Source organism: Fluviicola taffensis DSM 16823, from assembly GCF_943372375.1.
Lineage (GTDB): Bacteria > Bacteroidota > Bacteroidia > Flavobacteriales_D > Crocinitomicaceae > Fluviicola > Fluviicola taffensis_A.
The window spans coordinates 1-57,671 of sequence record NZ_CALRYJ010000007.1 but is presented as its reverse complement, the minus strand read 5'-3'; the positions used below and the strand labels follow the sequence as shown (position 1 = coordinate 57,671).

The 57,671-nt window shown below is 40.0% G+C and carries 47 protein-coding genes and 1 pseudogene (1 of these 48 running past the window's edge); 21 read left to right on the top strand and 27 right to left on the bottom strand.

Going from position 1 to position 57,671, the window contains the following annotated elements; all coding sequences use genetic code 11:
* Together AAG807_RS11295 and AAG807_RS11290 are read right to left on the bottom strand one after the other, a co-directional pair.
* Window positions 1-446, bottom strand: partial view of an O-antigen ligase family protein gene (locus AAG807_RS11295; RefSeq protein ID WP_341903750.1) — the 5' end (the start) only. Its footprint begins 997 nt before the window's first position; the window shows 446 of its 1,443 coding nt (coding positions 1-446); it begins with the start codon at window positions 444-446; its stop codon lies off the left edge, out of view.
* Window positions 447-448: 2 nt separating this feature from the next.
* Entirely contained in the window at window positions 449-1,444 is a 996-nt protein-coding gene (locus AAG807_RS11290) for a Wzz/FepE/Etk N-terminal domain-containing protein (protein ID WP_341903749.1), read from the bottom strand.
* A gap of 114 nt (window positions 1,445-1,558) precedes the next feature.
* Between AAG807_RS11290 and AAG807_RS11285 the strand changes: the two genes are divergently transcribed.
* The 4 genes from AAG807_RS11285 (at window position 1,559) to AAG807_RS11270 (ending at window position 6,792) form a co-directional block, all read left to right on the top strand.
* Window positions 1,559-2,431 (top strand): bestrophin family ion channel, encoded by an 873-nt coding sequence (locus AAG807_RS11285; protein ID WP_341903747.1) that lies wholly within the window; start codon window positions 1,559-1,561, stop codon window positions 2,429-2,431.
* A 105-nt stretch (window positions 2,432-2,536) separates the two neighbouring features.
* Window positions 2,537-3,916, top strand: a complete 1,380-nt coding sequence (locus AAG807_RS11280; RefSeq protein ID WP_341903744.1) for a gliding motility-associated C-terminal domain-containing protein — start codon at window positions 2,537-2,539, stop codon at window positions 3,914-3,916.
* An 89-nt stretch (window positions 3,917-4,005) separates the two neighbouring features.
* Complete coding sequence (gene lepA, locus AAG807_RS11275; protein ID WP_341903743.1) at window positions 4,006-5,802, top strand: translation elongation factor 4; 1,797 nt, start codon at window positions 4,006-4,008, stop codon at window positions 5,800-5,802.
* Between the two features lie 156 nt (window positions 5,803-5,958).
* On the top strand, window positions 5,959-6,792 hold the full coding sequence (locus tag AAG807_RS11270; protein WP_341903741.1) for a KilA-N domain-containing protein: 834 nt from the start codon (window positions 5,959-5,961) through the stop codon (window positions 6,790-6,792).
* 44 nt (window positions 6,793-6,836) lie between these two features.
* On the opposite strand, the gene AAG807_RS11265 is transcribed toward AAG807_RS11270, so the two are convergent.
* The 7 genes from AAG807_RS11265 to AAG807_RS11235 all read right to left on the bottom strand — a co-directional run bounded on the left by AAG807_RS11265 (window position 6,837) and on the right by AAG807_RS11235 (window position 13,243).
* Window positions 6,837-8,420, bottom strand: a complete 1,584-nt coding sequence (locus tag AAG807_RS11265) for an OmpA family protein (RefSeq protein ID WP_341903739.1) — start codon at window positions 8,418-8,420, stop codon at window positions 6,837-6,839.
* A gap of 44 nt (window positions 8,421-8,464) precedes the next feature.
* Window positions 8,465-8,641 (bottom strand): hypothetical protein, encoded by a 177-nt coding sequence (locus AAG807_RS11260; RefSeq protein ID WP_341903736.1) that lies wholly within the window; start codon window positions 8,639-8,641, stop codon window positions 8,465-8,467.
* A gap of 63 nt (window positions 8,642-8,704) precedes the next feature.
* Window positions 8,705-9,061, bottom strand: a complete 357-nt coding sequence (locus AAG807_RS11255; protein WP_341903734.1) for a hypothetical protein — start codon at window positions 9,059-9,061, stop codon at window positions 8,705-8,707.
* A 4-nt stretch (window positions 9,062-9,065) separates the two neighbouring features.
* The gene (locus AAG807_RS11250; RefSeq protein ID WP_341903731.1) at window positions 9,066-9,353 is read right to left on the bottom strand and encodes a hypothetical protein; all 288 of its coding nucleotides are present in this window, start codon (window positions 9,351-9,353) and stop codon (window positions 9,066-9,068) included.
* A 453-nt stretch (window positions 9,354-9,806) separates the two neighbouring features.
* Window positions 9,807-10,556, bottom strand: coding sequence for a LytTR family DNA-binding domain-containing protein (locus AAG807_RS11245; RefSeq protein WP_341903729.1), 750 nt, complete (start codon window positions 10,554-10,556; stop codon window positions 9,807-9,809).
* Between the two features lie 169 nt (window positions 10,557-10,725).
* Window positions 10,726-12,924: a histidine kinase gene (locus AAG807_RS11240; protein WP_341903726.1), complete on the bottom strand. Its 2,199-nt coding sequence runs from the start codon at window positions 12,922-12,924 to the stop codon at window positions 10,726-10,728.
* A gap of 103 nt (window positions 12,925-13,027) precedes the next feature.
* The gene (locus AAG807_RS11235; protein ID WP_341903724.1) at window positions 13,028-13,243 is read right to left on the bottom strand and encodes a hypothetical protein; all 216 of its coding nucleotides are present in this window, start codon (window positions 13,241-13,243) and stop codon (window positions 13,028-13,030) included.
* A 139-nt stretch (window positions 13,244-13,382) separates the two neighbouring features.
* Between AAG807_RS11235 and AAG807_RS11230 the strand changes: the two genes are divergently transcribed.
* Both AAG807_RS11230 and AAG807_RS11225 read left to right on the top strand, forming a co-directional pair.
* Window positions 13,383-16,244, top strand: a complete 2,862-nt coding sequence (locus AAG807_RS11230) for a class I tRNA ligase family protein (protein ID WP_341903723.1) — start codon at window positions 13,383-13,385, stop codon at window positions 16,242-16,244.
* 147 nt (window positions 16,245-16,391) lie between these two features.
* On the top strand, window positions 16,392-16,802 hold the full coding sequence (locus AAG807_RS11225; protein ID WP_341903721.1) for a hypothetical protein: 411 nt from the start codon (window positions 16,392-16,394) through the stop codon (window positions 16,800-16,802).
* 401 nt (window positions 16,803-17,203) lie between these two features.
* Here the strand turns inward: AAG807_RS11225 and AAG807_RS11220 are convergent, their stop codons facing one another.
* The 4 genes from AAG807_RS11220 to AAG807_RS11205 all read right to left on the bottom strand — a co-directional run bounded on the left by AAG807_RS11220 (window position 17,204) and on the right by AAG807_RS11205 (window position 23,459).
* Window positions 17,204-18,670, bottom strand: a complete 1,467-nt coding sequence (locus AAG807_RS11220) for a hypothetical protein (protein WP_341903718.1) — start codon at window positions 18,668-18,670, stop codon at window positions 17,204-17,206.
* A gap of 161 nt (window positions 18,671-18,831) precedes the next feature.
* On the bottom strand, window positions 18,832-19,722 hold the full coding sequence (locus AAG807_RS11215) for a hypothetical protein (RefSeq protein WP_341903716.1): 891 nt from the start codon (window positions 19,720-19,722) through the stop codon (window positions 18,832-18,834).
* Window positions 19,723-19,810: 88 nt separating this feature from the next.
* Window positions 19,811-20,566 (bottom strand): LytTR family DNA-binding domain-containing protein, encoded by a 756-nt coding sequence (locus AAG807_RS11210; protein ID WP_341903714.1) that lies wholly within the window; start codon window positions 20,564-20,566, stop codon window positions 19,811-19,813.
* A 7-nt stretch (window positions 20,567-20,573) separates the two neighbouring features.
* Window positions 20,574-23,459 carry a histidine kinase gene (locus AAG807_RS11205; RefSeq protein WP_341903712.1) on the bottom strand — a complete coding sequence of 962 codons (2,886 nt, stop codon included), beginning with the start codon at window positions 23,457-23,459 and terminating at the stop codon, window positions 20,574-20,576.
* A gap of 256 nt (window positions 23,460-23,715) precedes the next feature.
* Between AAG807_RS11205 and AAG807_RS11200 the strand changes: the two genes are divergently transcribed.
* The 3 genes from AAG807_RS11200 (at window position 23,716) to AAG807_RS11190 (ending at window position 26,921) form a co-directional block, all read left to right on the top strand.
* Window positions 23,716-24,342, top strand: coding sequence for a lysoplasmalogenase (locus tag AAG807_RS11200; RefSeq protein ID WP_341903710.1), 627 nt, complete (start codon window positions 23,716-23,718; stop codon window positions 24,340-24,342).
* A 4-nt stretch (window positions 24,343-24,346) separates the two neighbouring features.
* The gene (locus AAG807_RS11195; protein ID WP_341903707.1) at window positions 24,347-25,336 is read left to right on the top strand and encodes a sterol desaturase family protein; all 990 of its coding nucleotides are present in this window, start codon (window positions 24,347-24,349) and stop codon (window positions 25,334-25,336) included.
* Window positions 25,337-25,448: 112 nt separating this feature from the next.
* Entirely contained in the window at window positions 25,449-26,921 is a 1,473-nt protein-coding gene (locus AAG807_RS11190; RefSeq protein ID WP_341903705.1) for a tail fiber domain-containing protein, read from the top strand.
* 65 nt (window positions 26,922-26,986) lie between these two features.
* On the opposite strand, the gene AAG807_RS11185 is transcribed toward AAG807_RS11190, so the two are convergent.
* Together AAG807_RS11185 and AAG807_RS11180 are read right to left on the bottom strand one after the other, a co-directional pair.
* A complete protein-coding gene (locus AAG807_RS11185; protein WP_341903702.1) occupies window positions 26,987-29,317 on the bottom strand; it encodes a cytochrome c in 2,331 nt (776 codons plus the stop codon).
* A gap of 3 nt (window positions 29,318-29,320) precedes the next feature.
* Window positions 29,321-29,863: a sigma-70 family RNA polymerase sigma factor gene (locus tag AAG807_RS11180; protein WP_341903700.1), complete on the bottom strand. Its 543-nt coding sequence runs from the start codon at window positions 29,861-29,863 to the stop codon at window positions 29,321-29,323.
* Between the two features lie 226 nt (window positions 29,864-30,089).
* Between AAG807_RS11180 and AAG807_RS11175 the strand changes: the two genes are divergently transcribed.
* Window positions 30,090-31,337, top strand: coding sequence for a hypothetical protein (locus AAG807_RS11175; RefSeq protein ID WP_341903698.1), 1,248 nt, complete (start codon window positions 30,090-30,092; stop codon window positions 31,335-31,337).
* A 62-nt stretch (window positions 31,338-31,399) separates the two neighbouring features.
* Here AAG807_RS11175 and AAG807_RS11170 read toward each other — a convergent pair whose 3' ends face one another.
* The 3 genes from AAG807_RS11170 to AAG807_RS11160 form a co-directional block, all read right to left on the bottom strand.
* Window positions 31,400-33,028, bottom strand: coding sequence for a family 16 glycosylhydrolase (locus tag AAG807_RS11170; RefSeq protein WP_341903696.1), 1,629 nt, complete (start codon window positions 33,026-33,028; stop codon window positions 31,400-31,402).
* 24 nt (window positions 33,029-33,052) lie between these two features.
* Window positions 33,053-34,192 carry a hypothetical protein gene (locus AAG807_RS11165; protein WP_341903694.1) on the bottom strand — a complete coding sequence of 380 codons (1,140 nt, stop codon included), beginning with the start codon at window positions 34,190-34,192 and terminating at the stop codon, window positions 33,053-33,055.
* Window positions 34,193-34,275: 83 nt separating this feature from the next.
* The gene (locus tag AAG807_RS11160; protein WP_341903692.1) at window positions 34,276-34,920 is read right to left on the bottom strand and encodes a DUF1345 domain-containing protein; all 645 of its coding nucleotides are present in this window, start codon (window positions 34,918-34,920) and stop codon (window positions 34,276-34,278) included.
* 217 nt (window positions 34,921-35,137) lie between these two features.
* Between AAG807_RS11160 and AAG807_RS11155 the strand changes: the two genes are divergently transcribed.
* Complete coding sequence (locus tag AAG807_RS11155) at window positions 35,138-35,809, top strand: OmpA family protein (RefSeq protein WP_341903691.1); 672 nt, start codon at window positions 35,138-35,140, stop codon at window positions 35,807-35,809.
* Between the two features lie 11 nt (window positions 35,810-35,820).
* On the opposite strand, the gene AAG807_RS11150 is transcribed toward AAG807_RS11155, so the two are convergent.
* Both AAG807_RS11150 and AAG807_RS11145 read right to left on the bottom strand, forming a co-directional pair.
* The gene (locus AAG807_RS11150; RefSeq protein ID WP_341903689.1) at window positions 35,821-37,194 is read right to left on the bottom strand and encodes a di-heme oxidoredictase family protein; all 1,374 of its coding nucleotides are present in this window, start codon (window positions 37,192-37,194) and stop codon (window positions 35,821-35,823) included.
* On the bottom strand, window positions 37,194-38,369 hold the full coding sequence (locus AAG807_RS11145) for an imelysin family protein (RefSeq protein WP_341903687.1): 1,176 nt from the start codon (window positions 38,367-38,369) through the stop codon (window positions 37,194-37,196). Before AAG807_RS11145 ends, AAG807_RS11150 begins: the two co-directional genes overlap by 1 nt.
* 186 nt (window positions 38,370-38,555) lie before the next feature.
* Between AAG807_RS11145 and AAG807_RS11140 the strand changes: the two genes are divergently transcribed.
* The 5 genes from AAG807_RS11140 (at window position 38,556) to AAG807_RS11120 (ending at window position 42,580) form a co-directional block, all read left to right on the top strand.
* A complete protein-coding gene (locus AAG807_RS11140; RefSeq protein ID WP_341903685.1) occupies window positions 38,556-39,341 on the top strand; it encodes a DUF3108 domain-containing protein in 786 nt (261 codons plus the stop codon).
* A gap of 162 nt (window positions 39,342-39,503) precedes the next feature.
* On the top strand, window positions 39,504-40,454 hold the full coding sequence (locus AAG807_RS11135; protein WP_341903683.1) for a tryptophan 2,3-dioxygenase family protein: 951 nt from the start codon (window positions 39,504-39,506) through the stop codon (window positions 40,452-40,454).
* Window positions 40,455-40,475: 21 nt separating this feature from the next.
* Window positions 40,476-41,327: a hypothetical protein gene (locus tag AAG807_RS11130; protein ID WP_341903682.1), complete on the top strand. Its 852-nt coding sequence runs from the start codon at window positions 40,476-40,478 to the stop codon at window positions 41,325-41,327.
* 3 nt (window positions 41,328-41,330) lie between these two features.
* Entirely contained in the window at window positions 41,331-41,987 is a 657-nt protein-coding gene (gene hxpB / locus AAG807_RS11125) for a hexitol phosphatase HxpB (protein WP_341903680.1), read from the top strand.
* An 11-nt stretch (window positions 41,988-41,998) separates the two neighbouring features.
* Entirely contained in the window at window positions 41,999-42,580 is a 582-nt protein-coding gene (locus AAG807_RS11120) for a DUF3109 family protein (RefSeq protein ID WP_341904060.1), read from the top strand.
* A gap of 233 nt (window positions 42,581-42,813) precedes the next feature.
* Here AAG807_RS11120 and AAG807_RS11115 read toward each other — a convergent pair whose 3' ends face one another.
* The 3 genes from AAG807_RS11115 to AAG807_RS11105 are packed head-to-tail and all read right to left on the bottom strand — an operon-like array spanning window position 42,814 to window position 48,457.
* Window positions 42,814-43,506, bottom strand: a complete 693-nt coding sequence (locus AAG807_RS11115; RefSeq protein ID WP_341903678.1) for a hypothetical protein — start codon at window positions 43,504-43,506, stop codon at window positions 42,814-42,816.
* 51 nt (window positions 43,507-43,557) lie between these two features.
* Window positions 43,558-46,407 carry a PD-(D/E)XK nuclease family protein gene (locus AAG807_RS11110; protein ID WP_341903676.1) on the bottom strand — a complete coding sequence of 950 codons (2,850 nt, stop codon included), beginning with the start codon at window positions 46,405-46,407 and terminating at the stop codon, window positions 43,558-43,560.
* 28 nt (window positions 46,408-46,435) lie between these two features.
* A complete protein-coding gene (locus AAG807_RS11105) occupies window positions 46,436-48,457 on the bottom strand; it encodes a glycosyltransferase family 39 protein (RefSeq protein WP_341903674.1) in 2,022 nt (673 codons plus the stop codon).
* A 114-nt stretch (window positions 48,458-48,571) separates the two neighbouring features.
* Between AAG807_RS11105 and AAG807_RS11100 the strand changes: the two genes are divergently transcribed.
* From AAG807_RS11100 to AAG807_RS11080, 5 genes are all read left to right on the top strand, one after another.
* Window positions 48,572-50,182, top strand: a complete 1,611-nt coding sequence (locus AAG807_RS11100; protein ID WP_341903672.1) for a hypothetical protein — start codon at window positions 48,572-48,574, stop codon at window positions 50,180-50,182.
* A complete protein-coding gene (locus AAG807_RS11095) occupies window positions 50,139-53,621 on the top strand; it encodes an SNF2-related protein (RefSeq protein ID WP_341903670.1) in 3,483 nt (1,160 codons plus the stop codon). The genes AAG807_RS11100 and AAG807_RS11095 overlap by 44 nt, the downstream gene beginning before the upstream one ends.
* A gap of 80 nt (window positions 53,622-53,701) precedes the next feature.
* Window positions 53,702-54,052, top strand: a complete 351-nt coding sequence (locus AAG807_RS11090) for a hypothetical protein (RefSeq protein ID WP_341903669.1) — start codon at window positions 53,702-53,704, stop codon at window positions 54,050-54,052.
* Window positions 54,053-54,096: 44 nt separating this feature from the next.
* Window positions 54,097-54,558 carry an HAD domain-containing protein gene (locus AAG807_RS11085; protein ID WP_341903667.1) on the top strand — a complete coding sequence of 154 codons (462 nt, stop codon included), beginning with the start codon at window positions 54,097-54,099 and terminating at the stop codon, window positions 54,556-54,558.
* A gap of 143 nt (window positions 54,559-54,701) precedes the next feature.
* Window positions 54,702-54,941, top strand: coding sequence for a hypothetical protein (locus AAG807_RS11080; protein ID WP_341903664.1), 240 nt, complete (start codon window positions 54,702-54,704; stop codon window positions 54,939-54,941).
* Here the strand turns inward: AAG807_RS11080 and nadD are convergent.
* The 4 genes and pseudogenes from nadD to AAG807_RS11060 form a co-directional block, all read right to left on the bottom strand.
* A complete protein-coding gene (gene nadD / locus AAG807_RS11075; protein WP_341903662.1) occupies window positions 54,938-55,552 on the bottom strand; it encodes a nicotinate (nicotinamide) nucleotide adenylyltransferase in 615 nt (204 codons plus the stop codon). The genes AAG807_RS11080 and nadD overlap by 4 nt on opposite strands.
* Before the next feature lie 2 nt (window positions 55,553-55,554).
* Window positions 55,555-56,133 carry a guanylate kinase gene (gene gmk / locus AAG807_RS11070; RefSeq protein WP_341903660.1) on the bottom strand — a complete coding sequence of 193 codons (579 nt, stop codon included), beginning with the start codon at window positions 56,131-56,133 and terminating at the stop codon, window positions 55,555-55,557.
* 1 nt (window position 56,134) lies between these two features.
* Window positions 56,135-57,001: a YicC/YloC family endoribonuclease gene (locus AAG807_RS11065; RefSeq protein WP_341903658.1), complete on the bottom strand. Its 867-nt coding sequence runs from the start codon at window positions 56,999-57,001 to the stop codon at window positions 56,135-56,137.
* A gap of 285 nt (window positions 57,002-57,286) precedes the next feature.
* Window positions 57,287-57,671, bottom strand: a pseudogene (locus AAG807_RS11060) (DNA recombination/repair protein RecA); the annotation flags it as partial.

Genomic DNA, 57,671 nt, shown 5'->3' with positions numbered 1-57,671 from the left:
AAAAGGACGGGAACAATGAACCAAAGTCGCGCTAACAAAAACTTGAGGGAGGTCATCATATTCTCACTTGTAATCGAAGTGAAAAGAACCCAAGCCAGATAAAAAACAACCGTCCAGACAATAGCCGAGTTCCTCAAATAAACCGGGAAAACCCGATACTTGAGATTTTGGATCAAGAGCAGAAGCATGGTTCCAAAAAGAAGTGGTTCAGTAGGAACAAACAACCCGAAACTATCCGTGTATTCTTCTATGTTGATGGACAAGGGTGTGGCCGCTATAATAAAGAAGAACGTGTATTCGGTATAAAAAAGGGCAACAAAAAGGACAATCAGCGCATAGGGAATCAGTGGAATGTATTCGTTATCGAACCAAAACCCGTAACCCAAAAGACCTACAAAAGCAAGTCCTAAGAATAACAATAAACTATTTTCCCGTAAAAAAGTCACGCTTATGCCAACTTGCGAAGTTCTCTGATCTTATCCTGTATCAACAAGACAAAAACCATGAAAACAAACGTTCCGAATGTAGCCAGGAGCATAATGACCAACCGTTTCGGTTTGTCTTTCTTGTCTGCTACAACTGCACGTTCCACGATGAATTTATGATTGAATTGCGTATTTGCATCCGACTCTGCTTGCTCGTATGACAAAGCAAAGTCTGCCAATTTCATGATCTTTTCGTTACGCACATATTCCAATCCGTCGAACACTGCTCCAAACTCCAGGTTGATATCGATACGTCTTTTGAAATCTGCTTTGTCTTCCGCAGATTTTGCTTCTACATAAGCCTGGAATAAATTCGCCCGCCCTTCCAAAGGAACAACGCCTAAAGCTGCCAGAGAATCCAGCTGGTTCAATACAGCTTCTTTATCCGATTCCAATTGCTCTTTCTTACGCTTGTTGATTTCAAAAGCAGGTACGGTACGTTCCATGACCATTTCATTCTTAACCGTATCAATCAGATCCACAATTTTATTTGCCATATCCGCTGCCAATTGCGGGTCTTTATCCAATACATCAATCTGAATGGAACCGTAACGTGTACGCACAAATAAGATGTGGCTATTGTATTCCTTTACCAATTTGTAATGCTTGTTCGCATCCGAATCATCAATGTCGTAATGTTTCATCAGATCGAATTTCTGAACTACTTTATCACGTACTTTGGAAGATTGTAAGATCTGGATCAATTGTTCTGCCTGCTCCTCTTCACCGAAGTCCATGGAAGACGCTTTAGCATTTCGTTGTTCGGAGAAAGAAACCGTACTTGTAGCCGCCGGGAATACAATTGCCGTAGACCGGTACAAAGGTGTCATCAAGAAAGCGATGACAGTAGAAACAACTAAACCGGCTGAAGTGACAATGATCAATATTTTACGCTTAGCCCATAATGTTACGAATAGGTTCATTCGTTGTTCCTGCATTACCTTGGTGCTTTCTTCCATACCTTGTTTCAATTAAGAGTTGCAAATTTATTGATTGTGCTAGATTAACGCGTTTTTTATTCGAAAATTATCCGACAACCAAATTTCACTACTTTTGTTTCCATAAGCTAAACTATGATTACATACAACCCTAAAAGTTGGCTCACATTGATTTTTCACCTCACCAAGAGTGATACACTGTCTATCTTGTGGAAGGAATTGGTGTTCATTTTCATTTTCACGATGGGGGTTGCATTGGCCGAAGATTTCTTTTTCCCAAAGGCTGTTGTACTTGAAAAATTGTTTTCCATCTATTCGATCCTTGGTTTCGTTATTTCCTTATTACTTGCATTCAGGACAAATACCGCTTATGATCGTTGGTGGGAAGGTCGCAAAAAATGGGGCGAATTGGTGAATGATTCCCGAAACCTGGCGGTGAAATTGACTGCTATGGATCTGAGCCTGGAAGACAACCATTATTTTGGAAGGCACATCGGGAATTTTGCCCTTTGCATCAAAGAACATTTGCGTGAAGGAACAAATTACTCACTTCTGGATCTGACAGAAGAAGAGCGCAAATTTTTGGAGGCATTGGATCACGTTCCATCCGGAATTGTGGAATTAATGTATCGCAGATTACATCAACTTAAGAAAGCAGGGGTCATTTCAGAAGAAGACTTGTTGCGTTTGGACAAAAATCTGAATGGTTTCATCGACTGCGTCGGGGCTTGTGAGCGCATCAAAAACACTCCGATTCCTTATTCTTATTCGATGTTCTTCAAGAAATTCATCTTCAGTTATGTCATTACACTTCCCTTCGCTTTCGTGGTGAATTTTGGCTATTATTCCGCAATTATTGCAACGTTTATATTCTACGTATTCGTCAGTATCGAAATTTTGGCAGAAGAAATTGAAGACCCTTTCGGACAGGATGACAACGACCTTCCAACAGATGAAATGGCCGGACGTATTCAGGGAATTGTGAAGACGATTTTGGATAAACCGTGAATATTTATAGCAACTAGTTATCAAAAGTGTTACATTAGCTTTTAGAACAACTTATTCAATCAACTAAGGACCAAGTGTCTAAACCTTAAATTTCCAATCAACACCATGATTGCTGCTTCTCTCCATCTAAAACAAATCATCGCTTGGGCATTCCTTTTCATCGCCATGATCGGGCATTCACAAACTGCAACTGATTCACTTATCCTCTTATCCAATCAAAAACTCTATAAGGTCAATAAGAATGATGGAGGAGTTAGCCTGTATCTGAACATTACCAATGCTCCCGGATTCGACCCGTTCAGTTTGGAATGGAGTGAATCCCAAAATTGCTACTTCGGAATTGAGATTCCTTTGGGAAATTCCATCTTTCAAATTTCCGAAACCGGAGTTTACACCACCTTGGGACCTGTGAATGTTCCCGGACATACGATTTCCACCATGGAAGGGATTGCTTTCAATCCACAAAACAATCAACTGTATGTCTCAGTAAGTCTCAACGGCGGCCCATCAGACGGAGATTATTGCTCGGAATCACTGGTTCAGGTGAACCTTGCTACTATGCAGGGACAGATCATAGGAATCTTCAGTCACCCGACAACGAACGCACTTGAATCGGAAGCTGATGCGATTGATTTTGATGAACAGGGAATGCTCTTCTATTTCGATTGTTCCGTAAACTCAGACAGCCGCGTTTTCAAGCAGAATTTGAACTTTATGAATCCGCCCGTATTGGTTTGCCAGGCTCCTTATTATTCCATGGCTGACTTAACGGTCAAAGACAATGAGGTTTTTATAGCAAGAGGTAGCGGAACCTACATCGTAAATAAATGTTCTGTCAATGGAGGTCCCTTACAAACCGTAAACCTCGCTCCCAATTCGGTATTCAGCGGAAACCATCTCCGAGGGATAACCTGGAAGCCTTCAGACTGTACCCAGCAACCAATTGCAGCATTCACGGCGGACACACTGATTGGTGATCCGGGACTAACCGTTCATTTTTTCAATTCCAGTCAAAATGCCACCTCTTTCCATTTTCAATTTACTCCCAATTTATCGACCAATACAACGAACGTCAACGAAATCGAATCTGCAACGTTCAATGTGCCGGGAATCTATCCGGTTGTGCTAACAGCAAGTAATGGCTCTTGCTCGGATACCAGCATCATCTATGTGACCATTTTGGGGACAACTCCTGAACCGGATTCAACTCATGAAAACCCCATACTCGCCAATTCATTCACTCCGAATGGAGACGGGATCAATGATGAATTTTTTCTGACATTCCCGGATGCTCTTAGTATGCATGTGCAAATAATCAATCGCTGGGGAAATCTGCTTGCCGAGTTGAACGGAAAAAACGAAACCTGGGATGGTAAAACAAACGGAAATCCTGTATCGGACGGAGTTTATTTTTACACCTATGAAGTGAGCTTTCCGGATAAGGCACAATTAACGGGTCAGGGATTTTTAACCTTAATAAGATAGCAGCGTCCCTTTCTTCCAGGAAATTTTGTGCCATTCAACGAGTTAGTATCCCTTCCCATAACTGAAAAAAAAAGCATTATCTTTGCGCCATGAAGCATATCCGCAATTTTTGTATTATCGCACATATCGACCATGGGAAGAGTACTTTGGCCGATCGTTTGTTGCAAACAACTGGAACCATATCTGATCGTGATATGCAAGCTCAGGCTTTGGATAATATGGATTTGGAACGTGAGCGTGGTATTACTATTAAATCGCATGCCATTCAAATGAATTACAAGTTTGAAGGGCAAGAGTATATATTGAATTTGATCGACACTCCCGGACACGTGGATTTCTCTTACGAGGTTTCGCGTTCGATCGCGGCTTGTGAAGGAGCTTTACTGATTGTAGATGCTACACAAGGAATCGAAGCTCAAACAATTTCCAACTTATACCTGGCTTTGGAGCATGATCTGGAAATCATTCCGATCTTAAATAAAATGGACTTGCCAAGTGCAAATCCGGAAGAGGTGACAGATCAAATTGTAGAACTGATCGGTTGTGACCCGAACGATGTAATCCCGGCTTCAGGGAAAACAGGAATGGGAGTTGATGAAATCCTACGGGCAATTATCGAGCGCATTCCATCTCCGAAAGGGGATGAGAAAGGTCAATTACAAGCCATGATCTTTGATTCGGTATTTAATCCTTTCAGAGGAATCATCGCTTATTACCGCGTTAAAAACGGAGTGATCAAGAAAGGCGACAAAGTTCGTTTCTTAAATACAGGAAAAGATTACAGTGCAGATGAAGTTGGAATTCTGAAAATGGACTTGAGTCCGAGGCAGGAAGTTCGCGCAGGTGATGTGGGATATATTATTTCAGGAATCAAGACTGCCAAAGAAGTAAAAGTTGGAGATACGATTACCCTTACTGCAGATCCTTGTGAAGTTCCAATTAAAGGATTTGAAGACGTAAAACCAATGGTATTTGCCGGGATTTACCCGGTAGAGACAGATGAATACGAAGAATTGCGTTACTCCATGGAGAAACTGCAGTTGAATGATTCATCCCTGGTGTTCGAACCGGAATCTTCCGCAGCACTTGGTTTCGGATTCCGTTGTGGATTCCTGGGAATGTTACACATGGAGATCATCCAGGAACGTTTGGAGCGCGAGTTCAACATGACTGTGATTACAACCGTACCGAACGTTTCTTACTACTGTTATACAACCCGTAATCCGGAGGTGAAATTGTTGGTGAACAATCCATCTGAATTGCCGGATCCATCCAGTTTGGACCATATTGAAGAACCATACATTAAAGCTCAGGTTATCACGAAATCAGAGTACATCGGACAAATTATGTCTTTGTGTATTGAGAAACGCGGTGAATTGAAAAATCAGGTATATCTGACTCAAGATCGTGTTGAATTAAGCTTTGAAATGCCTTTGGCAGAGATTGTATTTGACTTTTACGACCGTTTGAAATCCGTTTCGCGTGGTTATGCCTCCTTTGATTATCACCCGATCGGATACAAAACATCTGATTTGATCCGTATGGACATCTTATTGAACGGAGAACAATTGGATGCACTTTCTGCATTGGTTCACCGCAGCAATGCTTATGACCTAGGAAAGAAGATTTGCGTGAAACTGAAAGAATTAATCCCAAGACAACAATTCGAAATTCCAATTCAGGCAGCAATCGGAGCGAAAATCATTGCCCGTGAAACCATTAAAGCTTTGCGTAAGGATGTGACAGCTAAATGTTACGGTGGTGATATTTCCCGTAAGCGTAAGTTGTTGGAAAAACAAAAAGAAGGAAAGAAACGCATGCGCCAGGTTGGTAAAGTGGAAATCCCGCAAGAAGCATTTATGGCGGTATTGAAATTGAATGATTAAACTATTTGTTTGAAAAATATGCGAATGATTCGCAAAACAGTAGGGGCGGAAAATTTTCCGCCCCTACTGTTTTGTTTTGTCAATATTTCTTATTTTGTATAAAGAGTCTTTTTCATTTCAGATAAAGATTACTAACTATTACATTACGAATAAGAAATGGCAAAAAATCAAACAATTGAAGTTCAAGGCACACCAATTGCCATCTATAAAGGTGATTCCGAAGACTATATTTCCTTAACCGATATTGCTCGCTACAAAGATACTGCTAATACAGATGACATTATTAAAAATTGGTTAAGAAATCGCAACACTATTGAATTACTAGGTTTTTGGGAGCAGATGTACAATCCCAATTTTAAACCCGTCGAATTCGACGGGTTTAAAAAACAAGCCGGATTAAATAGTTTTGTACTTACTCCTAAACGCTGGATCGAGACCACAAATGCCATTGGTATTATATCAAAATCTGGTCGTTATGGTGGGACTTTTGCGCACAAAGATATCGCTTTTGAGTTTGCATCCTGGGTTTCAATTGAGTTCAAATTATACATTATAAAAGAATTCCAGCGACTGAAAGAAGAGGAAAGTAATCGCCTCCAGATCGAATGGAGTATTCAAAGAACATTAGCAAAAGTCAACTATAAGATCCATACGGATGCTATTAAGGAAAATCTCATTCCGCAGGAATTGGGCAAGAATCAAACTTCGTTGGTTTATGCAACTGAGGCAGATGTGTTGAACATGGCTCTTTTTGGAATGACAGCCAAACAATGGCGTGATATAAGTCCAAATGAAAAGGGAAATATCAGAGATTACGCTACCATTCAACAATTAGTGGTGTTATCCAATCTGGAAAGTATCAATGCAATCCTCATTGCTCAGGTTATTCCACAAAATGAAAGGTTGATTCAACTAAACAAAATTGCAATCACACAAATGAAATCATTGGTGGAAAACCAAAGTATCAAGAAACTTGGGAAAAGTGAATAATCACTAAATCTTACCGGCAAGATATTTTCCGACCCTATTGTTTTTTACAGGTTTAATCTGAACCGAATTCCTGCCTGAATATAAGGATAGAAACCGGTATTGATTCTGTTCGATAAATCCCGGGCTATTCCTCCTTGAATGTAATAATTTAAGCCATTGTTCCATGCCACTGAAAAACCGAGGTGTACATTCAGTTCGGAAAAAGACCTGTATTTTTTGTTGTAACTGGATCGGAATTCCGGTCCGGCGTAAACTTTGATCCGGGTCGTAAATCTACTATTGCCGAGTTTCTGCCAAGGATCCAACATGCGGTTTGTCATGGTGCTGAAATTCAGAAAGTTAAAATGGTAATATCCCGAATAGTACAACCCAAGCCGGTGATTGATGCCCATATTTACTGCAAGTTCATGCTGTTTCAACTCATAACCTACTCCTGCAGAAACAAATGCAGTTACCGTGTCATTGTGATAAAATGCATGAATTCCAGGCGTAAAAAAGAATTCTCCCGGAAAAGGAGAGCCATCCTTGAAACCGCAAGGCAAGCCATGGTAACCTAATCCTGGTTCACCACCTCTTCCCCGACAATAGGAAGTACGTTGTGGACTTGCAATGGAAACAGATCTCACACCCTTGATTCTAATCTTTGAATAGAAATAATCAGCCCTTTTCTTGCCTCTTTTGGTTTCCCAACTCAACTTTTCCCTTTTGGTGCCACCATCCCAAAGTTCTTTGACCGCATAATAGGATTCATTTTCCTCCATAAATTCCTTTGGGATTCGTATTTGGAGCATATTGGGACGAAACAGTTTCGCTTTGAGTTGTGTGACGCTCATGATGAAATGGTCATCGTTGATGCTTGTTCCTGAGAAAACATTCGTGTCCTTTTTAAATAACTGTTCCTTGCAGCCTTCACATGGCGGATTTTCCAAATAGAACAAACCATACTTATCATAACTGTCTTTGGGAGCAGTTGCAGTTAATCGTTTTTCGCGCCACCACAACTTTCCAGTTGTCTCCAATTTAAAGTTCACTCGCTGAGCTACGGCATTCTTCTGAGACGGGTTCTTGACATAGTAATATTTTCGTGAAGAAAACTCCGGATAATTGAGTACTTGCAGGTAAACAACATTTTTCTTTTTATTCACTTTGATTTTAGCGTTGCTGTACGCTTCAAAATATTGATCGATGAAAAAACACCTTGGGTCATCTGGCTGTATAATGATAGTATCCTTTTCATTGATCTCTGAAAAGTTACTATAGCGAAAGATTATATCAACCCGTCTGCTTAAACTATCTACCTTTCTTGGCAATTCACCCTTCGATTCCGTGATGATTGAAATCCCGGAACTCACATATCCTTTAGTGGCTTTTGAAACGGCTTTTGCTCTTCTTTCAGAAAGTTTTTGGTTCGACTCAATATTTCCAATACTATCTGAATAGCCGATGAATTTTATTTCAATAAGATTGGTATAATCAAGATTCGTGAATAGAGTTTCAAGTGTTTTTTGGGAATACGCGGATATCTTATGACTTCCGGTTTTAAAATAAACAGCTGTTGAGTCCTGAGCGGACGTAAGACTAGCCTTTAGTAGCAAAAAGGAGATTAAAAAAGCAAGCCGATGAAACATGAAATGTGTTTTCTACTAATGTCCGATTCCGGAAAAGGTAAACTTTAGCTGCAGCCCTTCCATGCGAAAAGAGCCACTGCAATCCAAGCTAACCCTTTAATCAGAAAGAACAAAAAACCGGCAATTCCCGCACGCTTAAGCCACTTTTTCCGCTTAAGCGCCTTTTCTTCGTCTGCTTGTTCCGACAGATTAGGGGATGCTTTTTGTTCTTCTTCAACCATAGTATTAAAAAACACCCCGATCTCGTTTGCACGGAATCGGGGCGCATATTTTTTCAATAAATATTAATCTTCGTCGTCTTCCTCTGCTGCTTCGTCCGGAGCATCGTCGTAAGAATCGTCGTCGTCATCGTCAGCAACATCCTCTTCCTCTTCTCCTTTTGCATCCACTGAATCGAAATCATCTTCGAAATCATCTTCATCATCTTCTACAGATGGAGATTTCATTGTTATCTTAGGAAGTTTCACCAGGTAAATAATCTCCTCTGTTTCCCACAAAATTGAATCAAAAATTTCTCCGGTAATCGGATTGGTCATTTTTGTGGTAATTCCAGCAAACCCTTCCGGAAATGCAATTAACAATTGTTTCTTTTGATCGATACTCAGCTTATCATAGCTAATGATTGACTTTTTTTTCGACATGCTATTATATTTCTAGTTTGATGATACGATGAGTTGGAATAAGAACGTGTTGTTTTAAAACGATTGCAACATCTGTCACTGCCCAGATAGTTGTATGCACAACCTTTTCCCCTTTATCGTCTGCAAAGTAAATCTTTACTTTAGAATGTTCCAAATTTCCAAGAGAGATTGCGCGGTTCACATCCGCTTTGCGAATGCTGATCAAATCCGTATCTTCCAAGACTTCCTCTTTCGGAAAATGCAAACCTGCTACCTCCTCTTTTTCAATTTGAACAAAATTAGTTGTGTCCATTTCCATTTTTGAGCAAAATTAAATGAATTGATGAATTGAAAACTGAGTTTTCGACTAAACTTATAAAAAAACATTTAAACGACGAAATGTTTAATACTTTTCAAAGAAAAAGACCCATGAATACATGAGTCTTTAATTCGTTTAGTAGTGTTTTAGTCTGTATGTCGCGTGTGAACAATCAAATTTAATGAAAATCAGGTTGTTTCTAAGTTTTTAAATTGGTCAAGTCTTTGACGGTGATAGAACTGTATACTCTTCAATAAAACTAGAAAATGAAAAAACTGCCTCTCCATTGCAGTATTTTCCGTTTCAACTTTAACCTAACATAGAAAACAACCTGATTCCATTCTCCTTATTTCCTCTCCTAAGATAGCTATGTGTTAAACACAGTTATCAACTAATGAATAAATACCCTTTTTGAATGAATATTTAGCAGAAACAACTTAACAGGCTTTATAAACTTTCCAAAATTTGGAAGAAAATGTCGCGTTTTGCAGGAGATAAAGGTACCTCGGAACCATCTTTCATGACGACCGCTCCTCCATTTCCTTTGTCATATCTATCCACGAAATTCAAATTGATCAAATGCGATTGCTGAACACGCAGAAAGTTGTGTCCGGACAATAAAGTCTCATAATCTTTCAAGGTTCTTGAAACTAAAATTTTCTTGCCCTCCGTAAGAAAGAATGAAGTGTAGTTCCGGTCAGCCTCACAACGGATAATATGATCCAGATCCACCACATGAACACTTTCTTGCGTTTTCAAGACCAATCTGCGTTTTTGATTCGGTTGAATATTATTCTGCAAGGCCTCAAATTGCGACCCTTGCTTTTTATCCGCATCCTTGATCGATTCCAAAGCACGTTCCAATGCTGCTTTCAATTCTTCCGGATCAACCGGTTTCAAGATATAATCCAACGCTGAGAACTTAATCGCTTTGATGGCGAACTCTTCATGCGCTGTTATGAAAATGACTTCGAAGTTTTTTTCCGGGATCGATTTCAATAAATCGAATCCTGTTCCATCCGGCATTTGGATGTCCAGGAATACCAGGTCAGGTTTGATTTCTTTGATGGCAGCTAATCCGGATTGAACGTTTTCGCCAACTGGGAATGTTTGAATGTCCAGATCAAATGATTCGATCATTTTAGCAATCAATTCACGCGTTCTTTGCTCGTCATCAATGATTAATACTTTTTTCATGGTTTGTTGATGGATTTTCCCGAAAGATAAAAATTTATACCCATTAAACGCTTTAGGCAGGAGTTTATTATGCCGGTGCCTTCGACTACGCTCAGTCACCTTGGGAATTTTAATGCCTAAAATTTTCCCGTAATCCGAGAAGGAAACTGAGTGGAGTCGAAGTTTCTAATTAACTATTTCCTCCCTCCGTTCTGAATGGAAGATAGATATTCACGAGCGTTCCTGTTTCTTCCACTTTGTCGTAGTCTTCCATTTCCATCCTTCCCAGAATCTTGTATTTATAGCTCAGGTTATTGATCCGATCCTGGGTGATCTTCATCGCCATACTTTTGTGTTCGGCACTTTTCTTATTGTTCCTGGAACCTTTTCTACCGATTCCGTTGTCTTCGATCATTACATGAAGCATTTCTTCGTCCTTCGTGAATCGCACGTGGATAAATCCGCCTTCAATCGTATGCAGTTGACCATGCTCAATGGCATTTTCAATAAATGGCTGGGTGATCATCGGGGGAATAATGACTTCCTGCTCCAGCAATTGTTCATTCACACTTACCTCGTATTCAAAACGGTCACCAAATCGCAGTTTTTGAGTTTCCAGGTACTTATTCAAGATGTCGATCTCCGTAGCCAATGGAATAAACTCCTTGGAAGAATTTTCCAGGATCAGGCGCATCAATTTTGAAAAGTTGATCAGAAATTTGGTCGAGTTCTTCGTGTCGTTCTCATAAATGTAACTTTGGATCACAGACATGGCATTGAATACAAAATGTGGATTCATCTGTGAACGCAACAAGGTCTGGTTCATTTCCGCTTCGCGCTGCAATTGACGGATATTCCGCTGTTTCCAACGGTTGTAAAGAATGAAAGCTGCCAGAGCCAAAACCACCAAAAATCCGATGATGATATACATCTGGAAAATATTCCGTAGTTCCGTGTTTTCCTTCTGCTTGCGCTGTAATTCGATGGAATCTGCCTGGATGGCGATCAGGCGCTCGCGTTGTTCGGAGCGGTACAACTCGGACAACTCTGCAATTTTCGCGCTTACTTCCACAATCCGCGCACTATCCGAATAATCCGAATACATATCCAGATACTGATAGGCCAATTTCATGTTTCCCGTCTTTTTGTAAACGTCCGCAATCTCTTTATAGGAAGGGTAAATTCCTCCGATATAACCATATTGGGAACGGATGTCAATGGAACGATTCAAATAATTGAGCGCATTCTTATACTTCCCCTGCTCGGCAAAAACAGTTCCTACCAAATGATATACCGATGCAATTTCAGACCGGTTCGAAGCAGATTCAAAGTAAACCAGAGCCATATTATAGTAGCGCAGAGCTTCATCGTATTTTTTTTGTTCGTTAAAGGCATTCCCCAGGTACTTATGGGCTAATCCCAATCCATCCTGATCGTTGAATGACTGAAGTGTTCGAACAACTCCTTTCAATTCAGCAATGGCTTCTGCGTATTCCTTTTTAGCCAATTTGACCAAACCGATATCCGTATCCGCGAGCCCAACTAATCGTGTATCCTGAATTTTTATTGCTGTTTCGCGGGATTGAAGGAAAAAGGTATTCGCATTGTCGTAATTAAAGATTTGGTACTGAGATTCTCCGATCTCCCGCTGATACTTGGCTACCTGAGGAAAATCATTGGCTTCCTTTGCCAATTGAAGTGCAATGAAGTTTTTCGAAACAGATAATTCCACCTGACCAAAGAAACTATAAATAGCAGATTGCATATTCATGCATTTAGCCATCAACGATTTATCTGTTGAGCGACGAGCATATTGAATCGAAGTTTCAGCATACTCCAAGGAAGCAGCCCGTTTATTCTGCTCCATGTTTAGCTTTGCGAATAAGCGATTGGTCTCTGCAATCAAGGCATAGCTTCTCACGCGTTTTGAAAAACGCAAGGCTTCTGTCAGATAAATATCCGCTTGCTCAAATTCGCGATAAGCAATGTGGTATTCCGCCAACAAATGAAAAATATTCACCTGATTCAACTTGGAATCCGTGCGCGACAAATAAGGTTGTAACTGAAGGATCTTAGCGTAGTAAGCGGTCTTATTTCCTTGAAGAGCTTCAATGCGTAAGTCGAAAATCAATGCCTGCAATTTCGCAGAATCGGACTCAGTTCTACTGGCATCAATAATCGCATATCGGATCGAATCTGCCTTTTGGACATTATTCAATTGATAAAACTTACCAAGTGCAACCTGGCGCCAGAATTTTTTGGTGTTGTCTTTTTCAGTGAGGTACGCTTTCCGATAACTCGCTTCGTCTCCATTACCCGCAAAAGCTCTATTTGAAATACCAACAAAGCAAACGAGAAGCAACGAAAAGGAGAGAAAAAATCGAAACATGGATTAAAAATAGTTTTTTTCAAATAGAAAAGATTCTCTTCTGTGAATAGAATCACAAAAAAGAATCAAATCAAGTCAAAACTATCTGTTGTCGTGAAAGGGATTATCCTCCGTAAGCCTCACAGCCTCCGTGTCTTCTTCCTTTTGATTTCTTTTTCTTTTTCGGACGGAAATTGTTACTTGCTTCAGTTGAAGAAGTAGCTTTCATTCCAAGAGTAACTTGTTGTTGTGTAACAACTTGTTCTGCAGCATTTACAGAACCTGCAGCTCCAAAAAGGAAACTAACTGCGAAAAGAGCGGGGAAAATACGGAGAGTCATAAGCCTAATTTTTAACTAAATAACAATAAAAAAAGATTCGGTTACACTTATTTATTATCACATGCGGATAAAAATGTGTGAATGGCGATAACTAGCTCTATTTTGGTATCTTTGACCCACTTTTTAGCTAAGTAAAAGCATGGAATACAATTTTAATGATATCGAGCGCAAGTGGCGCAAACATTGGGCAGATCATAAGACATTTGCCGCAGAAGACAACAGTACCAAACCAAAATACTATGTATTGGATATGTTCCCGTATCCATCCGGTGCCGGTTTGCACGTTGGTCACCCGCTCGGTTACATTGCATCCGATATCTATGCGCGTTACAAACGCCTGAGAGGTTACAACGTATTGCATCCGATGGGTTACGATTCATTCGGGCTTCCGGCGGAGCAATATGCGATTCAAACCGGACAGCATCCTGCAATTACGACAGAACAAAACATTGCGCGTTACCGCGATCAATTGGATAAGATCGGATTCTCATTCGACTGGGAAAGAGAGGTTCGTACCTCATCTCCGGAATATTACAAATGGACCCAATGGATCTTCAAACAGATCTTCAATTCGTGGTATAACACCAAAACGGATAAAGCAGAATCGATTGATTCATTGATCGCCGAATTCGAAAAAAATGGGAACTCAGAGGTAAAAGCTGTCAGTGAGTTTACTGACTTGTTTACAGCTGACGAATGGAAAGCTTACTCTGAGAAAGAAAAATCGGATATCCTGATGGAATACCGCTTGGCTTACCTGGCGGATTCATGGGTGAACTGGTGTCCGGCTTTAGGAACTGTACTGGCGAATGACGAAGTCATCAACGGACTTTCCGAGCGCGGCGGACATCCGGTGGAACAAAAACTGATGCGTCAGTGGTCGATGCGAATCAAGGCATATGCTGAGCGTTTGATCACCGGCTTGGATACGGTTGATTGGACAGATGCAATCAAAGACATGCAGCGCAACTGGATTGGAAAATCGGTTGGTTGTTCTGTTCGTTTTCAGGTTGCCTTCGACTCCGCTCAGTCACCTGAAGCGCAAATCGAAGTCTTCACTACCCGTCCTGATACAATCTTCGGAGTTTCATTCATGGTTTTGGCACCTGAGCATCCATTGGTTGATGAAATCACCACTGCAGAATACAAAGACGCGATAGAAGCCTACAAAACTGCTGCTTCTTTGAAATCGGAGCGCGACAGACAAGCGGATGTGAAAAACATCACCGGTCAGTTTACAGGAGCTTACGCGATTCATCCGTTCTCCGGAGAGAAAATTCCGGTTTGGATCGGAGATTACGTCCTGGCTTCCTATGGAACAGGTGCTGTGATGGCCGTTCCTTGTGGCGATCAACGCGATTGGGATTTTGCGAAACATTTCAATATTCCGATCAAGAACATTTTTGAGAATGTGGATATTTCCGAAGCTGCTTACACCGAGAAAGAAGGAACCATTGCGGATTCCGGTTTTTTGACTGGACTTTCAGTGAAAGAAGCAATGAAAGCTGCAATTGCAAAAATTGAAGAACACCAATTAGGCTTTGGTAAAACCAACTACCGTCTGCGCGATGCGATTTTCTCCCGTCAGCGTTATTGGGGTGAACCTTTCCCGGTTTATTATAAAAACGACATTCCGCATTTGGTGGACGATGCGCATTTACCGATCGAATTACCGGAAGTAGACAAATATTTGCCAACTGAAGACGGCGAACCGCCATTGGCTCGTGCTGAAAAAAGTGCTTGGAAATACTCCGAAGGAGACAGAATGGAATACAACACGATGCCAGGTTGGGCGGGAAGTTCATTCTACTTCTTGCGCTACATGGATCCGCACAATACGCAGGAATTCGTTTCGAAAGAAAAAGCGGATTACTGGAACCAGGTGGATTTGTACATCGGAGGTTCGGAGCACGCAACGGGTCACTTGTTGTACTCCCGTTTCTGGTGTAAATTCCTATTCGATATGGGATACATTTCCTTTGACGAGCCATTCAAGAAAATGATCAATCAGGGGATGATTTTGGGGAAATCTGCAATTGCTTATATAGGCGCAGATGATAAATTGTATTCCTACGATTTGATCGAAAACCAATTGAAATCAGAAAAAGAAATAGCAAATCATGTAGCTGATAAAATTACTGATACAGAGATTCCTAATTCGATTCAGACATATCGTGAAGTACGAATCCTAATTGATTTAATAAATGACGACGAAAGCATTAAAATTGATGAATTAAGAACGTGGCAACCACAATTCGAGGATATTGAACTGGTTCCAAATGAAAATGGAAAAATTACTGTTCGCCGCGAAGTAGACAAAATGTCCAAACGTTGGTTTAACGTTGTTACACCAGATGATTTATGTGAAAAGTATGGAGCAGATACGCTTCGCATGTACGAAATGTTCTTAGGTCCCTTGGAGCAAACGAAGCCTTGGGACACGAAAGGAATTTCGGGGGTACATAACTTCCTGCGCAAATTGTGGCGTTTGTTCTACAATGAGGGTCAACTGATCGTTACGAACGAACCTGCAAGCAAGGAATCATTGAAGACTTTGCATAAGACAATCAAGAAAGTGGAAGATGATTTGGAGCGTTATTCCTTCAACACGAATGTTTCGAATATGATGATTTGTGTGAACGAATTGACGGATCAGAAATGTCACTCGAAAGAAGTATTGGAACAAGTGGTGATTCTCTTGGCTCCCTACGCTCCACATGCTGCAGAAGAATTGTGGGAAGCATTGGGTCATGAGGCCGGAACGGTTTCAACGGCTCAGTTCCCGACATTCAATCCGGATATGTTGGTAGAAGCGAATACGGTTTATCCGGTATCTTTCAATGGAAAAATGCGATTTAATGCCGAATTGCCAACGACTTTCTCTGCAAAAGAGGTAGAAGAAGCAGTTTTGGCCATGCCCGAAGCACAAAAATGGCTGGAAGGAAAAGCTCCGAAGAAAGTCATCGTGGTTCCGGGGAAGATTGTGAATATGGTTGTGTAAACTATTGTTGCAAAAAAACATAAATGGAACGTGGGACGATGAATCATCCCACGTTTTTTATTTTCCCACAAATGCACGAATTTTAAGGGTCGCCTACCGGTCGACCTTCTTCTCCTGAATGGATCAGGACTATTGAGTTGAGAAATTATGAATGACACTAGAACCAAAAAAGAGCCGTTTAATCCTGAAGTGAGTTTTGATTCTTTGTCTTTCAAGAATAAATTGCTTTTATTGAATGCTTTTGGCGAGCACTCTTTCAAAAGTACTTCCGGACAGCTTTTTCCTTTTCAGGTATTATTCATTATTTTGACTTGTCCCATTTTAAGGAAAGTGCCTGTCTTTCTAATCTTGGTTGTCGTTTTGATTTTTATTCATCAATTCTATTTTCAAAGAAAGTTGGTTCGGTATGCAACCCGATTCAAACAGAAAAACGGATTGCTTTTATTGAATTTTAAAGATTCTTACGAGTACCTGTATCGGATTAGCTTGTCGTATTTCATCATCTATTATATAATAATGTCTCCAATCATTGCTGTTTGTGTGTGGCTATTAATATAAGGTAGGGTATATGGTCTGGATGTTATCGCGACCTTTTTCTTTCCCACAAATGCACGAATTTTAAGGGTCACCTACCAATTCTTTCAACATTCCCTGGATATCCGGAACCTTCCCGGGCGTTTAATTAGATGTAGCAGCAAACTCCGCAGTTGTTCCGATAGCCACACCGCCCAAGGTGCTGATGCGACATCGTTATACTTTGCCTCAAAAAGCTGGTGAAGATCCATGAAATTGTCGCCTGATAGATTCCAATAGAATATGTTTTCTTTTTTTCGAAAATTGGTCCAACCGATTACCTCTTTTGCCATTGTAAACAACAAAACCCCCTTTCTACCAATTGGTAAAAAGGGGGTTTGAAATCAAAAAGTGTGTATTTGTTATTTAACGGTCGTTGCTGTTTCTTATTTGTACAGATTCAATTGCTTGCAATCAAAATAAACCGGTGCTCCAGATCCTCCCCATACTGATCTACCGTAATTGGATCCATCGTATGCTTGAGTTATAGAAGCGTTTTCGAAAGCACATTGAGCTCCAATTTTAACAACTACAATGATTCTTAAGGTTCTTTTTATAATAGCTCCAGACGATTTATCACGCACGATATTCCAGTCTTTACCAGCTATGTAGGTATACTGAACCTGCTCGTTTGGATGATTTTTCGCTGCTTCTTGTTTTGCAAATGTTGTTGTTTCCGAAGTTATTTGAGCATCCTTAAACGTTTCCGTAGGCAGGGTTGCAGTCGTTGCATTTCCAGCAGCCTCGATTTTTTGTGAAAGTTCTTTTACTTTATCCCATGCCACATCATTGGTGTATTTTGCCGCTTGGGTCGCTTTTTCAGCTTTGTATAGAACTACAACCACCCCGTATTTTTTAGCCTTTTCGTAATCGGAATACGTTTGAAAATTGCCTGTAATTAACAAGATTCCCGGTTCTGCTTCATAAATAACACCGTCAAAATTCGTCTGCCAATCTTTTCCATAAATGGAATTTCCTTGTAAATCTTTTGACTCACTATGCGTTGTATATTCATATTTCGTGTTGTCTACATTATCCGCTTCACTGGATGCAAAAACACCCTTTTTATCTAACACATTTCTCCAGTAGCTATCCAACCAAAAAGTAGCACATTTTACAAATTTAGCTCGGTCTGCAGTTTCATAGGCATACTGTGTATTGATTGTTAATAAAGGGCTTTTCGCTTTTTCATCGTAGTTGATTAAAAACTTTTTGACGTAGGGATACGGACTCGTTTCATTCGCCAAGCTAAATTCAACTTTAATTGGGAAAGTCGAATAGTATATTCCGCTCATTCCTCTGGAATCTTTCAGAATCTCTTTGCTATCCAAAAAGGTGCTGGTGCTATCCTTCACTGCAAATTCATTTATCTTGCGCATTTTGGCAGAATTTCTCAATCGGTCAAGCATCGATTTGAAATTGGCCAATTCATTTTTATATACTTCTTGTTCTTTGGCAACTGAAATTCCTTCCGCTTTGTCCTTATCACTGGAAGCAACGCCAATAATTTCAACTTGTTCGCCTTTTTTTCGTAACACAATAATTTTTTCATTCTTCTCAGAAATGAATCCCAAATCATTGTCTCTATTCAAATAAAGCACTCCACCTGTGGACGCATTTACAACCCCATAACTGGTGCAATCTTCGCTAAACTTGCAATTCATACTGGAGAAAAACAAATTGGTCTTCTCACTTTCAAAAGTTATAGTAACTTTCTTCGTAATATCTGTCATTTGATTGGCACCATAACAGCCAACCGCCATTTTTTCATTGAGGTAGAATACGGTTTTTTGAGCCAACGTTTGAAACAAAAAAAGTGGACCAAACGCTAGTAATAAGAGTAGTTTTTTCATCAGAATAACAATTAATTTCTTCAAAGTTGAATAACTCTTTTTTTTTTAGTTAAAACAATTCATTAACGACTGCTTCCAGTTTGTAGACAACAATTAACTCTTATTACATGGGTATAAAAAGAGTTGCTTTCGTTTTAATACGATTTAACTTATTATACCTATTACTTGTGTTTCATAGCTTCAGCGCAATCAATGGTAATAATCGCTTGTGTGTTTCCGCTATAATAGGTTTTTCCATAAGCAGATCCGTTGTAATCTTGTTTCACTTCAACCTCTTCCCATTGACAAGCACCATTTGCGTTTTTCAATACTGCAATCATGCGCATTGTTCTACCTTTTATCGCTCCAGTTGCTTTATCGGTGATGATGGTCCATTCTTTACCTTTAATGTAGCAGTATTCAATCTTTTGGGTCCATCCTGCTGTTGTAGCATGTGCTTGAACCGCAACCAATGCCTCTGCACTCAGTTTTGCATCTTTCATACCTGGATCCGGAAAAGGGTATTTACCTGCCAACACACATTTCAAGGCTTGACAATAGCGAATTGCACTTTCTTCTGTCAGTTTTTTCAGCAAATCGCTGTTTTCGGCAATTTCTTTAACACGATCCTTGTTTTTTCCCAAGATGATTATATCATTGTTCGGATCTTTAAAAACAAAATTGTCGCATTCTCCATTACTCACATACGCATTGGATCCTCCAGCTAATGCAATAAAAACTCCTTCTTCAAGTTGCATTAATCTTCCTCCAAATGCACTACTTGCGTTTTCAAAAAACACACCGCATGTTGCATAATATCTTTTGAATGTGGAATTTGTTTCGATATAAAAAGGCGATGAAGATGCGTCGTAGTAAACATTTAATTTGTTGGAGCCCTCTAAAAATTCAAAATTCACTTGAGTAACTGACTGGTCATAAATAGTTACTGTTTTTGAAAGATGGTAAACTCCAGAAATGTTGTACCCATCTTTAAAGACTTTTTCTAAATTGGATTGTGCGAACAGCGTTGCACTGAAAAGTACACCCGCTATAACTAATGTTAGATTTTTCATTGTTTTATTTTTTGCACAAATATTTGCTCAATAAAACTGTTTGGTGGTCAGTGGTTTGTAAACGACCAGTATTGATTTGTATCTGGAATTAGTACCTGTTCAAGGTATCCAAAAATGACAAAACGGATTGTTTGCGTTCTCGGGAAATCGGTATTTCCGAACCGTTTTTCAGCTTTAGCCATCCACCATTACTTTTTGAATGAAACGCCAAATGTTGCATATTCACCAAATACGAACGATGACACCGCACAAAGAAGGACGATTCCTCCAACGAGAATTCAAAATACTTTAAATTTTTAGAAACAACTTTTTCTTTTCCATTCACAAATTTTACGCGCACATACGAACCATCTGCCTCTAAATAAAGAATTTCCTGGATAGGCAAATACTCGCTGCCACCTTGCACCGGAATACAAAGCGTTGAATTGGGCTCATGCAGGTTGTCGCTCAACACCCGAAGTCGATTCAAATTTTCCGCAATTTCATGTTGCTCTTTTAACTTGTCAATGGCTTCTATCAATTGATCTTCTTGTATGGGTTTCAATAGATAATCCAAAGCAGATAAACGAAACGCATTGATTGCATAGGAATTGTAGGCGGTAGTGAAAATAATTGGACACGCAATTCCCTTCTTTTGGAGGATTTGTGCAAACTGCAGTCCTGATTTTCCAGGCATTTCGATATCCAAAAACAACACATCCGGATTCAATTTTTCTGTTAGCTCCAATCCTTCATCCGCATTGGAAGCTTCGCCAATAACAGCTATTTCAGGACCGTACTCCAAAAGCATTAACCTCAATAATCTTCTGGCCTGCGCACTGTCATCAATCAATAATGCTTTCATTTCTATCTTAAATGTGAATTCGTATCGTTACTTTCGTTCCTATCGCTGCACCCAATTCTGAAATCAAGTCTTCAATCTCCACACCAATAACTCCTCCACGTTCAAAATTAAGCAACTCAATGCGTTTCTCATTGGCATGGTTAGCAAAGGACTCATGCGCTGCATGCTGATTTCTATTGATTTCCCCGGCAGCAGTTCTTCCGATTCCATTGTCTTGAATCTGAATAATTAAGAGTTGATTCTCCCGATCTTCCGACACCTGAATGACCAATTGTTTCGATCCTTTTTTATGACGCAAACCGTGTTTGAATGCGTTTTCAACGTAAGGTTGAAGCAACAACGATGGTATGAGAACTCCGCCAGTATCTATGGTATCATCCACGTCCAATTGAAACGCAAAATCCTCTTCCAACAACATGGATTCCAGGTTGATGTACAAGGTTAAGGTTTCCAATTCATCTGCCAATGAAACACTTGGCAAAGCACTCATTTCTAACACCTTTCTCACCAAACTGGAAAAGTCTCCTAAATACCTGGCCGCATTCTTTTTATCATTTTCATAAATATATCCTTTTATTGAATTCAATACATTGAATAAAAAGTGTGGATTCATTTGGGCTTTCAATGCATTTTGCTGGGTCAAACGCAATTCATTTTCCAATTGCAATTGTTTCAACCTTAACTCTTGCCTGACTCGCAATTGCTTGATTCTTCTTTTGAAAATCAAGTAACTCATTCCGATAATCAATCCCGCACTCAACACATAAAACCACCAACGTTGCCAAATAGGTGCTTTGACGACTAATTTGATGCGAAGCCTATTACTAGAATTTCTGTTTTCGTGATCAATCAACTTGACTTCCATTTCTACATTTCCCAGAGGTAAACGCGGAATGGTGATTTCCTTCACGGAAGCGGGAACCAAAATCCATCCCGTTCGATCACCCACAAATCGGTAGGCAAAATTGAAATTTCCGTTTGATCGGAAGCTCAACCCATCCGTTTGAAGCTTTAAATCATCCGAATAATTGAGTTCGTAAACTGGTTTTTTACCGACTTTCTTTCCATTGATTAACAAATTTCTCAAAATGATTTTCCCAACCTGAACATTTTTATGGATAGATGACAAAGGTAATTTATGAAGCCCTTTTCCTGTTGATAGCCAACAACTGCTATTGACAATCAAGCATCCGCTGATGTTATTTGAATTCAATCCGCTGTATCGGTTAACAATTGTTTTTGCCCCCGTTTTTAACCTCAAAACGATCAAGCCAAGATTGGTGGCAATAAACAGTTTTCCACGGTGATAGTTGAGTTGAACAGCATGGTAATTTTCGTCCAATTTGGTAATTAACTTACAGTTTCCGTTTCCTGTTACTTGGTAAATTTTCCCTTCAAATGTGAGTACAAAGATGCTTTTTGAATCTTTTGTGATTGCTGTAATCTGCTTGTTCAACAAAAAAGTACGCTTTGGTTTCCATTGGTTGGATTGATTCGCTAATTCCTTCAATCCGTGGTTTGTTGCAACGAATATGCTCTTACAAAAAGGAGCTTCTATGAATTGCCTGGACCAGTCTTGCAGTAAACAGCGCTGTTCTTTAAATCCGTCCTTAGGTAAGGAATACACATACGTGCCTTGAGAAGTTGCAAGTAAATAGCCATCTTTTAAGCGGAAAAAATCTTTCACTGGTCGTGTAAACGGATTTAATACCTCCACATTTCCATTGCAACACCGATAAACTGTATTCATCTTGTTGAAAAACAAACAGTTATCAATTGAGTCGTAATATAGCGCACCAATATCTGAGCGGATGGAATGATTGACTACTTTAAATCGTTCGTCCGCTTCCCGAACCTCTCCCAATTCTCCATCCGTTGTGGCAAAGAAAATGCTTCCTTTTCCATGGACCACATGGGAAAACTGATCATTGGATATGGCCTCAGTTCGCTCATTCCAACTCAAGTAATCCAAATTTGGCATGCGCAGAATTCCATCGTGAAGCGTTGTAAACCAATAAGATCCTTCCGTGTCCTTTATACAAGCTGAAAAAGCGATTTTCGGATAATACAAGGAAGCCGCGCCCGATTTTTTAGAAAAGCGAATAATTCCACTGTGGGTACTGATCCAGATATCTGATCCTATTTCTTGCACATACGTCAGTTTTTTTCCTTCAAGGAGCTGGATTAACTTTGGAAAGGATTTTCGAACATACTTGGTTCCCTGAGGGACAAAACAATCACCATTTACGAGACCGAACACCCACGGTTTTTTTTCCGATTCTGTAATAAAAAAGGGATTTTGAAGATTGATCGGATGAATGAAGCATTTGCCGTTCTTTCGCTCAATTAAATTGTCTTCAAACAAGTAATAAAGGGTTCCGTTTTTTTGAGCCATGATTCCATTACTGAAACCCTGAAGGTCTTTTTTTCCATCACCATTCAAATCTGCTGTGAATTTCCACTTTCGCGTTTTTTCATTCAGTTGAATAATCCCTTTGCTAGATGAAACCCAAATAGCTCCCTTCGTATCTGCCGAAAGGTGATTTACATCTTTATTCCATCCTTTCAAAATCTCCAAGTAATTGTTTTTCACGATGAGAATCTGACCATTAAAATTGTAGGCATAAATCGTTCCACTGGGTGCTTGACAAAGTCCTGTTACAGATCTGGCTGTGAGTTTCGGGTTGGTATATTGCTCAAAACGAACTCCATTATAGCGATATAATCCTGCGTCGCAACCAACCCAAATATATCCCTGTTTGTCTTGCAGAATGCTGTAAACTTCATTCGATGGCCCACCATTCTCGATGGTATAATTGAAGTAAGCCGGGTACTGTCCGAATACAGACATATAACTAAACCACATTCCAATAACAACCAACCAACTTTTCATAAGCGAACTAAAGATACACATTGTCTGATTTATCAAATACAGATTACTCCGAACGGATTTTTCAATAAAATAACTAATTATCTGATTTTTAGTTTTTTAAAAACAAACGGCTGTTGTTTACAAAGTGAAGTGGGTCGTTTACAAAGTCGGCGCTAAGAATTGAATCCTGATAAAAAGAGCTGTTTCTAAATATCATCACATCCCGAGGAAAGGAATCCATTTATTTCATACATTGGGATTGAAATAGAAAATCAATATGAAGAACAATATTCTGGTTGGTGTTTTAGCGCTACTCTTTCTTGCGGATTTAATCCTAATTACTCAGGAAAATCTTCATTCCCTGCGGTTTTTTACCAAACCACTTTTGGTGCCGCTTATTACTGCAACCTACCTTTTGGACATCAGAAAAAAAGCTGCTTCAATTAACCGCTATTTTCTAGCCGGATTGATTTTTAGCTTTCTGGGAGATACTTTTTTACTCTTCAAATGGGCATTTTTACCCGGATTGGGTTGTTTTCTGCTAGCTCACATTTGGTATATCCTGAGTTTTGTAAAACTCCGGAAAGCAAAAGTGATTGGTTCTTTGCCCTTCATTTTGGCTTACCTCGGAGGTCTTCTCTTTTTCCTGCATCCGTATCTGAAAGAAATGGAAATTCCGGTTATCGTTTACGGAGTGACTATTTCAACCATGGCGTATTTCAGTCTGTGTACGAAAAACAAGCGACTCATTTCAGGGGCGATTCTCTTTGTGATTTCCGACTCCTTGTTATCATTCAATTTGTTTGTCAACTATACACCCATCATGGAACAAGTCGTGATGACAACTTATCTATTGGCACAGATTTCCCTGGTTTATGGAATGACCCCAAGCAAACGTTTCTAATTGGATGAAAGAGCAAATTTCCGACTTATTCAATAAAATTGGCTTATTCAGTCCGCTGGATTTTACTGATCCCGTGACCTATTTCATTCCGGGATTTATCTTGTTGATTGCCGGTGAAATATTCCTGTATCAGATTCCCCATAAATTATTCACCAAACGGATGATCAAGGACGATCTCTCTAGCGTTGGGTTAGGAATCGGATCGGTATTGCTGGATTTTGGGATGAAGGCAATTACACTTTCGGTTTACTTTTGGATTTACAATAACTTTCGGCTGACCGATTATTTCGGGATTGAAAATTTCAATGACTTTTTCACCTGGAAATGGCAATTGGATCACTGGTGGTTGTGGTTACTGGTTCTGATTGTACAGGATTTCGGATTCTATTGGCACCATCGATTAAGTCACAAAATCCGTTTATTCTGGACAGGACATGTGAATCATCATTCGGCTACTCATTTAAGTTTGGCCATTGCCTTACGCCAGGGATGGTTTGAAATCGCCTACCGTGATATCTGGTACCTTCCTTTCATTCTGATTGGTTTTCATCCGATTATGATTGTCATGATGCATCAATTCAATCTCATCTTTCAATTTTGGCCGCATACCGATGCCATTGGAAAACTAGGATGGTTTGATAAGCTATTCAATTCTCCTTCGAATCACCGTGTACATCATTCCCGAAAAATAGAAGACTTGGATAAGAACTACGGTGGAATCTTAATGCTGTGGGACCATCTTTTCGGAACTTATAAAGCGGAAGAACAAAAAACCACCGATTACGGGATTTTGCACAATATCAGCACTTACAACGTTTTCCATATTGTATTTGACGAATTCGGGAAGATGGTCAAGGATGTGAAAAGAGCTCCGAATTGGAAAGCAAAGATGAACTACATCTTCAAAGCCCCAGGTTGGAAACACGATGGGAAGGATGAACGCATTTCGATATTGCAAAATGATTGGAAGAACCAAAAAACAACTCACAAGTAAAACCTGTTAACCATCTGTTTTTCAATAATTAACATTTGTTTTTTAACATAAAAAATTTGCACGGGACATTCCTTTCCACGTAACTTATACCCTCATTATAACACTATTCATTATGAGAACTCAAATTTATCAAATGAGGGCTGCGGCACTCTTGGTTACAGCTCTGTTTCTAGGTAACAACACACAAGCACAATTAGTCAATTTTCCTACAGGCAGTATTTGTACAAGTGGGAATGATTGGATCATTGACGGCACAAATGGCTCCGATAACCGGCTTGGTCATCTTCAAAGCGGAATTTACGGAGATGCATCTTCCCAATGGGCAAACATTGGTACGTGTGATATCGCCAGTTTCCCCCCTGCAAATTGCAAATATTACGGGTTCACTTCCAATTGGTCAACCGACAGGGCTTTCTTCGGGTTGCGCTACGATAATGTGAACGAAGCCAATGCCATCATTGCTTTTGGTGATAATGTAGATATGGCTCCGGATATCAATCGGCTTATTTTCCAATTTGATTCCTGGATTCCATCGCAAAGTCTTGAAATCGGAACCATGGTTGCGACAGGTAACTTCGGATTGCATACCGCTTCTCCAAATGCGACCTTGCATGTGGATGCGGCTTTTAAACCGCTTGATCCGGGAACCAATTCCAATGTCCGCTTTGAAAACCTGCAATCGGGCAAAGGAAACCTGATGGTGATTGGTACAAAAGGATATGTCTATGATAGTAAGATCAATATGGCTTCGGTAGCTCTTAACAACTGTTTTGCGCCCAATTATGTTCCAAAATTCAATGGGAGTAGCTACGACTGTTCACAAATCTATGACGACGGTGCATCGGTAGGAATTGCAACCACAGGACCATTTCCATTCACCGTTACATTGACCAATAACGTTCAGCCGGGACCATGGACATCTGTTACTTCCGGAACATTGAAACTCAAAGTGAATGGGATCACTATGAGTGATGGTTACCTCATCACTTCGGATTCCCGTTTCAAAAAAGATGTGACCAAATTGGAAGGTTCGCTTGATAAAATAATGAAAATGCGCGGAGTGGCTTATAATTGGGATAAAGCACGCAACCCGGACATGGGATTCGGCGACGAAAAACAATTGGGATTCATTGCACAAGAGGTAGAAAAAGTATTTCCTGAAATGGTGTACACGCTTGAAAACGGTTACAAAGCTGTCAATTATACAGCCTTGATCCCGGTTGTTGTTGAAGCTATCAAGGATCAGCAATCAACTATCGCTAGTCTTCAGGATGAAGTGGCTCGTATGAAAGATATCCAGTCCGGAAATTTGGATCCGCTTAGCGCTTCAAGTACCATGACCATTCACCCCAACCCAAGCAATGCTGCGGTTACGATTGCATTTACAGGAATTGATCCGACTGCACAATCTTCCGTTATGATTTTCGACATGAACGGCAAACTGCTTAAAACCATTGAGCTGACAACACGTGATCTGGATAAATTGGAATTGGCAAAAGGAACACTGGATCCGGGAATGTACATCGTTTCTCTGATTTCCAACAGCAAAGAATTACACACACAACGATTGATTATTCAGCAATAATTTGATCCTGTTTTATTGAATTTAAATCCTGTAGGGACGTGATGCATCGCTTCCCTGCAGGTTTTTTACTGGTAACTAATCTCACTTTGGCACATATAAACCGTTGGTCGAATCTCTCTGCGGAAAGCGGCATTCTTTCTTCGCTGATTCTGAACCGCATAATTTGCTTTTTCCTTAAATAACCATTTCAATTCATCTTTCAAATCCATCGGTTTGTCGGTTCGATTCTTATTCAGTGCCGTAATCTTCTTTTCGAATGCTGTTTCACTGATCTCATCCAGAGAAATCACTCCCAAATCTCCCGCTTTCAATTCATTCATCTCGTGATAGAAATAACCTTTCTCGTTCATCCCGATAATGGCTGCCGTATAATTCATGTCGCCATTCAGGTTGTATTCCAACTTTCCATCGTTGAAATCCAAACGTTGGTAGCTGTTGATCTCTTTCGAGAACAGATACAAGTATAGTTTCTCGTATTTCTCCGGGTTTTTCACTTCAAGCGACATGGGTTCGTATGTGATCTGAGCCGTTTTTCCTGTTTCAGGGTCTGTAATGACAGTCGATTGACGCGCAATGGTGGCTTCCTTCACATAGGCATCAATATTGACAACGGTTCCTCCTCCGTGGACTTGAAATCCAAGCGTTTTACCTAATTGTTTTCCAACATTATCCAGATTGAAACCATATTCTTCCTCCAAGTTTGCAGATTCCCGCATCCCTTTTCGAAGCACTTCCTTATCACGCTCTTTCCGGACTTCGTCGTCCCATTTCTGTTCTTTCTTTCTAGCCGCTTCAAAATTTTTCTTTCCTGTCTCACGAATGGTTTCAATCGCCTTTTCATAGAATGCAGTCAGGTTTTTTTGATGTGCATCATCGATCTGGATGACTCCCACTTTCTGATCCGCAAACTGCTGGAATTCGGAATAACCCATCGCCACTACCCGCTGATCTAATTTCCACAAAGGTGTATTCAGGTTGGAGACATAAACTTCCAGCACCTTCTTGTTACAAGTTCCGTGAATAGCCTTCATGCGGTCTTCAAAATCCTGTGTTGCCAGGTTGGTATTGTTGAATTTTTTGTTCCAAATAGCCAACACTTTGGACGGTGGAATTAAAAAGCTTTCCACAGCCGCATCGGATTCTTCGTCATATGGCAGTGCGTCTATATAATCGAAAATGGCATCAATTTCCGCTGTTCTTCCTTCCAAATCAGGGAATGTGTTCATGGCTATAGGTTTCATATTAGAAACCTCCTTGGCATATGGATCTGAACCAGCTGCCTTACTCCAGTCAGCAACCCATTGGTAAATCGAACCGTCTTGTGCACCTCCATCTGTCCATTTTTCGCGAACGCGGAATAATTTTGGACCTGTTCCATCTTTGAAAGGAGAATGACATGTTGCACATTTTCCCTTGAACAGAAGCCTGCCTCTTTTTTGCTCCTCAGAAGGAGCTTCAACTGTATCCGATGGATAAGCAAAATCAATAGCTTCCTGCACTAAGTCATCTTCCCCCGATAAATTCTCCTCAAAACTCAAATACAAACTGTCGCGCTTGGTTTTTTCTTTGAACCATTTCAATTCATTCAACTTCGGTTCGTAGCGCGGCGGGAACAAGTCCATATCCGCCATGTCTTTCGGTTTGGGTAAGCGTTCCAATTCCTCTGGTTTTTGCCAGTCAATTGCACCATCTTTTCCCGGAACTCCGGTGAAGAGTTTCATGTCTTTTTTGAGTTCATCTACCGGGACCTGCACGTAAACTCCTTTGTCGGTTAATTGTAGTTTCTTTCCATCCGGCGTGAATGCGTTGAGGCTGAACATTCCCTGGGTTTCGAGTAGTTTATCTCCCGATTTGGTGCTCAAACCAGCTTTTACAATGTCTGAGGCCTTTTGAGCTTCCTGCCATTGAACAATTGCTTCACCGGCATAAGGCTTTCCATTCAACAAGAATGATTTATCCGTGATACTCAACAACACACCGCTTTCGGATAAAAACACATCGGATTCTCCGGTAAATTGAAAGTATTGCGGATCAATGTTGTCAAAAACCAACGCCTTTTCCATTCGTTCCATCAGAGGTTTATCCAGGAACTCCGGTTTGTTTGTGAGACTGCTCCAATTAACGGTTACATAAACCGCCACTGCTATGACAGCCGCAATTACCAAAGTCAATCCACTTTTCAGTAGCAATTTCTTGAAATGAAACCACTTCCCGGATTCCTTCACCAACCTGCGCAAGGAGTTTCGTTGGATGAGTTGTCTGGTCAGTTTATGCAATTCAAACTCCTTTTGAAGTTCTGTGTTTTTCTGTAGTTCGGTTTCAAAAGCCGTCTTCCCTTCTGCTGAAAGCTCGTTATTCAAATAACGCTCAATCAATTGATTCCAATTTGTTTCCATGGCTTAGAATTGATTGGGTTCAACGGTTAACTGAGCTTCCTGTACCAGGTCCTTTGCTTTTTGGATGCAACGGTATTTTTGCGCTTTGGCAACCTTGTCGTTTCTGAAATCCAGTTTTTTGGCAATGTCAACCATGTTCCAGCCCAAACCGTAGAACAAATGCAATAATTCCTTACATTGTTTCCCAATTTTCGTCAGGGCCGATTCGAGTTGCTTGTACTGCAATTCCTTTTCCATCCACGATTCCGGGACTTCCTCCACATCGGTTTCCAAATTGGTAGTTCCCTGCTTTTGTTCTTTACGTGCAGCGTTATACCACAATAATTTGCAGGTTTGCTTGATGAAATGGATCGGTGCAAGCTGAAAATCAAAATCGGGGTCGTTTTTCTTGCGCAGGTATATGATCAATGCTTCCTGGAACAGGTCTTCTGCGGTTAATCCGTCACAACCAAAAGTTCGAAGCAGGCGTTTCACTTCAGGAAAATGCTTGTACAGAACATTCAGTTCTTTTTTGATTTCCTGAGGGTTGTAAAAAGGTTTCTCCATTGCTGAATTTACTGGTTGTGTTTGGAAGCTGGAAAGGTAAACAAATGAGATCGGAAAAAATTTCTGTCGGGTTGAAAAATTTTTCAACCCGACTCCCGACTGGTCATCCATAACCTCTTTTTATTCAATTAAATCCGCGGAATGAAATCATTTTGAATTCTTTAAACGTCCTTTCTGATAAATAATCGCAACAGATTTTTACTTTTGCACGAAATTAAACCATCAAATGGATACTACAGATTCTCCTGTCCCTGAAAATACTCCTGCTCCAAAACCTAAAAAACGCAAATTCAGATGGCTGAAAATTACCTATTCAGTTGTCATTCACGGGCTTGCTTTAATCGCTCTGGGCCTACTTGGAGTGGCATTGGCCGTTAAAATGAAATGGACCAATGATGGTGGAAATGTGGATTTGAACAGTCGCTACTTTTCAGAAATGGCTGGAAAATACAATCAGGGATTCCAAACCGACAGTCTGACATTCGCCAAACAAGAGCGTTTGATGTATCAAAATGTGGGGCTTTTAGCAAAATATTATCCGCACAATGCCAAAATCATTTTGGACGCTTTTCAACGTTCAGGAGATGTTACCATTGCACTGAGAATGCTCGATGCAGCAAATCTCCGAATGAAAAAACACAAAGGTTACCAGCGTGAATTACAACGCTTAGAGGAACAGGCAAATGAAGCTTCTTTATCCATCTATCCATGGGCAAATTATAAGGAATGGAAAGAGTTTTGCAATGTGGTAAGGGCAGATAGTGCTGCGATCGATTCTGTTTCGAGAATAACAGGCGTGGAATCCAGATTGATTGTCATGTGCCTGGTTGGAGAACAAATCCGCATGTTCAATTCTTCCCGGGAACAATTTAAGAAGTATGTAGTTCCATATAATCGTTTGATTTTGACTACTAACAGAGGATACGGTGTTACCGGAATCCTTCAGAATACGGCCTTGAAAATCGAACGCAACCTGTTTGATCCGTCCAGTCCTTTTTATCCGGGAGATTATTATCAAAATTGCTTGAACCTGAAAGATTCCTTCCCGGAATTGGTGAATGATACGATTGAAGCACACAAACACTTGACCATTCAACGTCTGATGAAAGGTGGCGACCATTTCTATTCCTATTTGTATACCGCTTTTTTCTTGCGTCAATTCCAATCCCATTGGGAACGGGAAGGATTCACTTTGGCTTACAGACCTGAAATTCTAGGTACTTTATATAATCTGGGATTCCAAAAAAGCAAACCGAAGAAAAATCCTTCTGTCGGCGGATCCACTTTCAATGTGGGCGACAAGGAATACACCTTTGGTGGTTTGTGTTATGAGTTTTACTACAGCGGCGAATTGATGAACCTGTTTCCTCTAACCAGCCGACCATTCATTCCTACAAAAGAATTGAAGCGGACCATTGTTTTCCCTGAACCTAAGGAAGAGGAAGAAGTGATTCCAACAGTGGTTGCGGGATAAGAGAAAAATTAAAAATCCTGGTTCGAGCTATTCAAACCAGAATTTTTTTATTCTAAAAGCTTTTAATTAGCTCTTGTAAATTTCGTCAAAAACGCTTTCCCAGTTACTTTATTGGAAACTTTCACCAAATAAGATCCTGCTTCAAGGTTCTTAACATCTAATTCTATAATTCCTTTAGGCGTGTATTCTCTTTTGGATATCTGGCGCCCTTGGCCGTCTATTACTTCAACTTCACTAGTAACCCCATCCCAATCCGAAGGAAGTTCAATATTCAGAATCTCGTTTGTTGGATTCGGATAGACTTTCACCGAACTTACTATGCTATTAGCTATTCCAAGTGACGAGTTTTCCGACTGGTTCGCAACGCCAGCAAGCTGATTGTCCTCTTTTCTAACCTGAACAGGAGCTTTCGGCATTAAGTTAATGTTGCAGAATCCCGGATCAATGTGTGCAATGACATCAGAACCCAACTGAGCTTGGAAACCAGGAGAAAGAGTTAATGTATTGGAAGCTACAACTTCCAGTTGATAATTCGGAGGCACAATGGCATTATTAGTAACCGACACATCATAACCCATGATGGTATTCCAAAGAATACTGCTTAAATTACTTAAATTATTCACTACAGTAGTACCTGATGGGCATGGTGCCTGTTTGTAATATCTGAAATAGTCGATATCCAAGGATTTAGGAAAAACGTCCCCTGCATTAGGTTCATTATCATTTCCATATTGAATAGCTAAATTAAACAGAACCTGCATCTTATCAGTGAACGGCCAGGATTCATTGATCCAAAACGTCTGACCTGATTCCATGGAATTGCAATCAATGTTTTGACCAATTGTAGTATTAAATCGATAAAGTGAATAAAGTGGATTTCCATCAATATACCAAACTAGCTTATAATAATCCCATTCAAGAGCAAAAACATGATACTCATCACTGAAATCAACAGCACTAAGTTCCCAGGTCCCTAAACAACCGTGCAAATCCGCCGCACATTGAGAATCACCCGGATTTATTTTATTCGAATGAATCGTCCAATGAGGGTTCTTTTGATTTCTTTGCGAATTGTAAGCAGAATTGCAATTCGTCTCATTCCAGAATTCAAAAATATCGATTTCGAACCTGTATTGATCCTCATCCAATAGCCAAAATCCCGGCCACATTCCTTTCCCTTTAGGAATTTGACATCTTGTTTCATACCAACCATAGCCAAACTTCTTTTTAGATTCTATCCACCCGGAAGAGAATTGGAAAATGGAACTTTCATACGAGGCCGGGGTATTATCAGGATTCCAACCAGTTACATAGGACGCCGCTATTGGCGTACTTTCTCTTCTTGCAGTAAGGCTAAGATAGCCGTTTTGGGTCGTAATATTATTTGTAAGAGGTGGATGTGGTGAGGAAGTTTGATATGGAGGGATCTCCGGTCCCTCATATGCATACCATTGTTTGGAACCTCCCGCACTGAAATTATAACCCGCCACCAGAGCCTGATAAGGATACTTCCATTTAGATGTATTGAGTGTATTACCATCAAAATTATCCTCAAAGTACATCACCCAACTTTGATTATTACAGGAAGGGAAATTACTGTCCGTGAATGCATACGTATCGTCAAAGCACTGCGAGTGCCCATATCCCTGAATAAACAAAAGGAATATAGCAATCATTTTTATTTTTTTCATAGCAATTTGAATTTAGGTGATTGCTTATTTAGTGATCTTTTTAAGCTCTAATTTCAGCTTTTCAATTTCAACTTGCTGTTGTTTGATAAATGATTGTTGTTCAATTAAATAAAGTGTCAATTCTTCCACTTTCTCAACTAAAACAGTCGTCATCTCACCAACATTAATACCTTCCTTTTCTACTTCAGCAGCAGCAGGAACATTTGGCAAGTGACCGTTTGATTTGATGTAATCACTTACTTCATTCAGCGGCATCAATTGATAATCAGATTTGAATACGTAATCAGGAAATGCAGAAGCCAATTTCACATTTAGTTCAGTTGAGAAAACTCTTCCATCACCATAGATTCTAAAAACATCCTGAGATAAATCAGATCTGTTAATTGAAAACACTTTTCCAGTTCCATCAATTTTTTTAATCATCTCTCCAGCACGATTCAATTCCAGTGCTTTACCCCAAGCCCAATCGTACTGATTACTTGTTTGATTAAATACGATTGCCGTTCGGTAATCATTTGCAACATCACTCTCAAAGAACATGGTTTTGTTTCCATTAGACGAGGAATGAATTGTATTCCCTTGATTTACTTCCAAATCGCCACGGAAGTATCCTGATCTTGAATCTCCTCCAAGAGCCGATGAAAAGAATCCAAACACTGTTGCATCCGTTGAACTGGTGCGCGTTCCGCTATTAGTTACCGAAGAATAAATTGAATATCTAACTGTAGATGTACCTGAAATAGATGAATAAATACCATATCCAACACCGTTACCACCACCAGATACATTGGAATAAATCCCATACTTTTGACCAGTACCCTGTGCAACATTTGTTGAATAGATACCATAAGAACTACCACTTGAATAGTTTGTCACAGTATTATACAAACCATATTTAGTCCCGGAAGTGTTCGTATTGTTTAAATTATTAGATATCCCATATTGGTTACCACTAATTGCAGAAGTTGTACTCTGACTGATTCCACTAGCTGTAGAGGCATTCGTTACATTTAAGCGATAAACTCCAGGGCTAGCTCCGATTCCAACACTTCCATTGGTAGTAATTGTTGAGGTTGTACCTCCGTCCCAGGTATTTTGAGCAAAGGAAACGTTACTTAGGCACACTGCAACGCACGCCGTGATTAGGTGATTGATTTTTTTCATTGTGATTGATTAAATTAATTATGACACAAAAGTAATCGATCTTTTTTTAAAACATTACTCGCTTTTGTGAAAAAATAATTTTTTCACAAATTGATAATCTCGTTAATCGTGATTGCAACCAAAATGGTGTTGAAGAAAAATGCAAGCAGTGAATGAGCCAGTGTCAACCGGCGCAATCCTTTGGATTTGATGACGACATCTGAAACCTGGAAAGTCATTCCTATGGTGAAGGAATAATAAGCAAAATCAAAATAGTCCGGGTTCGAATCGTCCGGGAAATCCAATCCTCCGGCGTGTTTGGCATATTTTTTATTTTCATCACCATAATACAAATGGGCGTAACGAAAAGTAAAGGAAAGATGCAAAACCATCCAAGCTAGGGTAACCGAAGCAATAAAGAAAATTTCGTGAATGGTGCTGTGCTTACTGAAATGAATATTGTTATCGCTATTCCAAAAGATAATGGCAATCAAGGCTGTTGCACACGCTATGACCAAAACAATAAATTGCATCCAAACTCCCAAATCTTCATACTTTGCGCGCATCATAATCTGTTTGGAGGGAATCCGTATAATGGTAATCAAACTTTCCAGAATATACAATCCACCAAAAGTGAGCCACGAAAAAACAATACTTTCTTGAATTGACCACTTTAAAGCATAGAAGATTATCCCAACTATAAAAGAGATTAAAAAGACAAACAAAATTTTAAATCGAATGAATTTCATGAACGCTTAATTACCGATTCTAAATTAATGCTTTTCGCCCAATTCCAGCCGGCTAAAAAATTGCATCGGATGTTTAGGAAACAACTTGAAAAGCTAAGCTTCTTCTAAATCATTTTCGACTAATCCCGTATGTACGGGATCATGATTTAGTTTTCAAAAGCTACGCTTTCTCTTGTTACTTTTTTCGAAATCCGACATTGAGAATAAAAACGATGTTATGAAAATGATAGTTACACTTTGTCTTGCGGTATTTTCTTTTACGATCCATGCGCAAGTGGCCTTAGCCCCGGTTAAAGTCTTTGTCAAAGGATTTGATGGTAAACCTTATTCTAACGATAAAGTTCTGTTTGTCGGACAAAAATCCAAACGAACGCTTTCGGGTGTAACCAATCCGGCTGGTAAATTTGTCATCCAACTTCCGAGTGGAGATATTTATGACATCCGCATTCAAAGCATCAGTGATGAAATTGAGTACAATACGATTGAAATTCCGGCCGCGAAACCCGGTGAGTTTTTTGAAGAGGCGGAATTGGTCATTGAATATGATCCGGGAACGACTTTCTCATTCACCAATCTTCAATTCGAAACTGCAAAAGCGGATTTGAAAGCAATGAGTTATACTCACTTGAAAAATCTGGTGGAAATCATGAAACGCAAAACCGATTTTAAAATTCAGATCGCAGGTCATACAGATAGTGATGGGGAAGAAAGTGCAAATCAGTTACTCTCTCAAAAAAGGGCGGAATCAGTCAAGAATTACCTCATCAGTCAAGGAATCAGTCCAAATCGGATTGTTACGAAAGGCTTTGGGGAAAGTCATCCGGTAGCTGACAACAATTCTGCTCAAGGAAAAGCACAAAATAGGAGAACGGAGATAACTGTTTTATAATTACGAATTACTTATAAAGATTCCAAATACTTCAGCAACATTTTCCGTTGATTCACAGGAAGTTTCTTGTATTTGTCCGCACTTTTCTGAGCTTCTCCTCCATGCCATAAAATAGCTTCTTCTATGGATCTTGCCCTTCCGTCGTGTAACAGATTTGTGTGTCCATTCACTGTCGAAATCAAACCTAATCCCCAAAGTGGCTGTGTTCTCCATTCAAAACCGGATGCTAAATGATCCGGAACATGATCGGCTAAACCACTGCCCATGTCGTGAAGCAAAAGGTCTGTATAAGGAGTTATCTTTTGGTTTTTCAATGGGGAAATATTCCCTCCGAAACCGGTCGTGTAATTCATTTTATGACAGGAAACACATCCAAGAGACTTGAAGAACTGCGCACCGTGTTTTACTTCCGGAGTGGTGGTGTTCCGTCTTTTCGGAACTGCCAGACTTCTTGCATAAAGAATCACCGCATCCAAATCATTATCCTCAATTTCAGGTGTTCCGCCATTCGGCAATCCTGCACACGAAGATTGATTAGCCGTATAATTCTCATTCGGGAAATACGAACTGGTTATCCCGATATCTCCATTGAAAGCACCTGCTACCTGATGCGCGATACTACCAACATTTGCCTTCCATCCAAACCGACCGATTACCAAATTTCCGGATGCAATATCGGTTACATAATTCGCAACTCCGGATATTCCGTCCCCATCCGCATCATTCGGATCGGCATTTGCCAAAAGATCAGACTCAGAAATCAACTCTAAAAGACCTAAACCTATCATCTGCTGTCCAACTCTCGGCGAAATTCCAGTTGTTCCCTGCATTGCACCATAACTTTGACCTGCAACGGTGTAGACTGGTCTTCTTAACGAATAACTCGTCCCATCTGCAAAGTATCCTACTTCTTCGATGTAGTTAATTCCCATACTTCCTTCAGGAGTAACTGCATTATGTGAATAATCTTGTAATTGTCCACCATAAATGGCGTCAGGAGAATTGTCGAAACCTGCACCCAATCTGAATAATAAGCCGGAATTAGCTTGCGGAGAACCCCGTCCGTCCCTGAAATGACAAGCCGAGCAAGATCTTGCGTTGAATAAAGGTCCTAATCCGTCACGTGCCGTTGTGGAAGAGGGCGCTTGCACCCAACTTTGATTAAAAAAGGAATTTCCTACATAAAACATCAATGACTGAGCTGAACTCAATCCATTAATCTGGTAAGAAAAAGCATAGGAGGTTTGATCTCCGGTACTGCAATTCCCTGCAAGGTCAATCAATGTGGAATCATCGCTATATGCTGAAACAACAGCGGTTTCTTCCTTTTTACAGGAAAAAACCACTAGTGATAAAATGATTCCGAGTAGGAAGAACTGTTTCATTAAAATGTTATTGAGAAAACTGCTGCTGCTGCATCCAGATCAACTTGTTCCTGTTGCAATGAAGTCACAACATCCAATACTTTTGGGCGCTCAGCCGGTAAAACAATTGCTTGATCAAATGGATGATACATTACAGCGATATATCCCATTGTAGCTGAAAAACGATTGATCACTGTTGCATTCTTCGCTGCGCTAATTGTCCCTACCAAATCTTCCAATGCATAGCCATTCACATTATTTCCATAAATGGATGTGTAATTTCCTTTGTATAGGTTTTCGACCGCCATTGCGTTCAAATAGATATCTCTGTGTGTATTATCTGAAAAGCAAGAATGCTCGTCTTCCTGATTTTGGTTCTCATAAGCAACATAAATACGTTCCCCTGCCAATTCATCACCGGAAAGTACACGCATGGAGTTGAACATCTTACGCAATGCTGTTTGGTTATTCAAGGCTTGGAAAGTATGGTAATAACTTCCTGTAATTGCCGGATCCCAAGCATTTTTAACTTGATTCAAGGCAGAAACCAATAGATCAACAACTGTTTTCAAATAAGTTGCTCTACGTGCCTGGTTATTTGCAGTACCACCAACAACATAATCAGTATACGGTCTTGTTCCAGCACTTGCATCACTTAAATCTTGCCCCCACAATAAAAATTCAACAGCATGGTATCCGGAAGAAATCTTAGTTTCCCCACCGAATTCATTCGCCTGAACAATTGTCGAAGCATCAATTGTCGGGTAAGTTGCAACATCATTGATGATCCCGGCATTTGGCTCACCGACTACATAATCCACGTAGTTCTCATCCATTGGCCAGGCATTGATCAATCCTTCCGGTCCGTCATTTGTATTGTCAATCGGTCCGTCAACAAAACGGAATATTTCAGTTAACCCATAAATCTCACGTGCATCTAACCAAGCTTGTTTAGCAGCATCCAGATTTACCTGTGAAGGATTATCAGCCAAGTTATGACATGCTGTTTGTAAAACCAATGTGGAAGTATACGAATCCTTGTATACGGCAAAGGCCATATCAGCATACGTTTTCTTGACATCAGTCTTTTGCTGTGCATACTGGTCTGTTGTATCAACCTCTGGGTCTTTCTTTTTCTTACAAGCAACAGCTGCAACTGAAGCAACTAAAAATATTCCGAATACGGTCTTTCTCATAGTAACTAATTTGCGACAAAAGTATCTCAAACACACCTGCTGCTCAATACCGTATTCTAGGTATTTTGATTCATTCGGAAAAAGTGTATCTTTTCACTGTAAATCAGTTATTTCAATAAAAAGGGGAAAGTGTGATTTTTGGCATTTAGTTTGTAAACCACTTATCCAACAATTAGAATTTAAGTTATGAAAACAAGTTTGATCATCTCATCAGCAATCCTGTTAGTGATTGGATTAACAAGTAGCATGCAAATTGCATTACCTACGGTTTCAAATAATTCCTTTCAAACCGGAGAGAAACTCCGATACCGTATTACCTATGGTTTCATTGATGCCGGTGAAGCTGTTCTTGAAGTGAAGGAAACTTCCAAAAAAGGAAACGGAACCAGAGAACTCTATCATATCAAAGGAACAGGTAAAACACTTGGTGGATTCAATGCAGTGTACAAAGTGAATGACGTATATGAAAGTTATCTGGATAAAAAAGGAATCTTCCCTTGGCAATTCGTTCGACGGGTTGAGGAAGGCGGATATAAACTTTCCCAAGATTATGCTTTTAAACAAGACAAACAGAAAGTGCACAACGGTGAAAAAGATTTCTCCACTCCATCCGGAATTCAGGATATGATCTCTTCGTTCTATTATGCCCGTACACTGAATTTCAAATCTGCAAAGGTTGGGGATACTTTCGAATTCAAATGTTTTATGGATGACGAAATCTGGCCTTTGAAGGTGAAATACCTGGGTGATGAGAAAATTTCCATCCGAAAAGGAAAGTTCAACTGCATGAAATTCGCTCCGGTTGTTCAAACAGGTCGTGTCTTCAAAAAACAAGATGATTTGAGTTTTTGGGTAACAAAAGACGAGAACCGAATTCCAATTTTAGTTAAAGCCAAAATTCCTGTTGGATCAATCAAATTGCATTTGGTAGAATGGTCAGGTTTAAAGCATGACTTGGTAAAAGCTAAATAAGAGCCAACTAAGGTGAATTGGTGGGTTTGAAACCAATTCACCTTGCTAAATTTTTAGTAAGCGAATTGGTGCGAAGAGAGAAGTGTTCAAATATTAACGTTTTTGTTCATGATTAATACTTTGCTTTGGCATATATTTGTTTGCTAAAAATCTGGAAAACAAATGGAATTAACTCCTGAAATCTTAGAAAGAATTACTCTTCTTAAAGCGAAGTATGATGCGCAAGGTCAGGATTTAGTGGCTTACCTCGATAGTTTGTTGTATTCACGAATGCCAAACTATTGGGATTATGTTCAGGTCGATACCTTATTATCCTTACAAAAGACGTATACCGACTTTCCGGATGAGGTGGTTTTTTTGATGTATCACCAGGTTACTGAGTTGTACTTCAAATTATGCCTGCATGAGTTCCAGCAGATTTCAGACCGCAAGAATTTGGATGCCACTTTCTTTGTGGAACATGTTCAACGTATCAATCGTTATTTTGAAGCCTTGACAAAAAGTTTTGAGATCATGGTAGATGGAATGCAACGCGAACAGTTCCTGAAATTCAGATTGGCGCTTGCACCTGCTTCCGGATTCCAATCTGCACAATACCGAAAAATTGAAATTTACTCCACTGATTTCCTTCAGTTAGTTCATAAGGATCATCGTTCAAAATACACCGGGAAAGAACCGATTTCTGAGCTTTTCGAAAACATTTACTGGAAAGAAGGAGCTACAGATATGGAAACGGGTAAAAAGACTTTGACATTGACTCAATTCGAAGACCGTTACAGAGAAGAATTCATTCAAATGGGTGAAAACCTGCGTCACGATAATCTTTGGCAATGTTATTTGCGTCTGACTCCTGAAGATCAGGAATTACCCGCAGTCATTCATGTCCTGAAACAAAATGACGTCAATGTAAACGTGAATTGGCCCTTGGTTCACTATAAATCTGCTGTTCGTTATTTACAAAAGGATAAAGGCGATATTGCCGCAACAGGTGGTACAAACTGGCAGAAATATCTTCCTCCACGCTTCCAAAAACGCATCTTCTACCCTCAATTGTGGTCAGAAATGGAGATTGCCGAATGGGGTAAATCTTGGGTGGAAGCTGTATTAAACTAAGATTCTTCATACTTTTGTGGCATGCGAAATGTTGCTCTTATACTTGCAACCCTGTTTCTTGTTGCCGCGACAATGCAAAAAACGAATCGTCTCCCGAAAGATTTGAAGGAGATTTCAGGTTGGGTTTTTGCAAATGACAGCACCCTGATCGCCCATAATGACGGCGGCAATGACCCCAAAATTTTTGTGTTGAACCTGAATGGAAGTATTCGTCACAAGATCAGCGTCACCAATGCAGAGAATACGGATTGGGAAGACATCGCATTGGATGAAAAAAGTATCTACATTGGAGATTTCGGAAATAATAACAATACCCGAACCGACCTTAAAATTCTCAAAGTCAGTTTAAAAAAAGTACTTGACAACCAGGATGTCGAGGCAAAATTCATTGAGTTTTCCTATCCCGAACAAAAAGAGTTTCCTCCCAAACTTGCAGAAAAACAATTCGACTGCGAGGCCATGAGTTTTTATAATGACTCCTTGTATCTGTTTACCAAGTGCAGATCCGAACCTTTTGACGGAAAATGTTATGTGTATACCTTGCCAACCAAACCGGGAACTTACAAAGCTCAGAAGAAGTATTACATGGTCATTGGAAAACGTGATTGGTTCAGAGATGCCGCAACAGGAGCTGACATCCAAAATGGAAAATTGATTCTACTTACATACAATCGTATCATCATCCACTCCTTTGAAAATGGAAGAGCAAAATATGAATCCCACCAGACAATGCTCCCGATCACCCAAAAAGAAGCCATTGCCATTCATCCGAATGGAAAGATTTATGTCGCCGATGAACGTCAGAAAATAGTCGGTGGTGGAAACATGTATATTATTAAACCAGCGCCTTCAGCGAAGGGGCACAGAAAATAAAAAATGAACCTAAGCAATTTTGATGGGGTTATCTATGACATGGACGGAGTACTTACTGACTCGGAACCCTTGTGGAAAATTGCAATGGAGGATGTGTTCAAAAGTGTCGGTTGCCCGCTTACCAAGGAAGACTTTCAGCGCACAGTTGGATTGCGCATTGATGAAGTGATTGTATACTGGTACCAAGTTTCTCCATGGCCTGATGCAAGCCCAAAAGAAGTTGAGAACGCAATTGTCCAGCGCATGATTGAACTACTTACAGCTCGTGCAACTCCACTTCCGGGTGTGGTGGAATCATTGGAATTCTTTTCCTCAAAAGGGCTCAAAATAGGCTTGGCAACATCTTCCTACCAAGTGTTGATCGATTGCATCTTGGATACGCTCCAAATCAGACACTTCTTTCAAACGGTGCATTCTGCGGAATACGAATTATTCGGAAAACCTCATCCTGCAGTATATCTGACCGCAGCAAAAAATTTGGGTCTGGATCCGAGACGTTGTCTGGTTATCGAAGATTCCTTAAACGGGATCATATCCGGTAAAGCTGCTCGCATGACCGTCTTTTGTGTTCCTGAGAAAACGCATCATCCGGAACCGAAATTGATGCTTGCTGATGCACAATTCGATGATTTAATCGGCCTTGTCAATTACTTTAATTAACTTGTATTATGATCGTAGCTATAGATGATAAATTGATTTCCACAGAAGTATTTGACCGCAAATTTGTGTGTGACCTGAATGCTTGTAAAGGAGCCTGTTGTGTGGAAGGTGACGGTGGTGCTCCCCTGACTTTTGAGGAAGTGGACATCATGGAGGAAATCCTGGAGGACGTCCTTCCATTCATGCGACCCGAAGGAATTGAAGCAGTAAACCAATCGGGGGTTTTTTATATTGATCAATGGAATGAACCTGCCACTACTTTGGTGAATGGAAAAGAGTGTGCTTTTGTTTATTTCGATGAAAAGGGAATTACAAAATGTGCTATCGAGCAAGCATATTTATCAGGAAAAACAACTTGGAAAAAACCGATTTCATGCCATTTGTATCCTATCCGCGTGAAGAAACTGAGCGAGGGTATCGCCCTTAATTACGAGGAATGGAACATTTGCAAACCTGCTTGTGCTTGTGGTGAGCAATTGAATGTTCCTGTTTATAAATTTTTGAGAGAGCCACTTATTCGGGCATTTGGCGAAGAGTTTTATTCGGATTTGGAAGGAATAGATGAGACTTTGAAGAATGCGAATTTGGAGTAAATTCCCAATAGCGCTATTGAATTTTCACGATTGAACTAGCAAAATAATAGACGTTTTTTTTTTCAATTTTAAAAATGCTAACTATTGATAATCAGAAAATTAACAACAAATCTGTTCGCATCTTTGCGAAGAAGAAAATTCTAGAATTCTCAGCAATGAGTGCCGAAATTTGTAGCTGTTGATTCGTTACTAAAGCAAAGTACTTCGAATCTTTGTTGTGAGGTCTCTAAAGGTTATGCACCCCAACTCTCACCAAGAATCCATTTCTCAATCATTTCTTTATCCAAAAGTCTACCAACCACTCTATAAGCAGATTTAGCGAAAGGATTATCTCCAATCAGAGGTTCTGTTTGTACACCAATTTTTGGATCATAATAACTTGCATGAGTGAAGGTCACCTCATCTCCCGATTTATAAACAAAGCCAACATGACTGTCAAGACCTGTTATATATAATCCATCCGGGTGCTTCAGAAAATAGCTTTTCATGGATTCAGGAGTTTGATTGCTGAACCGTTGCACATCAGACGAAAATCGGGTGATATAATATTCCGAGGCTTGTTGTGCCCATTTTACTCTTGGAATTTTGAATCCGGCATCAGAAAGGACGGTTGTAATGAAGTAGCCACAAGCTATTTTCCCTTTTCGCGGAGTACGAGTTGTTCCATTAAAATCCCATTCCGTTCCATCCCATTGTTTAAAGAAATCCGTTGTAATGGTTTTTAAGAGATACCTTTCCACTCTTTCTAAAATTTGAATGCGAGCCGATTCATCTGCGTCAGTATATTCCTTTTGAAAAATAACTCGTTGGTTCTCCACTGATGATATTAGGTCCTCATAAGCAGGCAGACGTTCTTCCTTTTTTCCCTCAAAGCAGCTAAGAAGCAGAAAACAGATCGTACCAAATGAGATTATTCTTAATTGCATAACAGCTATTTTATTCGTAACTCATTGATGAGTTAAATGTTACAAAACCATTCAATTACAATAAGCACAATACTTCGAATCTTTGTTATGTGTAAACGCCACATTCTTATCCAACATATCCGCAATGGTCTGCTTCAGAATCCCCTCCAAAAAATCAGGAATATCTTCCTTTCGGATGTCTTCCGGCAACTTCAAAAAGTGTGGGCTTTCCTTGATGGATCTGAACGAAAAAATCCCGGCTTGATCAGTCAAAATTCCAGTTTCTTTGTAATAAAGATAACAGTAAATCAACAATTGAAGTACGTGTTTCTGGTTCGGATTTCCTTTGCGTTTATTCGTCAGGATCGCTTCTTCATAGCTTTCCTGATTCGCTGTTTTCTTCAGTTCCACTTTGTCCTGGTTTACACTCCCCGACTTATAATCAATAATCCGATGTACGCCATCAAATTGATCTATCCGATCACAAACCCCGGAAAGACGAACCTCGAATGATTTCCCCGAATTGGAAGTGTCTTCAATGGCAATCGATGTCTCCAATCTTCGCTCCAGCCCCAGAATAAATAATGCTTTTTGCGGGTTTTCTTTTAGGATTGTCCGGTCTCTTTTCAATACGTTTTGAACCATTTCTTTCGCCACCTCGAAATTGATGTGGTTTGTTCCGGTTTGCCAGGAGTTCTTGTCTTCAGAGAAATGGATCTCAAAACTTTTACTAACCAATAGGGGAACGTCTTTTTCCATTCGGAGCAGATCTTCTTCAGTGACTACTTTTCCTGAAATTTTTCTCCCGGCCTCGTCCACACGGTCAATAAATGGTGCGAATAGATTCTCCAGTACATAGTGAATGATTGTTCCAAGTGTATTGCTCTCAATATCTTCCTCCACTTTGTTTTCCTCACCGAAGCGCAATACATAGCGGTAATAAAAATCCAATGGACAACTCATGAATTTATCCAACATGGAGAAACTAATTCCGCCACGAAGCACTTCATAAATCCGTTGGACAATCTCCTCTGTTTTTTGAATCGTCGTAGTTTCGACCTTTTCCTTGTTTCCGGCAGTATAGAATGATTTTTGAATATGAATGTTTGGATTAATTTGAGCCAATTCCAACTCAATCTGTTGAATATACCGGCTTGGTTCACTGGATCCCACAGATTCTGAAGCACTGGAATAGGTAATCAATAACTCTTCCGCGTGGTGCAGCAAACGGTAGAAATGATGTGCAAAAAGTCCTTGCTTCTCCCGCGGAGTCGGCAACCCGAAATACTTCCTCAAATCCATGGGAATAATCGTATTGATCGCATTCTGGGGTGGCATGGATCCTTCATTCAATCCGAAAACAAAGATGCGCTTGAAGTCCAAACCACGTGTTTCCAGTAAACCCATGATCTGCAATCCTTCCAAAGGATTTCCGAAGTAAGCAATCGTTTCGTTACTCCAGTTTCCATTGAACAAACTCCGGAATGAAGCAATGCTCATAGTCGGAGCATCCTTACTCATGATATTTTGCAGGACCACCGTTGCATGTGCAAATCTGCGGACAATGGCACGTTCCAACTCATTCTTTTCGTCCAGCCACAGATCCAGTTTTTCGTTCAGCAATTGAATTACCTCAATTCCTCTCAACCAATCATTTTTCCAGGGTTCAAAGATGAGTTTATTCAATTCGGACAAGCGTTCACTTAAATCCAGTTTCTTTCGATCCAAGAAATGCCAGTTGTGATTGATGATGCGGGATTCAATGTTCTGAATTTCATTTTTTTCCTGGGATGAAAGAACCCCTAAAATAAACGGATGGTGGGCAAACTGAATAAAATCACGGTAGTAAATACTCGAATTTCCTCTTCGCAAAAAGGATTCCTGCAATCGGAAAATCAGATCCACCCAGGATCTTAATGATGTTTGTCTTAAAGGCAAACCAACCGTAATATTCGCTTGTTCGATTTCTGCCGGAAGGTGCTTCAAGATCGAACTCAACAGACTTTCATCCGCCAAAAGCACCAGGGTTTCATTCAATTGTTGGGTATTCAGTTTTTTCAATTCGCTCCCGACAACTTGAGCCTGAGAAGTGAACTGTGGACATTCCACCACCCGAATTTCCATCTCTTTCGTACCGAGGTAATTTTCGATAAAAGGCAAAGCCTTTTGTTCCAATCTCTTGCACAAATCGCGCTGAAACTGACCGGCTTCGTGAATCGGATCATTGAAATAGAACTGGTCTGAATCCATTAGAATAGCTGCTCTTCCCATGATGGAAAGCTGTTTCATAATTGAAATCTCGGATTCGGAAAGTGCATTAAATCCTGCAAAAACAAATTGTGCGTCCTTATCACTTGCAAAGGCCAAATCGATGTTGTTGGCAAAATAACCGTAAGCCTTCCCTTTTGTGGTCAGTGATTTTGCTTTTAATCGGGCTTCCAGCGCAAAGTAATACGGTTTCAATTTATCCCAAAATGCCATGAACTGAATTTGTCCTTTGGACAGCTCTTCCGAGTTAAAGGACCAGTTTTCAATTTCCCGGATATCGCGCAGGTTCTTGAATAGCTGGTCTGCAGGAACAAGGTATCGGTCAATCTCATCAAAATCACTTAATAGAATCTGTCCCCAGGCCATAAAGGAGTCAAAGGAATCTACATTCAATTCTACCGGATCCTTCCTGAAAAGTTCATACAATTCAAACAGCAGGCTGGTTTTATCGAGAACAGGTGTCGGATTCAAATCCTGGATCCAGCGGTCGATCGTCACAATTTTGGGCGATAGGATCGGTTTCTGATAAAATTCAAAAAAAGCGCGCTGCAGGTAGGCAATCATCCGTTCGGAAGGAACCACAATACATACATTCTGATTGCTCAAAGCATGTTCATCGATGTACTTTACGATTCTGTTTACAAACGCCTCCATAATGATTTAACTATCGGAATTTCCGTTCCTAGTTCCTGTAAAACTGAAACTCGAAATCATCCAACAAAACAACGTTCTTGCTCGCATTGTGGATGTAAAAGCTCAACTTGTCTTTTTTCGACTTCCGTTGGGGCAGAAAAACAATGAATTCCTTCTCCGTCCATTCGTTGGATTTTGAAAGTGACGTCAAATCGATTGTTTGATAAAATGAAAGCTCATTCCCTTGAGAATAGGCAATGATAATCCCAATCTGATTGTCATTCTGACGCAAAAACTTCCCTTTTATCTTTAGCACTCGCGGTTTTGTATCCGGTCCCACTTGCTTTGTGAAATCGTGTGAAAACCCATACACTTCATTTTCTCCGATATACCCGATCCGATTCTTTTCCTTCGACGGATCTTTTACAATTCCCACGTATTTCAAACTATCCTCCGTTTCGAAGTTTGTTTTGATGATCTTGTATGGGTTTTTAATATTCATAAAATCCATTAGACTCTGTGAAACGGTATCTTGTTTTCGCTTGCACAAAATCAGGTTTTCATTCGTTGCGATGGATTCCACCCGATTGAGGATATCCGGATAAATTGCATACACATCTTCCATGAAATAGGGTCTTTGAAACACCACATAATCCCATTTCCAATTCAACCCCCGGTCAATGTCATCCGGATTATGACCAACAACTGCCAAACCAACCCGATTCATTTTAATGAATGGGATATTCGGACCGTAAGCATGCATGACCAAAATAGTATCTTCCCTGGAAACTCCTGATTCAGTCAAAAACTCATCCGAGCCAGTGAAATTAATTCCCGAGCCGGTGAAATGGTCATTCGCAACAAAAACGCGGCGTTGTTTCTGAAATTCGGAATCCTCCCTGAACGAGACAATGCCGAAATATGCCACGAATAATGCCATGATGAGCTCCCCAAAATACCATTGCGGCTTCGGAAGAATGGACAAACAAAGCCCTACGAAAAAGACGATCGGCAAATAGAAGGTGTCCAGGAAATAATAATCGTGGGCAACAAATTGCTTCGTCATTGCAAACCAGAACAAACAAGTTCCAATCAACCAGAACAAACAAATGAGCCACCAGCCAACAAAGGATCTATCACTATTGCGCTGTCTGATCAAAAGTGAAATGATCACCAATACTCCTAGCAGGAAAATCAGGAAATACTGTTTTCCGGAAAAATAAGCCAACACCAGGTTTTCCCACATGTGATTCAGAATGTTTTTCATTTCCTCCACATTGTCTGCAGGTAACAATTCGCTTAAGAAATCAGAACCGTATTTTGCCCTGATGGTGCTATTGTAAAACTGTGCGGCGAAAACCACCATAAAAGAAACGACCACTCCGGTTATGTTGGGCCAAAATTTTGCCTTCTTCTGAAAAATGCGAATCAATTCGAATCCCAATAAAGCAAAATAGGGAATGACAAATGTGAAACGTGCAAGTGTCGCCAAGGTGAAAAAGAACAAAGCCCATTTGAACCATTTTTTCCCTCCACCTTCGAAATAGAGGGCATAACAGTAGAACGCAATAATGGTATTGGCTATACTCGGAATTGTCGGTAGAAATCCTCCCTGATAAAAGGTATAAACAGGAGACATAATGGCAAAAAGTACCACTAAAGCCGCCTTCACCTTAGACCCGGTTATTTTCTCCATCAACAAATAGAGAAAGAAGAAGCCGACAATGCTATAAAGCAGGATATATGCATGAAAAACCCACGTTTCATTCGTTCCGAAAATTTTCATGAAGATGGCAGGAACATAATCATGGATCGGGAATTCTACAGCAGTGACGGTGGAATAACTCGGCTCCGCCCAATTGCTAGGGAATTGGTGATTGAGGATGTAATTCTGTGGTTTGAAAAAGTTCAGGTCGTTTCGCACAAAACCATTTGCGAGTGCCAAGCGATCGTTTTGAGCCCAAGTGTGTGTGTAACCTGGAAATTCATTCACATACTTCAACTGAAAAATCGCAGTGATCGCTGTAATCAGTAAAAGCACAATACTATTCCTTATTCTTCTTTTTTTCAAGATCTCCAAATTACATAGAATATTCAGTTGATACAAATATCAAACTATTCTTGAGATAAAATGACTAATTTTCCAGTCAATTAGGTAATAAAACGTTACTAAATTTGCTGCCACATGAACAAAATCCTTAACCGATTCTCAAAGTACGAAAAGTTCCTTTTTCTGGCAGTTGCTTTAGCGAATCTTATTCCGGTTATCAGTCATCATTTTTTTCCGACACTTGACGGACCGGCTCACCTGTACAATGCAACGCTGATCAATCACATGCTCTTTGATGCTGATGTGGATTCTTTTTTCCAATTCAACGCTGAATTGGTCCCCAATTTGACCGGACACGTTCTACTGTGTTTTTTCAAGTGGTTTCTGCCCGGATATTTGGCTGAAAAGATGCTGCTGATTGTTTATTTCATCGGATTGGCGTATGCTTTTCGAAGACTCGTCAAATCTATCAACCCTGAATACCTTGGTCTGAGTTATCTGATTTTCCCCTTAACTTACAATTTCCTATTGTCTCTGGGTTTTTACAATTTCTCATTGGGTTTGATCGGTTTACTGCTGATCCTTTCATTCTGGATCAGGAACAAGGAGACGATTACCGGTTCACCGAAGAAGATCCTTATTCTCAGTGTTCTTTTCATTCTGACTTACTTTTCCCACATTTTAATGTTCAGTATTGCATTATTGGTTTGTGGTTTCTACCTGTTCATGTCGTTCCTGAAAGTCCTTTTTGAGACAAAAAAATTCAAGGACACATTTATCCGTGAGGGAAAAAAGGGGCTTGTCTTGCTTCTGAGCTCATTGATCCCACTTGTGCTGACAACCCTTTACTTTGGCAGCAGACCCGATACCGGAGTAAAGATCTTTCTTCCAAAAGAAGAATTGATTAAGTGGTTGAATTACCTGAATCCGATCATTTGTTATCACGAAGGAATTGAAAGTGGATTCACCAGAAAGATTATTTACATTTTGTATGCGCTGATCATCGGTGGAATCATTGTCCGGATAAGGAATGGCATTTCTTCAACCAAAACCCCTGAGAAAAAAGGATTCCTTCAATTCAATGACACCTGGTTATTGGTAACCGGAATCATGTTGGTGCTTTTATTTATCATGCCGGATGATAACGGAAGCGCAAGTATTATTTCCATGCGCTTCGGGTTGTTATTCTTCCTGTTCCTGTTTATCTGGATTTCCAGTCTGAAACAGGCAAAGTGGTTCGCTTTTATCTGTATGTCACTCTTACTGGCAATTCACGCCAAGAGAATCCGCTATTACGACTCCGTGATGGATACATACGACCCAATCGCCATTAGTTGCAACAAAGCTTCCGCTTTTATCAAACCCAACAGTGTGGTGGCTCCGATGAACCTGACAGGTTTCTGGTTTGAGGCACATTTCTCCAATTATCTTGGAAGTGATAAGTCAATGGTTATACTTGACAATTATGAGGCAACGATGAACTATTTCCCTTTGCTTTGGAATATGCCGGAACTTCCGAATTTCCACATGGGAGGTCAACGTGTTGCTGATTGTCCCTTATTTCCGTGGACTCCTTCAAACAAAGAAAATGAGAAAAAAGAGGTCGATTATGTTTTTGCTTTGGGAAGTTGGGACAGTACCAATGTGGATCATCTCAAAACTTTAGAGTTGATTTCAAGCAATTTCATTCAAACCTATAAAAATGAACATTGCACCTTGTACCGACGAAAAAATTCAAGGGAATAAGGTTCGGATCACCGCAGGTTTATCTAATTATAGCTACCTTCACTGTATGCTAAGTTCTTTTGAAATGGATGATTCCGATGAAGACGAAGATTTCTTTGTTTTCCGCGATTCAACGTTCGCCGAACTGAATTATGGTACCCTCCTGAAATTTGCAGAAGCTTCTGCAATCCAGGCATTGAGTTTCAGTTCCAACTCCGTTCAACCTGTCGAACTTTCCATTGATAAAGGAATCTTCTTATGCAATTATGGTTTTCGTGCAGAACATGAAGTAATCCTGACGCAGGAAAACCAAACGGTGGTTCTTGGCTGCAGCTGTGGAGGTAATGGAACGAAGTTGTGCGACCATCAGGCCTTTGTTCTTTATCGTGTGATGGAGCATGCCGATTTTCGGGCCTTCTTTGATGAAACAGATCGCCGGAAACGCATTTCCGAAATGGCTCTTTCTTATGGAATTTCGGATGAAAGTCAATGGGAAAAACAGTTTCAGCTTTCGTATGAAAACAGACAAGTAAAAGTCACTTCCAAGAATCCGGAACTTATTCGCATGAACCAGGAGAAAATGGACGAACTCACCAAGAAATTGGCTCCTGTTTCCTTTTCGCCGGAAAAACTGCATAAACCATTACCCAACCGATACATTTCTTTCAGTGCTTTTGCGAATGAAAATCATTTTGAATTTCAATTACATGAAAGTGCATTGACCCAAAGTGGTAAGATAAAACCTCCGATCCAATCATTAAATGCGCTGGAGCTCGCCTTGCAGGAAACCAAGCCTGAACTGATCCAAGCTTATACTGCACTGGGAATTTTGGGCGTAAAACATCATTTGTACCGGAACCTGGCTGGGGATGAAGAAACATTTCTGAAGGTTGTAAAATCCATTATTGTTGCCAAACCTCTTTTTGAGGAATTCGATGTCATGGAAGCTTGGGATACCAAACCTCCAAAAGACGCGGATCTCACCCTTCACATTCATGACAAACCAATGCTGCTGCATCTGGATGTCAGCCAAAATCAGGAATTTTACGAAATAACCGGTTTTATTGAATTGGACAATCTCAAAATTCCATTCGACCAGGTAAAAATGAAGAGTGACCTCTTTATTCGTCGCGGACAGGACCTGTATCTGATCAAGAATTGGAATTACCTGAGAACGTTGACCTATTTCAGAAAGAACCACCATAAACTCATCATCCATCAATCACAGTTCGATGCATTTCAATTGAGTTTTTTGGTTCCGCTCGAAAACGTGATCAGTATCAATTATTCTTACGTCAAAAAAGCAACCCGTGCTGTTATCAAGCAAGCTCAGTTAGCGACAATTCAGGCAAAGCGCATTTACCTGACGGATAGTGAAAACTATATCCACATCACACCCGTCATCGAATATGGAAAAGTGGAAATTCCGATTCTTTCCAAACGGAAATTGCTGACAATTGATCAGACAGGGAATTCATTTGAAATTCCGCGGGATGAAAATCTGGAAGTTCAATTCCTCGGTCAGATCATTCGTCTTCACAAAGATTTTGAATTCCAACTGGGTGGCGATTTTTTCTACCTGCACAAAAATCAGTTTTTGGAAAATGATTGGTTCCTCAATGCCTTTGAATCCTGGAGCGAAGCCGAATTGGAAATTCACGGATTCCATGAGTTGACCAAAATAAAGCTGATTCCGAAAAGCATGAAGGTTTCCGTTCAGATTATCAGTGGAATTGATTGGTTCGAGACAAAAGCACACATCAAGGTTGGTGACAATCGGGTGCGTCTGAAAGAGATTCAGCGAAGCATCATCCAAAAATCACGTTATGTGAAATTGGGCGACGGACAAATGGCACTGCTTCCACAACAATGGTTGGAGCGATTCTCCGCTTTTTTCCAAGAAGGCGAATTGGTTGATGAGGTGATTCGAATTCCGAAAACATCCTATCAATTCATTGACGAATGGTTCGATGCAGAAGAAATTGACAGCGCCGTTCGTACACAGATAGAAGACCTAAAGGACAAAATCACCCACTTCGAGCACATTCCTGAAATTGAACTTCCAACCCAATTTCAAACGGAATTGAGACATTATCAGCGGGAAGGATATCATTGGCTGCACTTTCTGAATGATTTCGGTTTCGGTGGAATTCTGGCAGATGACATGGGATTAGGGAAAACCATTCAGCTTTTGGCTTATATTTCCAAGAAGCAGGAAGTCAAAAAAGGAGTCCATCTGATTGTCGTTCCAACTTCGCTGGTTTTCAATTGGAAGGATGAAACCGCGAAATTTACTCCACATTTACGGATTTTAGATCTTCATGGAACCAAACGGATCAAATCAACCGATCATTTCGAGAACTACGATATCCTGTTAAGCACATACGGAACTTTGCTCTCTGATATTCGCTATTTGAAAGATTTTGTATTTGACACCGTTATTCTGGACGAAGGACAGGCCATTAAAAATCCGGATTCCAAACGCTATAAAACTGTTCGTTTACTGCAATCCAAACAGCGATTTGTCCTTACCGGAACCCCGATTGAAAACAATACATTGGATATTTTCTCCATCCTTTCGTTTTGCAATCCCGGGATGTTCGGTTCCATCAAACAATTCAAGGATCATTTTGCCTTTCCTATTGATAAATTCCAGGACAGCCAGCGAGCAAAAGAGCTCCAAAAACGCATCCATCCCTTCTTATTGAGACGCACCAAAAAGCAAGTTGCTACGGAACTTCCGGAGAAAACTGAAATGGTCGTTTACTGTGAGATGGATCACGAGCAACAGCGCGTATATGATGTCTACAAAACAGAATTGAAGGAATACATGATGAGTGAACCCGACTTTCTGGATGGACAAAGCAGCATGCATGTATTGGCAGGTTTGACCAAGTTGCGACAGATTTGTAATTCTCCCGCATTGATCAATGAGAATGGTGTTTCTTACGGAGATCAGTCGGCGAAAATCCAGGAGTTGATGGAGCAAATCGAAGACAAGAAGAAACACCACAAGATTCTGGTGTTCTCTCAGTTTGTAGGCATGCTGAAACTGATTGAAAATGCTCTGGAAGAACGGGAAATCCCCTATTCCTTGCTAACAGGTCAGACCAAAAAACGAAAAGAAGTGGTCAATGAATTCCAAGAAAATGACGCTATTCGGGTTTTCCTGATCAGTTTGAAAGCCGGTGGAATGGGATTGAACCTAACGCAGGCTGATTATGTGTTTTTGATCGATCCCTGGTGGAATCCTGCTGTGGAAAATCAGGCCATTGACCGCGCTTATCGGATTGGTCAGGACAAAAAAGTGGTTGCAGTGCGCTTCATCACACCCAATACCATTGAAGAGAAGATTTTGGAATTGCAAAAGCGCAAACAGGAACTGATCGGTGATTTGGTTCACACGGATGTGAGCACCTTAAAACAGTTGAATCGAAAAGAGTTGATTGATTTGTTGTGATTACTAATTGCTGGATATCAAAAAGATACAATGGAAATATTCTCAAAATAAATGCTTATATTAAGTTATAAATTTAATGTATGCGCGAGATTAATTTCGAACAAGTAAAACTATTCATTGAAACCAACCCACTAAAATTTAATCCAAGCCAGAAAAAAATTAGCTATCCTATCATTGTTCGTATTCACAAAAGGCTTCAGGAAGGTCATAATTTTAGTAATATCAAAGTTCTCAACAATACTATTAATGATGGACACCATAGATTTATTAGTTTAAGTTTATTGAATATGGAAATCTGTCATGATGTTTCTGGAGAAAATAGCACAAAACAATTAGAAATAACTTGGAAGGATGTGGAGTTGGACTCTGTAGATTACGATACGGAAAAACAGAAGGAAGAATTTAGTAAAAGATACGATAAACCGCTGTAAAACAATATTTTGAAATTTTTAAATAAACCCTTAACTTTGCAATTATGTTATTATTGTTGGACATAGATGGTGTAATGGTACAAGCTGCATCGTGGAAGAAAGTTGAAATTCATCCAGATGGTTTTTACCAATTTTTGCCAAATGCTATAAACAGTCTTAAAGATATAATCTCTGAGACTGGTGCTTCTATTGTCTTAACCACATCACACAAATCTACTTACTCTTTAGAGAAATGGGAGGAAATATTCATTAATCGCGGAATTACTGCGACGATCGATAAACTGGATGATAACATCAATTTCTTATCAAGAAAGGGTGAAATATTAAATTGGTTGTCAAAAAATAGACACGTAAATGACTTTGTAATTATAGATGATGATAAGTCCTTACATGATTTGCCAAGTAATCTCAAAGAAAAAGTTGTTTTCACGCAACCACTTATCGGACTAAATAAAGAAGGTGCATTAAATGCCATTGAAATTTTGAATAAAGTTATGTTGGTTTAATTTAGAACTTACTCATAAATCATTAAGACCTTGTAATTGTGCAGGGTCTTTTTTTATTACATAATTTAAAAGTCTATAAATCCCGATATGTTAAATCAGCAAAAATCAGATTCATTCTAAGCGTTTGTTCGTACTTTTGAGGTATGAAAAAGCGTTTGTTTTTACTTGCAATCACATTAATTGTTGTTGATTTTGCTTTTGGACAAGGTTGTTCCCAATGTAAGTTATTGGCAGAACAAGGAAGTGAATTGGACGAAAACTCTTTTGGTTCTTCGATCAATACAGGTATTTTGTTCTTGATTGCAATTCCTTACTTAATCCTGATGTTTTTCTTCCGTAAGCAAATTGCACGTTTATTCAAACGTAAGAAAGCAAAGGCTTAACGGTAAAAATTCATCTCATCAATATACTTGCGTACCGGTTCTGTAAGCAGGTAACGAACATCTTTTCCTTCCTTAACAGCATGTCGTACAAAACTCGATGACACTTTCATCACCGGAGCTTCCTCACACATCACAATATTGGGGTGGTTCTTAAATCCGTTTTCAGGATGGTGTCCGATCTCCTGAACCTCTTCCTCTTCCTGAACGGTCAATACACGCGGATATACATAGAACTTGTAATTGGCTAACAAATGTTCGTGGTTATACCATTTGTGGAACGTTCTCAGATTGTCTTCCCCCATAATGAGTGAAAATTCATACGACGGATACTTCTCTTTCAAATGAGCCAGAGTTGTTGCCGTATAATTCGGTTGGGGTAATTTGAATTCAATGTCAGAAGCCTTCAAATTGTCATTGTCCTGAATTGCTTCATTAACAATTGCCAATCGGTGATAATCGGGTAACAGGGAGGACTTCAATTTCAATGGATTTTGAGGAGTCACCACCAACCAAACCTGATCGATATCGGTATACTCCGCCATGTAATTTGCAATGACCAAATGACCAACATGAATGGGATTAAACGTTCCGAAATACAGTCCTACTCTCATAATCAGGAAATAAAATTTCGAACGATCTCTTCTGCTTCCTTACAAGCTCTTCCCAGCTCGTCATTCAAGAGAATATAGTCAAACTCGGATGCGCGATCCAATTCAATATGCGCTTTTTCCAAACGCATGGAGATTTTATCTTCTGTTTCCGTACTTCTGAATCGCAAACGACGTTCCAGATCTTCAAAGGATGGTGGCTGGACAAAAATTGCAAGGGCATTATCTCCCATGATCTTCTTCAGGTTCAATCCTCCCACAACATCCACATCAAAAATGACCGTTTTTCCTTCTTTCCAGATTCTTTCCAATTCAGAAGTCAGCGTACCATAGAAATTATCGGTATAAACCTCTTCCCATTCAGCAAATGCTCCCTCTTCAATTTTGTTCTTGAATCCTTCAATTCCCAGAAAATAATAGTGCTTGCCATGTTCCTCTTCACCACGTGGGTCACGACTACAAGCAGAAATAGAGAAAGCCAATTCCGGAAGTACTCCTAACAAGTATTGAACAATGGTTGTCTTTCCAGCTCCTGATGGAGCTGAGAAAATGACACATTTACCGCCACTCGAATCAAATGCCATTTTACAGGGTATTTAAAACTTGTTCTTTTATTTTCTCTAAGTGATCTTTCATTTCAACCACCAATTTCTGCATTTCAACATGATATGATTTGCTTCCAAGGGTGTTGATTTCGCGACCGATTTCTTGCGTAATGAAACCCAATTTCTTACCACATAATGGGATATTCATTGTTTCAAGAAAATAATTCAGGTGATTTGAAAGACGCATTTTCTCTTCTGAAACATCCATTTTCTCGATGTAGAAAATGATCTCCTGTTCCAAACGGTTCAAATCAATGGAAATGTTCGTAATCTTTTCCAGTCCTGTTTTCATCCGTTCGCGAACTGCTTCAATACGTGCAGTTTCGTATTTCGGAACTTCTGCCAATAATTCATCAATGCGTCCGATATTTCCTTCGAAATCTTTTCTTAGCTGATCTCCTTCTTGTTTGCGGAACTCATTCAAGTGATGACAAGCTTCTCTTACCAAACTTTGTACAAAAGTCGATTCCTCATCTGAAAGTGCTTCTTTGTCATTCGAGTAAATTTCCGGCATTCTCATAACCATCGACAGGATATCATCGGTTGATTCACCCAATAACTCAGCTGTTTCTTTGATGTCCTTGTAATATGCTTGAGCCAGATCGCGGTTGATCACATAGTTTTTTGTATCACCGGAATTTTCCAGGGAAATAGATAACTCTACTTTACCTCGGTCTAATAATTCAGCAACTATGGAGCGATTCTCCAATTCAATCTCGCGATACAAAGGAATTGCACGCATATTCAGATCCAAGCTTTTGCTGTTTAGGGAACGGATTTCCACAACGATTTTCTTTCCTTGAAAAGAACCACTTGCTTTTCCGTAGCCGGTCATTGATAATACCATTTACTTCAGTTTGAGCAAAAGTAAGGAAATATTGTCGAGAAGGTGCTAATTCAGGTACAAACCTTTAACCACATAGGTCACATAGAAACATAGAAAGGATAGCCCTTCATCAGATTATGTCTCAAATAAATTGGAGTTGGGAAATAATGGTTTTTTATTTTACTCTCATTGAGTTACCACATAACAAGCATAGAAACATACTATATGAACTCTGTTTCTATGAGGTAAACCGTTCCAATACAAGTCCCGCGATTTCTCACGGGACTCATTGGAAACGATATGCAGTTAGTCTTGTGCTACTACCACTGCAGTGGGATTAGCGCCAAGAGCTTCTTTGATCTTTGCTTCTAATTCATCCATTAATTCCGGGTTGTCAGCAATCATATTTTTTACAGAATCTCTTCCTTGTCCCAAACGGGTTTCTCCGTAAGAGAACCAAGATCCACTTTTCTTCAAGATATTCAATTCCACTCCGATGTCGATGATCTCACCTACTTTTGAAATTCCTTCCCCGTACATGATATCGAATTCGGCTTTACGGAACGGAGGCGCCACTTTGTTTTTCACCACCTTCACTTTGATCCGGTTACCGATCACATCTTCTCCTTCTTTAATTTGAGCAGCTCTACGGATATCGATACGCATGGAAGCATAGAACTTCAAGGCATTT

Bases quoted from the DNA above. Each gene is read 5' to 3' on its own strand.
- AAG807_RS11290 (WP_341903749.1), bottom strand. From the start codon at position 1,444: ATGGAAGAAAGCACCAAGGTAATGCAGGAACAACGAATGAACCTATTC.
- AAG807_RS11285 (WP_341903747.1), top strand. From the start codon at position 1,559: ATGATTACATACAACCCTAAAAGTTGGCTCACATTGATTTTTCACCTC.
- AAG807_RS11280 (WP_341903744.1), top strand. From the start codon at position 2,537: ATGATTGCTGCTTCTCTCCATCTAAAACAAATCATCGCTTGGGCATTC.
- lepA (WP_341903743.1), top strand. From the start codon at position 4,006: ATGAAGCATATCCGCAATTTTTGTATTATCGCACATATCGACCATGGG.
- AAG807_RS11270 (WP_341903741.1), top strand. From the start codon at position 5,959: ATGGCAAAAAATCAAACAATTGAAGTTCAAGGCACACCAATTGCCATC.
- AAG807_RS11265 (WP_341903739.1), bottom strand. From the start codon at position 8,420: ATGTTTCATCGGCTTGCTTTTTTAATCTCCTTTTTGCTACTAAAGGCT.
- AAG807_RS11260 (WP_341903736.1), bottom strand. From the start codon at position 8,641: ATGGTTGAAGAAGAACAAAAAGCATCCCCTAATCTGTCGGAACAAGCA.
- AAG807_RS11255 (WP_341903734.1), bottom strand. From the start codon at position 9,061: ATGTCGAAAAAAAAGTCAATCATTAGCTATGATAAGCTGAGTATCGAT.
- AAG807_RS11250 (WP_341903731.1), bottom strand. From the start codon at position 9,353: ATGGACACAACTAATTTTGTTCAAATTGAAAAAGAGGAGGTAGCAGGT.
- AAG807_RS11245 (WP_341903729.1), bottom strand. From the start codon at position 10,556: ATGAAAAAAGTATTAATCATTGATGACGAGCAAAGAACGCGTGAATTG.
- AAG807_RS11240 (WP_341903726.1), bottom strand. From the start codon at position 12,924: ATGTTTCGATTTTTTCTCTCCTTTTCGTTGCTTCTCGTTTGCTTTGTT.
- AAG807_RS11235 (WP_341903724.1), bottom strand. From the start codon at position 13,243: ATGACTCTCCGTATTTTCCCCGCTCTTTTCGCAGTTAGTTTCCTTTTT.
- AAG807_RS11230 (WP_341903723.1), top strand. From the start codon at position 13,383: ATGGAATACAATTTTAATGATATCGAGCGCAAGTGGCGCAAACATTGG.
- AAG807_RS11225 (WP_341903721.1), top strand. From the start codon at position 16,392: ATGAATGACACTAGAACCAAAAAAGAGCCGTTTAATCCTGAAGTGAGT.
- AAG807_RS11220 (WP_341903718.1), bottom strand. From the start codon at position 18,670: ATGAAAAAACTACTCTTATTACTAGCGTTTGGTCCACTTTTTTTGTTT.
- AAG807_RS11215 (WP_341903716.1), bottom strand. From the start codon at position 19,722: ATGAAAAATCTAACATTAGTTATAGCGGGTGTACTTTTCAGTGCAACG.
- AAG807_RS11210 (WP_341903714.1), bottom strand. From the start codon at position 20,566: ATGAAAGCATTATTGATTGATGACAGTGCGCAGGCCAGAAGATTATTG.
- AAG807_RS11205 (WP_341903712.1), bottom strand. From the start codon at position 23,459: ATGAAAAGTTGGTTGGTTGTTATTGGAATGTGGTTTAGTTATATGTCT.
- AAG807_RS11200 (WP_341903710.1), top strand. From the start codon at position 23,716: ATGAAGAACAATATTCTGGTTGGTGTTTTAGCGCTACTCTTTCTTGCG.
- AAG807_RS11195 (WP_341903707.1), top strand. From the start codon at position 24,347: ATGAAAGAGCAAATTTCCGACTTATTCAATAAAATTGGCTTATTCAGT.
- AAG807_RS11190 (WP_341903705.1), top strand. From the start codon at position 25,449: ATGAGAACTCAAATTTATCAAATGAGGGCTGCGGCACTCTTGGTTACA.
- AAG807_RS11185 (WP_341903702.1), bottom strand. From the start codon at position 29,317: ATGGAAACAAATTGGAATCAATTGATTGAGCGTTATTTGAATAACGAG.
- AAG807_RS11180 (WP_341903700.1), bottom strand. From the start codon at position 29,863: ATGGAGAAACCTTTTTACAACCCTCAGGAAATCAAAAAAGAACTGAAT.
- AAG807_RS11175 (WP_341903698.1), top strand. From the start codon at position 30,090: ATGGATACTACAGATTCTCCTGTCCCTGAAAATACTCCTGCTCCAAAA.
- AAG807_RS11170 (WP_341903696.1), bottom strand. From the start codon at position 33,028: ATGAAAAAAATAAAAATGATTGCTATATTCCTTTTGTTTATTCAGGGA.
- AAG807_RS11165 (WP_341903694.1), bottom strand. From the start codon at position 34,192: ATGAAAAAAATCAATCACCTAATCACGGCGTGCGTTGCAGTGTGCCTA.
- AAG807_RS11160 (WP_341903692.1), bottom strand. From the start codon at position 34,920: ATGAAATTCATTCGATTTAAAATTTTGTTTGTCTTTTTAATCTCTTTT.
- AAG807_RS11155 (WP_341903691.1), top strand. From the start codon at position 35,138: ATGAAAATGATAGTTACACTTTGTCTTGCGGTATTTTCTTTTACGATC.
- AAG807_RS11150 (WP_341903689.1), bottom strand. From the start codon at position 37,194: ATGAAACAGTTCTTCCTACTCGGAATCATTTTATCACTAGTGGTTTTT.
- AAG807_RS11145 (WP_341903687.1), bottom strand. From the start codon at position 38,369: ATGAGAAAGACCGTATTCGGAATATTTTTAGTTGCTTCAGTTGCAGCT.
- AAG807_RS11140 (WP_341903685.1), top strand. From the start codon at position 38,556: ATGAAAACAAGTTTGATCATCTCATCAGCAATCCTGTTAGTGATTGGA.
- AAG807_RS11135 (WP_341903683.1), top strand. From the start codon at position 39,504: ATGGAATTAACTCCTGAAATCTTAGAAAGAATTACTCTTCTTAAAGCG.
- AAG807_RS11130 (WP_341903682.1), top strand. From the start codon at position 40,476: ATGCGAAATGTTGCTCTTATACTTGCAACCCTGTTTCTTGTTGCCGCG.
- hxpB (WP_341903680.1), top strand. From the start codon at position 41,331: ATGAACCTAAGCAATTTTGATGGGGTTATCTATGACATGGACGGAGTA.
- AAG807_RS11115 (WP_341903678.1), bottom strand. From the start codon at position 43,506: ATGCAATTAAGAATAATCTCATTTGGTACGATCTGTTTTCTGCTTCTT.
- AAG807_RS11110 (WP_341903676.1), bottom strand. From the start codon at position 46,407: ATGGAGGCGTTTGTAAACAGAATCGTAAAGTACATCGATGAACATGCT.
- AAG807_RS11100 (WP_341903672.1), top strand. From the start codon at position 48,572: ATGAACAAAATCCTTAACCGATTCTCAAAGTACGAAAAGTTCCTTTTT.
- AAG807_RS11095 (WP_341903670.1), top strand. From the start codon at position 50,139: ATGAACATTGCACCTTGTACCGACGAAAAAATTCAAGGGAATAAGGTT.
- AAG807_RS11090 (WP_341903669.1), top strand. From the start codon at position 53,702: ATGCGCGAGATTAATTTCGAACAAGTAAAACTATTCATTGAAACCAAC.
- AAG807_RS11085 (WP_341903667.1), top strand. From the start codon at position 54,097: ATGTTATTATTGTTGGACATAGATGGTGTAATGGTACAAGCTGCATCG.
- AAG807_RS11080 (WP_341903664.1), top strand. From the start codon at position 54,702: ATGAAAAAGCGTTTGTTTTTACTTGCAATCACATTAATTGTTGTTGAT.
- nadD (WP_341903662.1), bottom strand. From the start codon at position 55,552: ATGAGAGTAGGACTGTATTTCGGAACGTTTAATCCCATTCATGTTGGT.
- gmk (WP_341903660.1), bottom strand. From the start codon at position 56,133: ATGGCATTTGATTCGAGTGGCGGTAAATGTGTCATTTTCTCAGCTCCA.
- AAG807_RS11065 (WP_341903658.1), bottom strand. From the start codon at position 57,001: ATGGTATTATCAATGACCGGCTACGGAAAAGCAAGTGGTTCTTTTCAA.